At 64.8% G+C, this 55,287-nt stretch carries 58 protein-coding genes (2 of these 58 running past the window's edge); 28 read left to right on the top strand and 30 right to left on the bottom strand.

Annotated elements, in window-relative coordinates:
* From K408_RS0110615 to K408_RS0110600, 4 genes are all read left to right on the top strand, one after another.
* Window positions 1-587 carry the 3' portion of an SDR family oxidoreductase gene (locus K408_RS0110615; protein WP_024338812.1) on the top strand. Its footprint begins 175 nt before the window's first position, so only the last 587 of its 762 coding nucleotides appear in the window; its start codon lies beyond the left edge, outside the window; it ends in the stop codon at window positions 585-587.
* Window positions 588-968: 381 nt separating this feature from the next.
* Entirely contained in the window at window positions 969-1,523 is a 555-nt protein-coding gene (locus tag K408_RS0110610) for a fasciclin domain-containing protein (protein WP_024338813.1), read from the top strand.
* A gap of 183 nt (window positions 1,524-1,706) precedes the next feature.
* Window positions 1,707-2,336: a cytochrome b/b6 domain-containing protein gene (locus K408_RS0110605; protein ID WP_024338814.1), complete on the top strand. Its 630-nt coding sequence runs from the start codon at window positions 1,707-1,709 to the stop codon at window positions 2,334-2,336.
* A gap of 10 nt (window positions 2,337-2,346) precedes the next feature.
* A complete protein-coding gene (locus K408_RS0110600; RefSeq protein ID WP_024338815.1) occupies window positions 2,347-3,129 on the top strand; it encodes a molybdopterin-binding protein in 783 nt (260 codons plus the stop codon).
* 60 nt (window positions 3,130-3,189) lie between these two features.
* Here the strand turns inward: K408_RS0110600 and K408_RS0110595 are convergent, their stop codons facing one another.
* Window positions 3,190-4,386 (bottom strand): YbfB/YjiJ family MFS transporter, encoded by a 1,197-nt coding sequence (locus K408_RS0110595; RefSeq protein WP_024338816.1) that lies wholly within the window; start codon window positions 4,384-4,386, stop codon window positions 3,190-3,192.
* 255 nt (window positions 4,387-4,641) lie between these two features.
* Here K408_RS0110595 and leuB point away from each other — a divergent pair, with 255 nt between their 5' ends.
* Complete coding sequence (leuB, locus tag K408_RS0110590) at window positions 4,642-5,754, top strand: 3-isopropylmalate dehydrogenase (protein WP_024338817.1); 1,113 nt, start codon at window positions 4,642-4,644, stop codon at window positions 5,752-5,754.
* Window positions 5,755-5,858: 104 nt separating this feature from the next.
* Here the strand turns inward: leuB and K408_RS0110585 are convergent, their stop codons facing one another.
* Both K408_RS0110585 and K408_RS0110580 read right to left on the bottom strand, forming a co-directional pair.
* Window positions 5,859-6,245, bottom strand: a complete 387-nt coding sequence (locus K408_RS0110585; RefSeq protein WP_024338818.1) for a hypothetical protein — start codon at window positions 6,243-6,245, stop codon at window positions 5,859-5,861.
* Window positions 6,246-6,401: 156 nt separating this feature from the next.
* Complete coding sequence (locus K408_RS0110580) at window positions 6,402-7,190, bottom strand: hypothetical protein (protein ID WP_024338819.1); 789 nt, start codon at window positions 7,188-7,190, stop codon at window positions 6,402-6,404.
* Window positions 7,191-7,306: 116 nt separating this feature from the next.
* Here K408_RS0110580 and K408_RS0110575 point away from each other — a divergent pair, with 116 nt between their 5' ends.
* On the top strand, window positions 7,307-8,341 hold the full coding sequence (locus K408_RS0110575) for an aspartate-semialdehyde dehydrogenase (protein ID WP_024338820.1): 1,035 nt from the start codon (window positions 7,307-7,309) through the stop codon (window positions 8,339-8,341).
* 62 nt (window positions 8,342-8,403) lie between these two features.
* On the opposite strand, the gene K408_RS0110570 is transcribed toward K408_RS0110575, so the two are convergent.
* A complete protein-coding gene (locus K408_RS0110570; protein ID WP_024338821.1) occupies window positions 8,404-9,045 on the bottom strand; it encodes a carbonic anhydrase in 642 nt (213 codons plus the stop codon).
* Between the two features lie 102 nt (window positions 9,046-9,147).
* Between K408_RS0110570 and K408_RS0110565 the strand changes: the two genes are divergently transcribed.
* On the top strand, window positions 9,148-10,029 hold the full coding sequence (locus K408_RS0110565) for an HpcH/HpaI aldolase/citrate lyase family protein (RefSeq protein ID WP_024338822.1): 882 nt from the start codon (window positions 9,148-9,150) through the stop codon (window positions 10,027-10,029).
* A 62-nt stretch (window positions 10,030-10,091) separates the two neighbouring features.
* Here the strand turns inward: K408_RS0110565 and K408_RS0110560 are convergent, their stop codons facing one another.
* Window positions 10,092-11,060, bottom strand: coding sequence for an AraC family transcriptional regulator (locus K408_RS0110560; protein WP_024338823.1), 969 nt, complete (start codon window positions 11,058-11,060; stop codon window positions 10,092-10,094).
* Window positions 11,061-11,575: 515 nt separating this feature from the next.
* Here K408_RS0110560 and K408_RS0110555 point away from each other — a divergent pair.
* Window positions 11,576-13,252: a methyl-accepting chemotaxis protein gene (locus K408_RS0110555; RefSeq protein WP_024338824.1), complete on the top strand. Its 1,677-nt coding sequence runs from the start codon at window positions 11,576-11,578 to the stop codon at window positions 13,250-13,252.
* A gap of 308 nt (window positions 13,253-13,560) precedes the next feature.
* On the top strand, window positions 13,561-15,042 hold the full coding sequence (locus K408_RS37935) for a tetratricopeptide repeat protein (protein ID WP_024338825.1): 1,482 nt from the start codon (window positions 13,561-13,563) through the stop codon (window positions 15,040-15,042).
* Between the two features lie 18 nt (window positions 15,043-15,060).
* On the opposite strand, the gene K408_RS0110545 is transcribed toward K408_RS37935, so the two are convergent.
* The 4 genes from K408_RS0110545 to K408_RS0110530 all read right to left on the bottom strand — a co-directional run bounded on the left by K408_RS0110545 (window position 15,061) and on the right by K408_RS0110530 (window position 17,788).
* Window positions 15,061-15,480, bottom strand: a complete 420-nt coding sequence (locus tag K408_RS0110545; RefSeq protein ID WP_024338826.1) for a DUF6455 family protein — start codon at window positions 15,478-15,480, stop codon at window positions 15,061-15,063.
* Between the two features lie 273 nt (window positions 15,481-15,753).
* Window positions 15,754-16,539, bottom strand: coding sequence for a glycosyltransferase family 32 protein (locus tag K408_RS0110540; RefSeq protein WP_024338827.1), 786 nt, complete (start codon window positions 16,537-16,539; stop codon window positions 15,754-15,756).
* 80 nt (window positions 16,540-16,619) lie between these two features.
* Window positions 16,620-17,225, bottom strand: coding sequence for a 3-isopropylmalate dehydratase small subunit (gene leuD / locus K408_RS0110535; protein ID WP_024338828.1), 606 nt, complete (start codon window positions 17,223-17,225; stop codon window positions 16,620-16,622).
* A 164-nt stretch (window positions 17,226-17,389) separates the two neighbouring features.
* Window positions 17,390-17,788 (bottom strand): metallopeptidase family protein, encoded by a 399-nt coding sequence (locus tag K408_RS0110530; protein WP_024338829.1) that lies wholly within the window; start codon window positions 17,786-17,788, stop codon window positions 17,390-17,392.
* Window positions 17,789-17,945: 157 nt separating this feature from the next.
* Between K408_RS0110530 and K408_RS0110525 the strand changes: the two genes are divergently transcribed.
* Together K408_RS0110525 and K408_RS37930 are read left to right on the top strand one after the other, a co-directional pair.
* Entirely contained in the window at window positions 17,946-18,227 is a 282-nt protein-coding gene (locus tag K408_RS0110525; RefSeq protein ID WP_024338830.1) for a hypothetical protein, read from the top strand.
* A gap of 53 nt (window positions 18,228-18,280) precedes the next feature.
* Window positions 18,281-18,541 carry a hypothetical protein gene (locus K408_RS37930; RefSeq protein ID WP_035697995.1) on the top strand — a complete coding sequence of 87 codons (261 nt, stop codon included), beginning with the start codon at window positions 18,281-18,283 and terminating at the stop codon, window positions 18,539-18,541.
* Window positions 18,542-18,550: 9 nt separating this feature from the next.
* Here the strand turns inward: K408_RS37930 and K408_RS0110520 are convergent, their stop codons facing one another.
* The gene (locus K408_RS0110520; RefSeq protein WP_024338831.1) at window positions 18,551-18,850 is read right to left on the bottom strand and encodes a DUF1330 domain-containing protein; all 300 of its coding nucleotides are present in this window, start codon (window positions 18,848-18,850) and stop codon (window positions 18,551-18,553) included.
* Window positions 18,851-19,023: 173 nt separating this feature from the next.
* Between K408_RS0110520 and K408_RS0110515 the strand changes: the two genes are divergently transcribed.
* Window positions 19,024-19,587: a hypothetical protein gene (locus tag K408_RS0110515; protein WP_024338832.1), complete on the top strand. Its 564-nt coding sequence runs from the start codon at window positions 19,024-19,026 to the stop codon at window positions 19,585-19,587.
* A gap of 115 nt (window positions 19,588-19,702) precedes the next feature.
* Here the strand turns inward: K408_RS0110515 and K408_RS0110510 are convergent, their stop codons facing one another.
* From K408_RS0110510 to ffh, 7 genes are all read right to left on the bottom strand, one after another.
* Complete coding sequence (locus tag K408_RS0110510; RefSeq protein WP_024338833.1) at window positions 19,703-19,912, bottom strand: hypothetical protein; 210 nt, start codon at window positions 19,910-19,912, stop codon at window positions 19,703-19,705.
* A gap of 93 nt (window positions 19,913-20,005) precedes the next feature.
* Window positions 20,006-21,412, bottom strand: coding sequence for a 3-isopropylmalate dehydratase large subunit (leuC, locus tag K408_RS0110505; protein WP_024338834.1), 1,407 nt, complete (start codon window positions 21,410-21,412; stop codon window positions 20,006-20,008).
* 435 nt (window positions 21,413-21,847) lie between these two features.
* Window positions 21,848-22,231, bottom strand: coding sequence for a 50S ribosomal protein L19 (gene rplS, locus K408_RS0110500; RefSeq protein ID WP_024338835.1), 384 nt, complete (start codon window positions 22,229-22,231; stop codon window positions 21,848-21,850).
* Window positions 22,232-22,340: 109 nt separating this feature from the next.
* Window positions 22,341-23,096 carry a tRNA (guanosine(37)-N1)-methyltransferase TrmD gene (trmD, locus tag K408_RS0110495; RefSeq protein WP_024338836.1) on the bottom strand — a complete coding sequence of 252 codons (756 nt, stop codon included), beginning with the start codon at window positions 23,094-23,096 and terminating at the stop codon, window positions 22,341-22,343.
* 33 nt (window positions 23,097-23,129) lie between these two features.
* Window positions 23,130-23,681 (bottom strand): ribosome maturation factor RimM, encoded by a 552-nt coding sequence (gene rimM / locus K408_RS0110490; RefSeq protein WP_024338837.1) that lies wholly within the window; start codon window positions 23,679-23,681, stop codon window positions 23,130-23,132.
* 9 nt (window positions 23,682-23,690) lie between these two features.
* On the bottom strand, window positions 23,691-24,023 hold the full coding sequence (rpsP, locus tag K408_RS0110485) for a 30S ribosomal protein S16 (RefSeq protein ID WP_024338838.1): 333 nt from the start codon (window positions 24,021-24,023) through the stop codon (window positions 23,691-23,693).
* 85 nt (window positions 24,024-24,108) lie between these two features.
* Window positions 24,109-25,656 (bottom strand): signal recognition particle protein, encoded by a 1,548-nt coding sequence (ffh, locus tag K408_RS0110480; protein WP_024338839.1) that lies wholly within the window; start codon window positions 25,654-25,656, stop codon window positions 24,109-24,111.
* 367 nt (window positions 25,657-26,023) lie between these two features.
* Here ffh and K408_RS0110475 point away from each other — a divergent pair, with 367 nt between their 5' ends.
* The gene (locus K408_RS0110475) at window positions 26,024-27,004 is read left to right on the top strand and encodes an MBL fold metallo-hydrolase (protein WP_028145859.1); all 981 of its coding nucleotides are present in this window, start codon (window positions 26,024-26,026) and stop codon (window positions 27,002-27,004) included.
* A gap of 193 nt (window positions 27,005-27,197) precedes the next feature.
* On the opposite strand, the gene K408_RS0110470 is transcribed toward K408_RS0110475, so the two are convergent.
* Both K408_RS0110470 and K408_RS0110465 read right to left on the bottom strand, forming a co-directional pair.
* A complete protein-coding gene (locus K408_RS0110470; protein WP_024338841.1) occupies window positions 27,198-27,905 on the bottom strand; it encodes an SIMPL domain-containing protein in 708 nt (235 codons plus the stop codon).
* Between the two features lie 5 nt (window positions 27,906-27,910).
* On the bottom strand, window positions 27,911-28,672 hold the full coding sequence (locus K408_RS0110465; RefSeq protein WP_024338842.1) for a GyrI-like domain-containing protein: 762 nt from the start codon (window positions 28,670-28,672) through the stop codon (window positions 27,911-27,913).
* A gap of 243 nt (window positions 28,673-28,915) precedes the next feature.
* Between K408_RS0110465 and dapF the strand changes: the two genes are divergently transcribed.
* Window positions 28,916-29,791: a diaminopimelate epimerase gene (gene dapF / locus K408_RS0110460; protein ID WP_024338843.1), complete on the top strand. Its 876-nt coding sequence runs from the start codon at window positions 28,916-28,918 to the stop codon at window positions 29,789-29,791.
* Window positions 29,791-31,044 carry a tRNA (N(6)-L-threonylcarbamoyladenosine(37)-C(2))-methylthiotransferase MtaB gene (mtaB, locus tag K408_RS0110455; RefSeq protein ID WP_024338844.1) on the top strand — a complete coding sequence of 418 codons (1,254 nt, stop codon included), beginning with the start codon at window positions 29,791-29,793 and terminating at the stop codon, window positions 31,042-31,044. The genes dapF and mtaB overlap by 1 nt, the downstream gene beginning before the upstream one ends.
* A 199-nt stretch (window positions 31,045-31,243) precedes the next feature.
* Here the strand turns inward: mtaB and K408_RS0110450 are convergent, their stop codons facing one another.
* Window positions 31,244-32,356: a DUF2336 domain-containing protein gene (locus K408_RS0110450; protein WP_024338845.1), complete on the bottom strand. Its 1,113-nt coding sequence runs from the start codon at window positions 32,354-32,356 to the stop codon at window positions 31,244-31,246.
* Window positions 32,357-32,547: 191 nt separating this feature from the next.
* Entirely contained in the window at window positions 32,548-33,249 is a 702-nt protein-coding gene (locus K408_RS0110445) for an RluA family pseudouridine synthase (RefSeq protein WP_024338846.1), read from the bottom strand.
* A 210-nt stretch (window positions 33,250-33,459) separates the two neighbouring features.
* On the opposite strand from K408_RS0110445, the gene ftsY reads away from it, so the two are divergent.
* Window positions 33,460-34,404: a signal recognition particle-docking protein FtsY gene (gene ftsY / locus K408_RS0110440; protein ID WP_024338847.1), complete on the top strand. Its 945-nt coding sequence runs from the start codon at window positions 33,460-33,462 to the stop codon at window positions 34,402-34,404.
* A gap of 3 nt (window positions 34,405-34,407) precedes the next feature.
* The gene (locus K408_RS0110435) at window positions 34,408-35,010 is read left to right on the top strand and encodes a septation protein A (protein ID WP_024338848.1); all 603 of its coding nucleotides are present in this window, start codon (window positions 34,408-34,410) and stop codon (window positions 35,008-35,010) included.
* A gap of 131 nt (window positions 35,011-35,141) precedes the next feature.
* Here the strand turns inward: K408_RS0110435 and K408_RS0110430 are convergent, their stop codons facing one another.
* The 5 genes from K408_RS0110430 to ccmA all read right to left on the bottom strand — a co-directional run bounded on the left by K408_RS0110430 (window position 35,142) and on the right by ccmA (window position 38,293).
* A complete protein-coding gene (locus K408_RS0110430; RefSeq protein WP_024338849.1) occupies window positions 35,142-35,735 on the bottom strand; it encodes a DsbE family thiol:disulfide interchange protein in 594 nt (197 codons plus the stop codon).
* Window positions 35,732-35,917, bottom strand: a complete 186-nt coding sequence (gene ccmD / locus K408_RS0110425; protein ID WP_024338850.1) for a heme exporter protein CcmD — start codon at window positions 35,915-35,917, stop codon at window positions 35,732-35,734. The genes K408_RS0110430 and ccmD overlap by 4 nt, the downstream gene beginning before the upstream one ends.
* On the bottom strand, window positions 35,914-36,645 hold the full coding sequence (locus K408_RS0110420) for a heme ABC transporter permease (RefSeq protein WP_024338851.1): 732 nt from the start codon (window positions 36,643-36,645) through the stop codon (window positions 35,914-35,916). The genes ccmD and K408_RS0110420 overlap by 4 nt, the downstream gene beginning before the upstream one ends.
* Before the next feature lie 90 nt (window positions 36,646-36,735).
* On the bottom strand, window positions 36,736-37,404 hold the full coding sequence (gene ccmB / locus K408_RS0110415; protein ID WP_018318886.1) for a heme exporter protein CcmB: 669 nt from the start codon (window positions 37,402-37,404) through the stop codon (window positions 36,736-36,738).
* 286 nt (window positions 37,405-37,690) lie between these two features.
* Complete coding sequence (ccmA, locus tag K408_RS0110410) at window positions 37,691-38,293, bottom strand: heme ABC exporter ATP-binding protein CcmA (protein WP_024338852.1); 603 nt, start codon at window positions 38,291-38,293, stop codon at window positions 37,691-37,693.
* A gap of 240 nt (window positions 38,294-38,533) precedes the next feature.
* Here ccmA and acnA point away from each other — a divergent pair, with 240 nt between their 5' ends.
* The 3 genes from acnA to K408_RS0110395 all read left to right on the top strand — a co-directional run bounded on the left by acnA (window position 38,534) and on the right by K408_RS0110395 (window position 43,189).
* Window positions 38,534-41,254, top strand: a complete 2,721-nt coding sequence (acnA, locus tag K408_RS0110405) for an aconitate hydratase AcnA (RefSeq protein WP_024338853.1) — start codon at window positions 38,534-38,536, stop codon at window positions 41,252-41,254.
* 232 nt (window positions 41,255-41,486) lie between these two features.
* Window positions 41,487-42,263 (top strand): DUF1223 domain-containing protein, encoded by a 777-nt coding sequence (locus tag K408_RS0110400; protein ID WP_024338854.1) that lies wholly within the window; start codon window positions 41,487-41,489, stop codon window positions 42,261-42,263.
* Between the two features lie 554 nt (window positions 42,264-42,817).
* Window positions 42,818-43,189, top strand: a complete 372-nt coding sequence (locus K408_RS0110395; RefSeq protein WP_024338855.1) for a DUF2794 domain-containing protein — start codon at window positions 42,818-42,820, stop codon at window positions 43,187-43,189.
* 78 nt (window positions 43,190-43,267) lie between these two features.
* Here K408_RS0110395 and K408_RS0110390 read toward each other — a convergent pair whose 3' ends face one another.
* From K408_RS0110390 to K408_RS0110375, 4 genes are all read right to left on the bottom strand, one after another.
* On the bottom strand, window positions 43,268-43,798 hold the full coding sequence (locus tag K408_RS0110390; RefSeq protein ID WP_024338856.1) for a GNAT family N-acetyltransferase: 531 nt from the start codon (window positions 43,796-43,798) through the stop codon (window positions 43,268-43,270).
* A gap of 223 nt (window positions 43,799-44,021) precedes the next feature.
* Window positions 44,022-44,813 (bottom strand): Bax inhibitor-1/YccA family protein, encoded by a 792-nt coding sequence (locus tag K408_RS0110385; RefSeq protein ID WP_024338857.1) that lies wholly within the window; start codon window positions 44,811-44,813, stop codon window positions 44,022-44,024.
* Between the two features lie 270 nt (window positions 44,814-45,083).
* A complete protein-coding gene (locus K408_RS0110380; RefSeq protein ID WP_024338858.1) occupies window positions 45,084-47,654 on the bottom strand; it encodes an ABC transporter permease in 2,571 nt (856 codons plus the stop codon).
* A complete protein-coding gene (locus tag K408_RS0110375; RefSeq protein ID WP_024338859.1) occupies window positions 47,651-48,373 on the bottom strand; it encodes an ABC transporter ATP-binding protein in 723 nt (240 codons plus the stop codon). The genes K408_RS0110380 and K408_RS0110375 overlap by 4 nt, the downstream gene beginning before the upstream one ends.
* 55 nt (window positions 48,374-48,428) lie before the next feature.
* On the opposite strand from K408_RS0110375, the gene K408_RS0110370 reads away from it, so the two are divergent.
* The 8 genes from K408_RS0110370 to sucD form a co-directional block, all read left to right on the top strand.
* Window positions 48,429-49,073, top strand: a complete 645-nt coding sequence (locus K408_RS0110370; RefSeq protein WP_024338860.1) for an arylesterase — start codon at window positions 48,429-48,431, stop codon at window positions 49,071-49,073.
* Window positions 49,074-49,245: 172 nt separating this feature from the next.
* Window positions 49,246-49,782, top strand: a complete 537-nt coding sequence (gene thpR, locus K408_RS37925) for an RNA 2',3'-cyclic phosphodiesterase (protein ID WP_024338861.1) — start codon at window positions 49,246-49,248, stop codon at window positions 49,780-49,782.
* Between the two features lie 187 nt (window positions 49,783-49,969).
* A complete protein-coding gene (gene zapE / locus K408_RS0110355) occupies window positions 49,970-51,157 on the top strand; it encodes a cell division protein ZapE (RefSeq protein ID WP_024338862.1) in 1,188 nt (395 codons plus the stop codon).
* Between the two features lie 184 nt (window positions 51,158-51,341).
* Window positions 51,342-52,310, top strand: a complete 969-nt coding sequence (gene mdh, locus K408_RS0110350) for a malate dehydrogenase (protein WP_024338863.1) — start codon at window positions 51,342-51,344, stop codon at window positions 52,308-52,310.
* Between the two features lie 215 nt (window positions 52,311-52,525).
* Window positions 52,526-53,722, top strand: a complete 1,197-nt coding sequence (gene sucC, locus K408_RS0110345; protein ID WP_024338864.1) for an ADP-forming succinate--CoA ligase subunit beta — start codon at window positions 52,526-52,528, stop codon at window positions 53,720-53,722.
* A 4-nt stretch (window positions 53,723-53,726) separates the two neighbouring features.
* On the top strand, window positions 53,727-54,206 hold the full coding sequence (locus tag K408_RS0110340; RefSeq protein ID WP_024338865.1) for a DUF1579 domain-containing protein: 480 nt from the start codon (window positions 53,727-53,729) through the stop codon (window positions 54,204-54,206).
* Window positions 54,207-54,250: 44 nt separating this feature from the next.
* On the top strand, window positions 54,251-54,772 hold the full coding sequence (locus K408_RS0110335; RefSeq protein ID WP_155248375.1) for a hypothetical protein: 522 nt from the start codon (window positions 54,251-54,253) through the stop codon (window positions 54,770-54,772).
* On the top strand, window positions 54,772-55,287 hold the 5' portion of the coding sequence (sucD, locus tag K408_RS0110330) for a succinate--CoA ligase subunit alpha (RefSeq protein ID WP_024338867.1). The gene runs 369 nt beyond the window's last position; the window shows 516 of its 885 coding nt (coding positions 1-516); it begins with the start codon at window positions 54,772-54,774; its stop codon lies beyond the right edge, outside the window. Before K408_RS0110335 ends, sucD begins: the two co-directional genes overlap by 1 nt.

Here is a 55,287-nt window from a genome sequence, read left to right as displayed (position 1 = left end):
CGATCGCGCTGGACGTGTCCAACGCCGCCGAGGCGCAGAAGGCGGCGGATCAGATCGTCGCCCGACACGGCCGGATCGATCTGCTGGTGAACAACGCCGGCATCAACATCCCCAAGCGCAGCTGGAAGGACATGGAACTGGAAGGCTGGGACAAGCTCGTCCAGGTCAATCTCAACGGCGTGCTCTACTGCATGCGCGCGGTGCTGCCGACGATGCGCAAGCAGCAGGACGGCTCGATCATCAACGTCTCGTCCTGGGCGGGCCGTCATGTCTCGAAGATGCCGGGCCCGGCCTACACCACGACCAAGCATGCGGTGCTGGCTTTGACCCATTCCTTCAACATGGACGAATGCGTCAACGGCCTGCGCGCCTGCTGCCTGATGCCGGGCGAGGTGGCGACGCCGATCCTGAAGCTGCGGCCGGTGGTGCCGAGCGAGGAGGAGCAGGCGAAGATGCTGCAACCCGAGGACTTGGGACGCACCATCGCTTTCATCGCGAGCATGCCGGCGCGCGTCTGCATCAACGAGCTGCTGATCAGCCCGACACACAATCGCGGCTTCATCCAGACGCCGAACAGCAGGGATTGAGACGCAAGACCGCGCGGCAAAATCTCCTCGTCGTCCCGGGGCGCGACGCAGTCGCGAACCCGGGACCCATAACCACAGGGAGTAGTTTGGCGAAGACCCGGAGTGACCATCTCGTGTCACGACATCTGCCTGGGGCTATGGGTCCCGGATCTGCACTTCGCTTGTCCGGGACGACAGCGGAGCGCGAGAGGTTCGCCAACACGAACATCGCGCCCGATAGTTTCGAGCATCACAAAGAATTTTTCCCCGAAACCGCAACGCAAAGCCTCCCGTAGTTCGGTCCAACGACGGCAATGCTTCATCACCTCAACTGTCGCAGGTGCCGTTGTTGCCAACTCAACGCCGGCCGTCGCCGGCTACGGTTCAATCGGGAGATTCTCCATGTCCAAGCGCATTGCCTATCTTGCTGCCGCCGCCTTCAGCGCCCTCGCCATCACCGCGACCGTCGTCGCGCCTGTCAGCGCCGAGGAAAAGACCGTCATGGTCGGCGGCGCCGCGATGTACCCGTCCAAGAACATCGTCCAGAACGCGGTCAACTCGAAGGATCACACCACGCTGGTGGCGGCGGTGAAGGCGGCCGGCCTGGTGCCGACGCTGGAAGGCAAGGGCCCGTTCACGGTGTTCGCGCCCACCAACGCGGCTTTCGGCAAGCTGCCGGCCGGCACCGTCGACAACCTCGTCAAGCCCGAGAACAAGGCGACGCTGACCAAGATCCTCACCTATCACGTCGTGCCCGGCAAGCTCGCGGCCGCCGACCTCTCCGACGGCAAGAAGCTGAAGACCGCCGAGGGCGAGGAGCTGACGGTCAAGAAGCAGGACGGCAAGGTCTGGATCGTCGACGCCAAAGGCGGCACCTCGATGGTGACGATCTCCAACGTCAACCAGTCGAACGGCGTGATCCATGTGGTCGACACTGTGCTGATGCCGGCGACGTAACACCACGCGATCCTGTTTCTTCCCCGAGCAGGATGCTTCCAGACCGCGAGCCGGGGATACCCGGCTCGCTTTTTTGTGACCACAATAGCCTCGCGGTATCGATTCCATGGCGGACAGGGCGTAACGAAAACCGAAATACAGGCGTATAATTGCCATCGCACGGACCTTCAGGACGGAACCATCATGGCGAGCCTCACAGTCACCGACGAGCAGGTCGGAGCCACCCCGGCCAAAGTCATCCAGCCGGCCTGGGTCCGGATCATGCACTGGATCAACGCGCTTGCCATGATCCTGATGATCCTGTCGGGCTGGCAGATCTACAACGCCTCGCCGCTGTTCGACTTCCGCTTCCCGCGCGAATACACGCTCGGCGGCTGGCTCGGCGGCGGCCTGCTCTGGCATTTTGCCGCGATGTGGCTGCTGATGATCAACGGACTCGCCTATCTCATCACCGGTCTCGCCACCGGACGCTTCCGAAAAAAGCTGCTGCCGATCACGGCGTCCGGCGTGCTTCACGACGTCAGGGCCGCGCTGACCTTCAAGCTCGGCCATGACGATCTCACCGTCTACAATTACGTGCAGCGCTTGCTCTATGCCGGCATCATCGTGGTTGGTGTGCTGATCGTGCTCTCCGGCCTTGGAATGTGGAAGCCGGTGCAGCTCTATTATCTCGTGATGCTGTTCGGCGATTATCCGACCGCCCGCTATGTGCACTTCTTCTGCATGGCCGCGATCTGTGTGTTCCTTGTCATCCACGTTCTGCTTGCGCTGCTGGTGCCGAAGAGCCTGCGCGCCATGATCATCGGCCGCTGAGGAGGAGACCATGGCGAAGCGTCCGTTCCTGATTCCCGGCGTCGACAGGCGGCTCCTGATCAAGGATTCCCTCAAGACGATGCCAGATGTCACCCGCCGCCGCTTCATTGCGGGCGGCGCCAGCCTGGGCGCGCTGGCGCTGCTCACCGGCTGCGACGTCATCGACTCCTCCTCGGCCGAAACCATGCTCGCCAAGGTCTCGAAGTTCAACGACGCCGTGCAGGCGTGGATGTTCAATCCCGACGCGCTGGCGCCGACCTTCCCGGAGAGCGCGATCACGAAGCCGTTCCCGTTCAACGCCTACTACGATCTCGACGACGCGCCGGACATCGACGGCAAAGACTGGAAGCTCGAAGTGCGCGGCCTCGTCGACAACAAGAAGTCTTGGACGCTGGATGAACTCTATCAATTGCCGCAGGTCACGCAGATCACCCGCCACATCTGCGTGGAGGGCTGGAGCGCGATCGGCAGCTGGACCGGCACGCCCTTGCGCGATTTCCTGAAACTGATCGGCGCAGACACGCGCGCTCAATATGTCTGGTTCCAGTGCGCCGACAAGGATGGCTACAACTCGCCGCTCGACATGCGCAGCGCGCTGCATCCGCAGACCCAGATGACGTTCAAATATGCGAACGATATCTTGCCGCGCGCCTACGGTTTCCCGATGAAGATCCGCGTGCCCACCAAGCTCGGCTTCAAGAATCCGAAATACGTGGTCTCGATGGAAGTCACCAACGACTACAAGGGCGGTTATTGGGAAGACCAGGGCTACAATTCGTTCAGCGGGAGCTGAGAGGGCGAATAGCGAATAGGGAGTAGGGAGTAGGGAGTAGGGGCGAGGCCGATTCTATCGCTACTCGCTACTCGCCTTCGGCCCCACCTTCCTCTGGCACAGCGCCGCCACGGCACCCAGCGCCAGCAGCGCCGCCGACACGTTCAGCGCGTAGCTCAGGCTGCCCAGCGCATCCGTGATCGCGCCGACTGCGATCGGACCGAGCGTCTGGCCGACGCCGAACGAGATCGTCATCGCCGCGATCGCGGTCGGCCACACCTCTGGCGGATAGTTGAAGCGCACGAAGGCCGTGGTTGAGCCGACCACGGCGAAGAAAGCGACACCGAACACGACCGCCGACACCGCAAGCCATGCCGGCGAATGCCCGAGCATCGGCAGCGCTGCTCCCAGCGCGTTGGTGCCGAGGATGATGGCGGTGGCGAGTCCACCCCGATCGAGCGCCAGCACACCGCGCCAGGCCCAGGGGGTCACGAACGCGCTCAGACCGATCAGGCCCCAGAACGCGGCCTGCGCCGCGGCCCCGCCGCCGCCGTCCCGCACATAGGCGATCATGAAGGTCATGTAGGCGATGTAGCCGGCGCCGAACAGGAAGTAGCCGGCGAGGTAGATCAGCACGGGTCGGATCGCGAAGGAGGCGTGGCCGCCTTCCGAGAAACGCACGCCGCTCTCGATGCGGATCAGAAAAAGGGGAATCGTCATCGCGATGGACAGCAGCGTCAGCGCCCACCACACGATCCACCACGAGCCGGAGCCGAAATATTGCAGCGTGAACGGGGAGATCAGCCCCGAGGCCAGAATGCCGATGCCGGGTCCGGCATAGAACAGGCTCAGCAGGAAATTGGCCCGCTCGGGGCGCGACTGCGCGATGGTCGCAGCCAGCGCGCCGCCGGCGACGAAGCCGGCCGCGGCGCCGAGGCCCAGCACGAGGCGCGCGAGGCTCAGCGCGACGAAATTTCCCGTCAGGGCGCACGTGGCGAGCGCGGCGACGCAGGCCAAAGTTCCGCCGCGGATCGCCGCCGACCAGCCGACGCGCTGGATCAGCCGGGACGCCATCAGCGCGCCCGCGAGATAGCCGACCGCGTTGATGGTGTTCATGAAACCGGCAGCCGAGTAGGACCAGCCGAGGTTCTCCCGCATGTCAGGCAGCACCAAAGCATAGGCGAAGCGGCCGATGCCGAGCCCGACCGTCGCCGCCAGCGACAGTGTCAGGATCAGCCGCGCGGGATGCGCGTAGGGCGGGCGGTCAGGGGCGTGCAAGGGGTGCTCCGGCCGGCGCAGTGTGGCAGGCCCTGCCCGTCTTGCACAGCGGCGCGGCGGCAATGGTGTCTTGCCAAGCGCGCAACGCCGCTCTAGCACTCCGGCCATCCGTCATTCCGGGGCGCGCGAGCTATGGTGCGCAATTGCGCACCTGAGAATCCATTTCCCCGCCTGCGCTGTGGCCTGATGGATTCCGGGCTCGCTCGCTTTGCGCGCGCCCCGGAATGACGAGAGAGGATCGAAGAGGACACGACCATGGCGACCCACAAACTGCTGCTGCTCCCCGGCGACGGTATCGGCCCCGAAGTGATGGGCGAGGTGAAGCGGCTGATCGACTGGCTCAATTCGGCCGGGATCGCCAGGTTCGAGACCGACACCGGCCTCGTCGGCGGCTCCGCCTATGACGCGCACAAGGTCTCGATCTCTGAGGGCGACATGGCCAAGGCCAAGGAGGCCGACGCCGTGATCTTCGGCGCGGTCGGCGGTCCGAAATGGGATGCCGTTCCTTACGAGGTGCGCCCCGAAGCCGGCCTGCTGCGCCTGCGCAAGGACCTCGCGCTGTTCGCCAACCTCCGCCCCGCCGTGTGCTACCCGGCGCTGGCGGACGCTTCGAGCCTGAAGCGTGAGGCGGTCGAGGGGCTCGACATCATGATCGTGCGCGAGCTCACCGGCGGCGTCTATTTCGGCGAGCCCAAGACCATCACCGATCTCGGCAACGGCCAGAAGCGCGCGATCGACACCCAGGTTTACGACACCTATGAGATCGAGCGCATCGGCCGCGTCGCCTTCGAGCTTGCCAGGAAGCGCAAGAACAAGGTGACCTCGATGGAGAAGCGCAACGTCATGAAGTCGGGCGTGCTCTGGAACGAGGTCATGACCCAGGTCCACAAGCGCGAATATCCCGATGTCACGCTCGAGCATCAGCTGGCCGATTCCGGCGGCATGATGCTGGTGAAGTGGCCGAAGCAGTTCGACGTCATCGTCACCGACAACCTGTTCGGCGACATGCTGTCCGACATCGCGGCGATGCTGACGGGCTCGCTCGGCATGCTGCCGTCGGCCTCGCTCGGCGAGGTCGACGTCAAGAGCAAGAAGCGCAAGGCGCTGTACGAGCCGGTGCACGGCTCGGCGCCCGACATCGCAGGCAAGGGACTCGCCAATCCGATCGCGATGATCTCGTCCTTCGGCATGGCGCTGCGCTATTCCTTCGACATGGGCGATCTCGCCGACAAGGTCGATGCTGCGATCGCTGCGGTGCTCGCCAGTGGTCTGCGCACCGCCGACATCAAGTCGGAAGGCACCACGTCCGCTTCCACCACGCAGATGGGCGAAGCGATCCTGAAGGAATTGCAGAAGCTGCACGCGTAAGCGGCGGCGTCATTCCGGGGCGATGCGCAGCATCGAACCCGGAGCGACGCGTCCCAAACAAAAAGGCCGGGCGAGAGCCCGGCCATTTGATTCGCGACGTCCGTTCAGTACAGCGGGAAGGTCTGCGGGTAGCCGCCGACATCCTGCGGCGGCGAGAGCGGCTGGCGATCGATCGGACGGTTCAGGTTCTCGCGGGCGAAGGACGGATAGCCCACCGCCGGCGGGAAGGCGTAGTCGGTGAACTTGCGGTCGCCCGGATTGACCTCGGTGCCGCCGTCGAGCCAGGAGCGCTTGCTCACGTAGATGCGGGTGCGGCCCTGCTGATAGACGGCATTGGGACCGCTCGGGCCGTAATAGGGGCGGCCCCGCTCGTCATAATAGCGCTTGGTCTTGGTGTCGGCCGAGGCCGGAGTCGCGAACGCGATGGCAATTGCGGCGCCCGCCGCAAGCAATGTCGCCAGTTTGTTCGCGGCAGAAAATTTCGAGCTCATCACGTCCCCTTCAGGCGGCACGCCGCCAGTCGATTTCACCCCATACTAGCCCGGCGGGGGTGACCGCAACTAGGTCAATTGGGTCACACCGGCCCGGAATAATCGGGCGCGCCGTCAAAAGTTGCATCAATACCAGCCACTTGAGCTTGATGCGGCTCAAAGCGTCCCGCGCAATTGCGCGTTCGCATGACCGAGCAGCCAGTCCGCCGCAGCCGCGGGGTCACAGCCGCGGCGCTTGAGCTCGGCACGGGCGAACAATTCCGCCAGCTTCGGCTCATTGCCGGACGTGAGCAGCGTCAGCCGGTTCAGCGTGCAGGCGATGGCCGCGCGCCGGGCGGGCAGGGTGTCGCCCCGGCAGGAGAAGCCGGAGATCTGCAGGGCAGGTTCTTCGCTGCGCTTGAGGTAGCCGAGGCACGCCCGCTCACCCTCCATCGTTCCGGTTGGCCGGAACAGGGCGACCGGGCCGAACTTGGTGTCGATCAAGCCGGCCAGCTCGAACGGAGTGGACGCCTCCGCGCCCATCTGGACGGCCAGATCCGCCGTTGCCGGACGCGCCACGTCGAATTCGGCGCCTTCCCGGTAAACCTCGAGCTCGGCCACGGGCTTGCCCGCCGCGTCGGCCCAGCGCAGCACATCCTTGCGCCCGCCTTCGGGGTGCCGCAGGATGGTATAAGACATTGTTTTGTCAGCCGAATCGAATCGGCTGAGGGTGAAGGCCGGATGCGAGCGGTCGGCGACGCCCCAGCCCGGCCTCGGAGCCGGCTGATCGCCCCGAAGCTCGGGCAGATGGCCGAGTGCGGCAAGGCCCAGGATGGCAAACAGGGCGAGCGCCCCCACATAGGCAATCAGGTGCGCCAGCGTGCCGACGACCTCGTCGGCGAAAGCTAGAAGCGTCAGATGGATCTGAGTGGGGCTTACGGCCGTGCTGGCCTCAGGCGACTGCATCCACGGCCTTCAGGCATGGTCCAACGTTGTCTTGAGGCCGGTTCTCGCATAGAAGCGCTGCTCTTACTGTTTAAGCGTCAGCTGCAGGAACGGGCTTTTTCGTCGGAGAGTGAACGATGGGTTACAAAGTCGCAGTCGTCGGCGCGACCGGCAATGTCGGTCGGGAAATGCTCAACATCCTGGACGAGCGCAAATTCCCCGCGGACGAGGTCGTGGCCCTGGCGTCGCGCCGCAGCGTCGGCGTCGAGGTGTCCTATGGCGACCGCACCCTGAAGGTCAAAGCGCTCGAGCATTACGACTTCTCCGACGTCGACATCTGCCTGATGTCGGCCGGCGGCGCGGTGTCGAAGGAATGGTCGCCGAAGATCGGCGCCGCCGGCGCCGTCGTGATCGACAATTCCTCCGCCTGGCGCATGGATCCGGATGTGCCGCTGATCGTGCCGGAGGTGAACGCAGGCGCGACCGAGGGCTTCAAGAAGAAGAACATCATCGCCAACCCGAACTGCTCGACCGCCCAGCTCGTGGTCGCGCTCAAGCCGCTGCACGACAAGGCGACGATCAAGCGCGTCGTGGTCTCGACCTATCAGTCGGTGTCGGGCGCCGGCAAGGACGCCATGGACGAATTGTTCTCGCAGACCAAGGCCGTCTACACCAATGACGAGCTGGTCGCGAAGAAGTTTCCCAAGCGCATCGCCTTCAACGTCATCCCCCACATCGACGTCTTCATGGAGGACGGCTACACCAAGGAAGAGTGGAAGATGATGGCGGAGACCAAGAAGATCCTTGATCCCAAGATCAAGCTCTCCGCGACCTGCGTGCGCGTGCCCGTGTTCGTCGGCCACTCCGAGGCCGTCAACATCGAGTTCGAGAATCCGATCAGCGCGGACGAAGCCCGCGAGATCCTGCGCAAGGCGCCCGGCTGCCTCGTCATCGACAAGCAGGAGCCCGGCGGCTACGCGACGCCGTACGAGGCGGCCGGCGAGGACGCCACCTATATCAGCCGCATCCGCGAGGACGCGACGGTGGAGAATGGCCTCGTGCTCTGGTGCGTGTCCGACAATCTGCGCAAGGGCGCCGCGCTCAACGCGATCCAGATCGCGGAAGTGCTGATCAACCGCAAGCTGATCAGCGCGAAGCAGAAGGCGGCGTGAGAGGTGGCGAGTAGGGAGTAGCGAATGGCGAATGGAGTTCCCCATTCGCTACTCGCCATTCCCTATTCGCCGTTTGCCTTCTTGAATTCCTTCGACGCCTTGTCCAGCACGAACAGCGATCCCTCCGCGACGCCGAAATAGGCGCCGTGGGTCTGCATATGGCCGCTCTCCACGGCCTTGCGCACGAACGGAAAGGTCATCAGGTTTTCCAGGCTGCGGAACACCGCGGCCTTCTCGATGCGCTCGACGAACTGCGCCATGGTCTCGTGATCGCGCTGCTCGACCACTTCGCCCGGCTTGATGAACATCTGCATCCAGCGGCCGATGAAGTCGCCGGGCGTCAGCGGCTCGATCTTGTCGACGAAGGCGCGGATGCCGCCGCATTGCGCGTGGCCGAGGATGACGATGTGCTTCACCTTCAGCACCGTCACCGCATATTCCAGCGCAGCCGAGACACCATGGGCGTTGCCGTCGGGCTGATACACCGGCACCAGATTGGCGATGTTGCGCACGACGAACAATTCGCCCGGGCCGACGTCGAAGATCACCTCGGGCGAGACGCGGCTGTCGCAGCAGCCGATCACCATCACTTCCGGGGCCTGTCCCTTCACCGACAGTTCGCGATAGCGGGTCTGCTCGGTCGGCAGCCGCTGGGTGGCGAAGGCCTTGTAGCCTTCCAGCAAATGCTTCGGGAATGTCATCATACCTATGCCTAATCATAGACCGCAGGGGCGAACAAGCCTTTCGAACGGGCAGGCCAAGTGCTATCCGCTCAGCCGGAAGAGAGACGAGGAAGGAACGCTCGCATGACCCGCCCGCGCCGCAGCCATCTGTTCATGCCCGGCTCCAACCCCCGGGCGCTGGAAAAGGCGCGCAATCTCGCCGCCGACGGCTTGATCCTCGATCTGGAAGACTCGGTCGCCCCCGAGGCCAAGGCAGCGGCCCGCGACGGCATCGCCGCTGCGATCGCGGCCAAGGGCTTTGGCAAGCGCGAGATTTTGATCCGGACCAACGCACTCGACACGCCCTGGTGGGTGGATGACGTCGCGATGGCCGCCAAGGCTTCGCCCGACGGAATCCTGGTTCCAAAAGTTTCAAGCATTGAAGATCTCGGGACGATCGGCCGCAAGCTGGCCGAGCTGGGCGCCGCGCCGACCGTGAAGGTCTGGGCCATGATCGAGACCGCGCGCGCCGTGCTGCATGCCGAGGAGCTGGCTGCCGCCGGGCGCGATCCATCGTGCCGCCTCTCCGGCTTCGTGTTCGGCCCGAACGACATCTCGCGCGAGACGCGGATCAAGATGCTGCCGGGCCGCGCCGCGATGATCCCGATGATCACCCACTGCATCCTGGCGACGCGCGCCCACGGCCTCGAGATCCTCGATGGCCCCTACAGCGACATCGCCAATCCCGACGGCTTCGCTACCGAATGCGCGCAGGGCCGCGATCTCGGCTTCGACGGCAAGACCCTGATCCACCCTTCGCAGATTGATGCCTGCAACGCGATCTTCACGCCACCCGAAGAAGAGATCGCGCGCGCCCGAAAGATCATCGCCGCGTTCGAGCTGCCCGAGAACGCATCGCGCGGCGCGATCCGTCTTGACGGCGCGATGGTCGAGCGCCTGCACGCCGACATGGCCCGGCGCACGATCGATATCGCGGACGCGATCGCGGCGATGGGGAAGGGCTGAAAAAGGAACGTCTCGCTCCTCGCGGGCTACGCAGCGGCATTGCTGCCGTCTATGGGCTGCGACTACCTTCGTCTCGCGTTCTTCAGAGTCTCCGACGGCAGCTCGCCGATCGCCCGCCGATACTCGGATGCGAAGCGGCCGAGATTTCGGAAGCCGCATTTGAAGGCCACGGCGAGCACGCTGGTCTGCTCGTCGGGCCGGCGCAGCAGCTCTGCCGCGTGCTGAAGCCGGACGCGCCGCGCGAACTGGCCGGGCGATCCTCGCCCGGTATCTGAGAACTCCCGGAAGACAGTCCGCACGCTCACGTTGGCGATCTCCGCGATCCTTTCCAGATCGAGGGGTTCGTTCCAATGCGCCTCGATGTAGGACTCGACGAGGTCGATCACGGTCCGGTTGGCGCTCGGGGCGGAGCGCTGAAGCCGATCGGAAAAATTGTGCCGGTGCGCCAGGAGAATTCGGACCATCAGCGCCCGCTCGAGCTCGGCGATAGCGATGGGTGAGTAGTCCTGTCCGAATCTTTCCAGCTCCTCCGCCAACCTGAAGACTTCCTGCCGCACATGCGTCATGACCGCAGGATCGCCTTCGTCCCCGACGAAGCGCAGCTTCATGTCGCTGCCGTCGCCGATCATGATCTTCAGCAAGCGCTCCAGCGCGGCGGCATCTATCCTCACCACCAGCTGCCGGTAGCCCGGCGCGAAGTCGAGATCGAGCCTGGCGTCTCCGGAGATGATTGGGCTCCAGGCTTCGATCGGCTGGCTATTTCCATTGGTGCTGAACCGCGCTCCTCCCTGGATGGAGAAGAACTGGCGGAGGATCTGCGATTCAGGAAAGGAAAGCGATGCCGCTCCGTCGTAGGCGCAGAAGGCGAGGCCCATCGAATTCAAGCGGGCAAGATTGGCCTGGATGCCGAACGCGTTGTCATGCGTGTCGAAGCGGTCGGCGCCATACACCGCGAACAGGCGGTCGCGCGCGAACTCGCTGTCGCGCGAACGAAGCAAAGGATAGCGGTCAAGATAAGAGACGGCGCCCAAATCAGATTCCTAAAACGTTCAAACTACTGAATCCGAATCGCAGCGCTACCAATTTCAGATTGCATGTAACGTCGTGCAGGCGCGGCTGGATTTTTGCGCGAAGCATGTCCGTTGAATTACTGCTGCGGCGAAATGTCCACGCGCTGGGCGTAGGTGCGGTCGCCGGCCTTTCGCCGGCCGGTCCGTCGCACCAGCGGTACATCGATGCTGCCACCGCGGCCGCTTTGCCGAATTGCGATAGTGGTCTTAGGGCCACCTTCGCGGATTCTTGGCCGCTGCCATCTGCGACAGGCTCGCGCGTCGCTGTCAGGTTAATCGTCCTGGCAAAATCCGGCCATTGTGTCTTCGATCGGACAAACACTCTGATAATTCGATTCAGATACCTCCTTGGTGCACGAGGATGGCGTGTCGGACGAGAACTCGGCCCTCACCAAATCCTGGCAACAGACATGAATGCTGAAGCCGCCTCGCGCGAACGCGCTGCGAGCGGGAGCATCACTTTCGGAGCAGGTATAATGTTCGGTCGCAGATCCCACGGCGATGCGCAGGCGCAGATTGATGCGATCGGCCGTTCGCAGGCCATGATCACGTTCAACACGGACGGTACGATCGTCACAGCCAACAAGCATTTCCTGGACTTGCTCGGATACGGCCTCGACCAGATCCAGGGCAAGCATCACTCCATGTTCGTGCCGGCCGATCAGCGCGACGGCGCAGATTACCAGGCCTTCTGGGCGGCACTGCGCCGCGGTGAATGCAGGGCCGGCGAATTCAAGCGCATCGCCAATGGCGGCCGAGAGATCTGGATCGAGGCGTCGTACAACCCGGTGCTCGACGATGCCGGCAAGCCCGTCAAGATCGTCAAGATCGCCACCGACATCACCGCCAAGAAGATTCGCGGTTTGACCGAGGCCTCCAAGATCGCCGCTATCAGCCGCGCTCAGGCCGTCATCGAGTTCAAGCTCGACGGCACCATCGTCACCGCCAACGAGAATTTCTGCAAGGCGCTCGGCTTTTCGCTGGCGGAGATCGAGGGCAAGCATCACAGCCTGTTCATGCCGCCGCAAGCCCGCGACAGCGCGGCCTACCGCGAGTTCTGGGAGAAGCTCAACCGCGGTGAATACCAGGCCGGCGAGTACAAGCGCATCGGCAAGGGCGGCCGCGAGGTGTGGATTCTCGCTTCCTACAATCCGCTGCTCGACGAGACCGGCAAGCCGTTCGGCGTCGTCAAGTTCGCAACCGACGTCACTGCGGAGAAGCTGAAGAACGCCGATCTCGCCGGTCAACTCGCGGCCATCGACAAGGCCCAGGCCGTCATCGAGTTCAACATGGACGGCACGATCATCGCCGCCAACGCCAACTTTCTTGCCACGCTCGGCTATTCGCTGGCCGAGATCAAGGGCAAGCATCACAGCATGTTCGTCGAGCCCAGCGAGCGCGACAGCGTCGCCTATCGGGAGTTCTGGGCCGCCCTCAATCGCGGCGAGTACCAGTCGGCCGAGTACAAGCGCATCGGCAAGGGCGGCAAGGAGGTCTACATCCAGGCCTCCTACAATCCGATCCTCGATCTCAATGGCAAGCCGTTCAAGGTCGTGAAGTACGCCACCGACACCACAAAACAGGTTCTGGTCCGCATGGGCAACGAGCGCGTCCGCGCCATGACGGAATCGGTTGCCGCCGGCTCCGAGGAACTCAACGCGTCGGTGCGGGAGATTTCCGAGGCCATGACCAAGTCGCGCGAGACCGCGATGGGCGCAGTGGAGCAGGTCTCCTCTGCCGACGCGCAGGCGCAGCGTCTTACCGACGCCGCGCAGGCGATGAGCGGCATCGTCGAGATGATCAACAACATCACCGGACAGATCAACCTGCTCGCGCTCAACGCCACGATCGAATCCGCGCGCGCCGGCGAAGCGGGCCGCGGCTTTGCCGTGGTCGCATCCGAGGTGAAGGGCCTTGCCAACCAGGCCAAGCAGGCGACCGACAAGATCGCTCAGGAGATCGGCAGCCTGAACCAGATCTCGGGGGATGTTGTCGGCTCCCTGAATGCGATCAAGCAGGCGATCAACAATGTCAGCGAGTACGTGACGTCGACCGCCGCTGCGATCGAGGAACAGAGCACGGTGACGAACGAGATGTCGACCAGCATGCAGCGTGCTGCGGCAGAGGCCGCTGCCATGGCGAACCGGGCCTGATCAGTCCGGCTGCGTCCTCGGAGCATCCTGCCATCTAAGCGGCGGGGTGACCGGGGACGATATGAGAAGCACGCCGTGTTGCGTTGCGGTAGAGCAGCCGTTCGCGTCTCCACCGACCGCCGCTGACGATCTCGTCCCGGGTCTCCCCCCGGACCGGATCTGCCGGTTGCTGCGCACTGCAGCTGCCGCTGGCTCGTTATGCGGACATTGCTGTGATCCAGGTCACACATTCCGCAGAGTTGCTCCGATAAATTTGCGTCGTTTAAATGCTGCTTTCAGTCCCCCGGTCATAACGAGTGGGAATTCGCATGCTTCGCAAATTCATCTATTGCCTTGCACTCCTTGTTCTCGCTGGCCCCGCTGCCGCTATTGACCGCGTCAGAGGCGACGCGAACCCGGCGATTGCTGCTGCGTCGGATGCCATACGGCGAGATCCCAGGGACGCGAACGCCTATTACAATCGCGGGAATGCTTATGCCGCGAGCGGCGATAACGAGCGCGCCATAGCCGATTACACCGCGGCGATCCGACTCGATCCGGCGCACGCGAACGCCTACTACAACCGAGGCAACGGCTACAGCAACAAGGGCGACAACGATCGCGCCATCGCCGACTACACGGCCACGATCCGGCTCGATCCGGCCTATGCGAATGCCTACTACAACCGAGGCAACGCCTTCAGCAACAAGGGCGACAGGGATCGCGCCATTGCCGATTATGCGGAAGTGATCCGCCTGCAGCCCGCGAATGCGAACGCGTATTTCAACCGAGGGAACGCCTACGCCAGCAAGGGCGACACGGACCGAGCCATTGCCGACTACACGGACGTGATACGCGTCGATCCCGCTTATGCCAACGCCTACGTCAATCGCGGGCTGGCTTATGAGAAGCGCGGCGATTTCGCCAAAGCCAGGGCTGACTTCAATGCCACGCTGGGATTGCGGCATGGTGTCACCAAATGGGCCCAGGACAAGGCGCGCGAGCGGCTTGCCGTCCTGCCTTCACCGCGGCCGTCGACAATACTGGTCGAGAAACCCAGCGCCGCCCCGGCCGTCGTAACGTCCGACGCGTCGACGGGAGACCGTCGCATCGCTCTCGTCATCGGCAATTCGGCTTACGAGAACGTCGCCGCGCTTCCGAACCCCGTCCGCGACGCAAGCCTCGTCGCCGATGTCTTGAAGCTCACCGGGTTCGAATCTGTGACGCTCGTGACCAATCTCCGCAAGGATGCCTTGGTGAGCGCCTTGCGCGAGTTCGCGGCTCGTGCGGAAACGGCGGATTGGGCCGTCGTGTATTATGCCGGACATGGCATGGAGGTCGGGGGCGTCAATTATCTCATTCCGATCGATGCCAGGATCGCCGCCGATCGCGAAATCGGATTCGAAGCCGTGCCGGTTGATCAGGTCCTCAATGCGGCAGAGCGCGCCAGGAAGCTGCGCCTCGTCATCCTCGATGCCTGCCGCGACAACCCGTTCGCGGCCCAGATGAAGCGCACGATGACGGTGGCGTCGCGTTCGGTGTCGCGAGGTCTTGCGCCGGTCGAGCCGGAGGCGGGCACGCTGGTGGTTTACGCCGCCAAGGACGGCGAGACCGCGCTCGACGGTGACGGGAGCAACAGTCCGTTCGCGGCAGCGTTCGTCAAGAATCTTCCGACGCCGGGCCTCGAAGTCCGCAGGCTGTTCGACTTCGTTCGCGACGACGTCATGGAAGCGACCGGCCGCAGGCAAAAGCCGTTCAGCTACGGCTCGATCTCCGGCCGGCAGGACTTCTATTTCGTGGCCGGCAAATGACGCCGCAGGAGCTGCGGCTCAGCGCGGTGCGAGATCGGCGCGATTGAGCGAATCCAGCGTCGAGGCATTTGCGCAATAGCCGTGATAGTTCTCCGCAGCGGTGCCGTCGGCGAGATCGCGGTCGCACTGGCCCTTGTGCTCGCAGAGCGAACAGACCCGCTCCATGTCGCGGAGCAGCAGCGGCTGCGCGCGGCCAAGCCCTTCGGCATTGATGCCGAGTTGCTCGAGCATCTTCGGCAACTCGTCGGCGGCATGCCTGCCGTGACGGACCAGCTCCTCCAGATCGTCAGGCGCGATCCTGAGGTCATTCGCGATCCGATCGAAATCGGCGCGATCGAGCTGCCGCATCTCGTTCACCTCGCGGCGATGCTTCAGCCAGCCGGCAAAGGAGTCGATGAGGTCCTGAACGATGGGATAGGGCTTGCTTGCGGTGCTCATGGAAAGCTCCATTCGGACGGCGGAACTGGAGCCAATTAAGCACAATGCTGCAGGAGCGCGTTGCGCTGGATCAAAGTGGGAAGGGGTGCAAAAACCCTGTTCTCTGCCCCCGATGCGGCAAGATGACCGCGTGTAAGGCGCAGATCCTTCCACATCGTCATGGCCGGGCTCGACCCGGCCATCCACGTCTCAATGTGCAGTACGAAGGACGTGATACCCGGGACAAGCCGGCATGACGGCCTCTTTCGCTGGCACGCGATCACTCAGGCAGAGCTACCCAAACCGCTCCGTCGCCCACGCATACAGGCTGCCCGGAATTGGCTTTTCGCCGCCGCGGCCCTTGGGCGAGATGTGCAGGCCGATGATGGCGGGATCGGTCACGAGGCCGAGATAGCTCGAAGGATCGAAGAACAGTTTCGGCTCGGCATGCACGGCGTAGAACGACTGCTTCGGCAGCGCGTTCTGCAATTCACCGGTGCGGCGCGCGAGCGCGGTGAGCGCCGCGGGGCCGTAGATCGCAACGCGGATGTCGGAGAGCCGGTTCGAGCCGCCGCGCAGGCGGCGCATCATGAAGGTGACGCGGTGGCGCACCGACAACCAGTTCGGCGTCAGCTCCTCCTGCTCCATCAGCTCCTCGAACGCGCGCACGATGCCGTGCTCCGCCGGCAGGTAGATCACGGAATTGCCGAGCTGGCGTGGCCGCTCCCACGCGAAATAGGGTTTTGCCGAATCGATCTCGATCGGCCTCAGCAGCAGCACGTCGGCATCGAGCCACAAGCCCAGTCCTTTCGCCATCAGCCTCATGCGGAAGAAGTCGCTGAACTGCAGAATGGTCCAGTCCCGCCAGCTACCGTCCGGCTCCGGCGGGCGCAACCGTTCGGAGAACGCATGGGGCAGGATCGCTTCGGCATCGGCATTCTCGACGCCGGCAGGCAGGCCGGGAATGGTGTCGAAGCTGTAGACCGTGACCTTGTGCCCGGCAGCCAATTGCGAGCGCAGGCAGGTCTGGCGCAGCGCGTCCATCGGGCCATGCCAGAAGGTGACGATCTCGGGCAGCATGCGCGGAGCTATACGGTACAACCGGAGCAAAGAAATAGCCCCGGCGCTTGCAGCACCGGGGCTTGAACGGGAAACGGATATCAGGCCCAGGCGCGTTCGCGCTTGAGCTTCTCCTCATAAGTGTCGATCGAGGCCTTCTTCTCCATGGTGAGACCGATGTCGTCGAGGCCGTTGATCAGGCAGTGCTTGCGGAACGGATCGATCTCGAACTTCACCTTGCCGCCGTCCGGGCCGCGGATCTCCTGGTTCGGCAGGTCGATCGTCAGCGTCGCGTTGGCGCCGCGCTCGGCGTCGTCAAACAGCTTGTCTAGGTCTTCCTGGGCAACGCGGATCGGCAGAATGCCGTTCTTGAAGCAGTTGTTGTAGAAGATGTCGCCGAACGAGGTCGAAATCACGCAGCGGATGCCGAAATCGAGCAGCGCCCAGGGCGCGTGCTCGCGGCTCGAGCCGCAGCCGAAATTGTCGCCGGCGACCAGAATCTTGGCGTTGCGATAGGCGGGCTGGTTGAGCACGAAGTCCGGATTCTCGCTGCCGTCGTCCTTGTAGCGCTGCTCGGAGAAGAGACCCTTGCCCAGGCCGGTGCGCTTGATGGTCTTGAGGTACTGCTTCGGGATGATCATGTCGGTGTCGACATTGATGATCTTCAGCGGCGCCGCGACGCCTTCCAGCGTGGTGAACTTGTCCATGGTTGCGCTTTCCGCACGTGGTTCAGGGAACCGGTATTTATCGCGATCGGGCCGGAAATCCTAGGCCGAATTGGGCAGGGCTAGTCTGCTTGGCGGGTTGAGGCGAGCCCGGTGCGGCATCGGGCTTCACCTCTCCCCACGGGGAGAGGTGAACCGAGACCGTCCTACTCCGCGTTGGCCTCGATCGCCTCCATGTCGTCGTCCGACAGGCCGAAATGGTGGCCGATCTCGTGGATCAGGACATGGCGGACGATGTGGCCGAGGCTTTCGTCGTGCTCGGCCCAATAGTCCAGGATCGGCCGCCGGTAGAGCCAGACCATGTTGGGCAGCCGCGCCATGTCGCCAAGACTCTGCTGGGGCAGGCCGACACCCTGGAACAGGCCGAGCAGGTCGAACTCGCTCTCGCATTCCATCTCGTTCAGGACCTCCTCGGTCGGGAAGTCGTCGACGCGGATGATGACCCCCTCGCAGAGCTTGCGGAACTCCGTCGGCAGGCGCTCGAACACATCGTGAGCCATCGCTTCCATCTCGGCGAGCGAGGGTGCTTTCAATTCCGTCCACATGCACACCTCTTAGCGCGGGTTCCGCCGCGATGCATCCGGCTATATAAGCGCGGCGAGGTTGACGGGCGCCATCAAAACGGGGAGCGTGGGGGCCGTCGACGGGACGTTTCAGGTGGGCGGAAAAATGCGAGCGAAAACGGCGGTGATTCTACTGTGCATTGGGTTGTTTTCGCAGCTTTGCGTTGGCGCCGAGGCGCAGACCGCCAGTTCCGGGATCCAGGTGGCCCAGGTGGTCTCGCCTAACGAAGTTCCCCCGCCACGCAAGCGGTCCCCGGCGCGACTGCGCGTGACGCCCTATTACAGCCCCGACGGTGTCTATCCCCGCTACAATCCCGGCCCCGACGCGGTCCGCGTCTGCAACGCCACCTATGTGCAGGAGTACCGGCCGAGCGGCACAGTGATCGTGCCGCGCGTCAGCTGCCACTGGCGCCGCGGCTGACGTCGTTCAATGCCCACGCCATCGAGCGGCGTGGTGGCCTTGCGGAGCCCGCCGTGACGAGATGGATCGCACTAGCTGTCGCCGTGGCACTTGCCGCCGGTTTGCCCCACGCTTCCGCGGCGCAAAGGCGGGTCATTCCGGAAGCTTCGGCGGGGATCGCGGTTTTCGATGCACGGCGACACACGCGAACCCATGACCTCGCGCGGCCTGTCCTCCGCCGTGACCCACGCTATTATGCGCGGCCGGTCTACTATCGTCCCTATCCTTATGGCGTGCCGGCACCCTTCGTGTTCGGCTATGGGCCGTTCTGGTGAGGCGTCGCGCTATCCTGCGGGTGCAAATCCCTTGACCAGCAGCACGGTCGCCTCTGCGCCGGCCTTGCGATCACGCGAAATCTCTTCGTATTCGGGCGAGGTCGAGAAGGCGAGGAACGCGGCCTCGTCGGGAAACGACATCATGACGAGCTTGTCGTGCGGCCATACGCCCTCGAGCACGCGCGGACGTTCATCGGCGGCGAGCAGCCGTCCGTTGTACTTCCTGAACACCTCGAAGAACCGCGCCTGATAGCGGTCATAGGCCGCGCGGTCCGTCATCTTCAATTGCGCAATGGCGTAGACACTCATCTGCAAAATCCCTCGTCGCGGCACTGCGTCGCATCGCGGAGCGCAGTGCCGTTCATTCATGGCGCGTTCACGTCGCTGTCCGCAATTTAATCTTGGGAGCGACCGTCATTGAAACAGCAATGCTGCGGCCGAAAGGCATCGCAGCCCTGCTGTCCGGACTCAGGGAGAATTCCATGCTGAGGATATTTGGCCGTCGGGCCGGGCCGATGCGCCTGCTCGGGCTCGCCGCCGCTGCGACACTGATGCTGTCGGCCGGTACCGCGCGTCGCGCTGAAGCGCTGACCTTGATCAATCCGGCGACGTCGCCCGCCGCCAAGGCCGCGACGGAGGATCTCGTCACGCAGGTTCGCCAAGGACCCGGCGGACATCGCTTTCACGGCGGAGGATTCCATGGAGGAGGCTTCCATCGCGGCGGAGGACATGTCGGCGGCTTCCATGGCCGCGGATTCCGCGGCGGCCATATCGGCGGCTTCCGCGCCGCACCCGCGTTTCATCACAGGCACGTCGGCTATCGACATCACGGCTTCCGCTACGGCGGATATGGCGGCTATCACCGTCACTGGGGCCATCATCGCCCGCACTTCCGCCATCGTCACGTCTACCGGCCCTATTATGTCGGCGGCTACTATCCGTCCTACCACTATCCCCGCCGCTGCCGGATCATCTGGACTTATTACGGCCCGCGCCGCGTCTGCCACTGGCCGCGCTGGCGCTATCCGTACCGGTACTATTGGTGATGTGAGCTGTTCGAGCAGCGTCATGGCCGGGCTTGTCCCGGCCATCCACGTTTCCTGGCGCGGCACAACGAGGTCGTGGATGTCCGGGACGAGCCCGGCATGACGGAGGCTGCGGCTAAAGCCAGTCCCTCAGCTTCCACGACGACGCCTTCCAGCGCATCAAGTTCTCGAGCTTCCATTGCCGGAACAACGCCGGCGGCCAGCGGCTGAGCCTTGAGGTCTCCTCCACCTCCGGCTTGGCGACGATGCGCAGCGGCGTTGCGCGCCGGCGGTGCTGGCGCGTGGCCTCGCTGATCAGATCGACATATTCCGGCTTGGTGGCCATGGGCGCGTCCTCGCGAAATCATCGCGAGGACGAGAGTGTCAGGGGACCGTTTAACGGCGGTTTGCCGCGATCGTTACAATTGCAGGAAGTGGCCTAGCGCCACTCCCTGACATCGACGAAGTGGCCGGCAATCGCCGCCGCCGCGGCCATCGCCGGCGATACCAGATGCGTGCGGCCCTTGAAGCCCTGACGGCCCTCGAAGTTGCGATTCGAGGTCGAGGCGCAACGCTCTTCCGGCTTCAGCTTGTCCGGGTTCATGGCAAGGCACATCGAGCAGCCTGGCTCGCGCCATTCGAAGCCGGCCTTGATGAAGATCTTGTCGAGACCTTCGGCTTCCGCCTGCTCCTTCACGATGCCGGAGCCCGGCACGACCATGGCGTTGACGTTGGCGGAGACGGTCTTGCCTTCGGCAATCTTGGCTGCCGCGCGCAAATCTTCGATGCGGCCGTTGGTGCAGGAGCCGATGAAGACGCGGTCGAGCTTGATGTCGGTGATCTTCGTCCCCGCCGTCAGGCCCATATATTTCAGTGCGCGATGCTTGGAGATACGCTTGGCCTCGTCCGCGATCTTGTCGGGATCGGGCACGATGCCGGTCACGGAGATGACGTCTTCAGGGCTCGTGCCCCAGGTCACGATCGGCGGCAGCTTTGCCGCATCGAGGCGCAGCTCGTGGTCGAAATGCGCGCCCTCGTCGGAGCGCAGTGTCTCCCAGTAACGCATCGCCGCATCCCAGGCCGCGCCCTTCGGGGCCTTCGGCCGGTCGCGCAGGAAATCGTAGGCCTTCTGGTCGGGCGCAACCAGGCCGGCGCGCGCGCCGCCTTCGATCGACATGTTGCAGACCGTCATGCGGCCTTCCATCGAAAGCGCGCGGATCGCTTCGCCGGCATATTCCAGCACGTAGCCGGTGCCGCCCGCGGTACCGATCTCGCCGATGATGGCCAGGATGATGTCCTTGCCGGTCACGCCGTCCGGCAATTTGCCGTCGACGGTGACGCGCATGTTCTTGGCCTTCTTCTGGATCAGCGTCTGCGTCGCCAGCACGTGCTCGACCTCGCTCGTGCCGATGCCGTGGGCGAGCGCGCCGAACGCGCCATGCGTCGAGGTGTGGCTGTCACCGCAGACGATGGTGGTGCCCGGCAGCGTAAAACCCTGCTCCGGGCCGATGACGTGGACGATGCCCTGGCGCTTGTCGAACTCGTTGTAATATTCGATGCCGAATTCCTTGGCGTTCTCGGCCAGCGCCTTGATCTGCTCGATGCTCTCGGGATCGGGATTCGGCTTGGTGCGGTCGGTGGTCGGCACGTTGTGGTCGACGACGGCGAGCGTCTTCTCGGGCGCATGCACCTTGCGGCCCGTGGCGCGCAGGCCTTCGAACGCCTGCGGCGAGGTCACTTCGTGCACCAGGTGGCGGTCGATATAGAGCAGGCAGGTGCCGTCCTCGGCTTCGTGCACCAGATGGTCGTTCCAGATCTTGTCGTACAGGGTGGTCGGCTTGGACATGAGCTTGAGCTCCGAAGAATGTGTGAAGCGGATGTGCGCAAATCGCGCGGGGCAAAAAGACGTCAGCGCAGCCTCTCAGGCTGCGCGAATAAGCTCTGACGTTGCCGAGGTCGCGAAGCGTCCGAAGAACCGCCCAGGCAGCCGCGAGCGATCGTCGATGACGATGCGCTTGACGGGTGCGAGGCTGGTCGGATCTGGAAACATTCTAGAGGCTATATAGCACGCAGCGGTCAAAGCGCGAGAGCTTCAACGCGTCATTGCGAGCGCAGCGAAGCAATCCAGAAATGCACCCGCGGAGACCGTCTGGATTGCTTCGTCGCATCAGTGCAAAATTGCTACGCAATTTTGTCACGAGCTCCTCGCAATGACAGCCGGCGCAACAAAAAAGCGCGGAGCCAGGCCCCGCGCTTCTCGAAACTTGCCGGATGGCGAAGCTTACTCGTTGACGGCAGCCTTGGCGTGCTCGGTCTTCTCGACGATGCGGGCGGACTTGCCGCGGAGATTGCGGAGGTAATAGAGCTTGGCGCGACGCACCTTGCCGCGGCGCACCACCTTGATCGAGTCGATCATCGGCGACATCACCGGGAACACGCGCTCGACGCCTTCGCCGTAGGAGATCTTGCGGACGGTGAAGCTCTCGTTGAGACCGCCGCCGGAACGGCCGATGCAGACGCCTTCATAGGCCTGCACGCGGGTGCGGTCGCCTTCAACCACCTTCACGTTGACGATCACGGTGTCGCCGGGGCCGAATTCCGGAATGGTCTTGCCGGCGGACAGCTTGTCGAATTGCTCTTGCTCGAGCTGCTTGATCAGGTTCATGGGTAAATCTCCATCGGCGCGCCCAGCCTTCAGAACGGGGGCTGCGCGAAATTCGTCTATCCAGCCATTGCGGATGTGGCCGGTCCTATAAGGCAAGCCGGAGCGTTTGTCACCCGTCTGTCTTGTTTTTTGGCGTTTTTTGGCGACCGGCTCGATTCGGGGGCTTGCTTGGGATTTGAGCCCACAAATCCGGCCGCCGGGCCGCCGTCAGGGCCTCGGATTGCGCCCGCCGCCAGGCCGCGACCTTGGCGTGGTCGCCGGAGGTCAGGATCTCCGGGATCGGGACCCCCTCGAACAGCTGCGGCCGGGTATATTGTGGGTATTCGAGCAGGCCATCGGAGAAGCTCTCCTCAGTTCCCGAGGCTTCCTTGCCCATCACCCCCGGCAGCAGCCGGACGCAGGCGTCGATCAGGGCCAAAGCGGCGATTTCGCCCCCCGAGAGCACGTAATCGCCGATCGAGACCTCCTGCAGGCCCCGCCCGTCGATCACCCGCTGGTCGACCCCCTCGAACCGCCCGCAGACGATCAGGGGGCCGGGGCCGCGGGCAAGTTCCGCAACCCGGGCCTGGGTCAATGGCCGACCGCGCGGGCTCATCAGCAGGCGGGGGCGGTCCGGACCGATCTCGGCGGCATCGATGGCCGCGGCCAGCACATCCGCCCGCAGCACCATGCCCGGCCCGCCGCCGGCCGGGGTGTCGTCGACGCTGCGGTGGCGGTCGGTGGCGGAAGCACGGATGTCGCGCGCCTCGATCTCCCATATGCCGGCCGCAAGCGCCCGGCCGGCCAAGCTCACGCCGAGCGGCCCCGGAAACATCTCCGGAAACAGCGTCAGCACGGTCGCTCGCCAGGGTGAGGGATTTGCCATTGCAGCCAGCTTAACCAAAACCACGACCTGTCGTTATGGGCCCCCCTCTTCGCGAGGGGGACTTGGCGAGGCATCTTCGTCCTCACCCTCGATCTCCTGCGGGAGCGCGATCACGAGCCGGCCGCCGGAGAGATCGACCTCCGGCACCACGGCATTCGAGAACGGCAGCAGCAGCGTCGGGCCCTTGGGCGGGGCGATTTCGATGATGTCGCCGGCGCCGAAATTCTGGATCGCTACGACACGACCGAGCGCATCACCATCGGTGGTGACGGCGGCGAGCCCGATCAGGTCGGTGTGGTAATATTCGTCCTCGTCGGTCGCGGGCAGCTTTTCGCGCGGGACGTAGAGCTCGATGCCGTTGAGGCGCTCGGCCTCATCGCGGGTCGTGACGCCCTTGAACGTGGCGACCAGATGATCTTTCGCCTCGCGCGCCGTTGCGACCTCGAACTGGCGCCGGCCGTCCTTGGACAGCAGCGGGCCATAGCGCTTCACGGCAAACGGATCTTCGGTGAAGGTCCACAACTTGACCGCACCGCGCACCCCATGCGCGGCGCCGATCCGCGCGACGCAGACCAGCGCCGACATGTCGTGGCCTTAGCTCTTCGCGGCGGCTTCGGCCTGCGCCTTGCGCTCCTTGCGCGGCACGGCCTTCTCCGGATTGTTGCGCGCTTCGCGCTTCTTGACGCCGGCAGCATCGAGGAAGCGCGCCACGCGGTCGGACGGCTGCGCGCCCTTGGCGAGCCAGGCCTTCACCTTGTCCATGTCGAGCTTGAGGCGGGTCTCGTTGTCCTTCGGCAGCAGCGGGTTGAAATGGCCGAGACGCTCGATGAATCGGCCGTCGCGCGGAAAGCGCGAGTCGGCGACGACGACGTGATAGACGGGACGCTTCTTGGTGCCTGCGCGGGCGAGGCGGATAACGACGGACATTTGGTTCTCCTTCAAAGTACAGTTTGTTCGGTTGATTGGTATTCCGCGTCGCGTGAGACCGATGCGATCCCGTGCGACGAATTCCTCATTTCTTCTTGCCCGGGAAACCGCCGAGGCCCGGCAGCGTCGGCTTGCCGCTCAGCCCGGTCAGTCCAGGAAGGTTGGGCAGACCCTGGCGAAGACCAGCCGGCAGATCCTTCGGCAGGTTCGGCAGGCCCTGTCCGCCGCCGCTCTGCATCTTCTCCTGAAGCGCTTTCATCTCTTCCGGAGAGGGAGGCTTCATGCCGCCGCCAAAGCCCATCGCCTGGGCGATGCCGGCGAGCGGGCCGCGCTTGCCCGAGCCCATGGCCTTCATCACGTCGGCCATGTTCCGGTGCATCTTGAGCAGCTTGTTGACGTGCTCGACACTCTGGCCGCTGCCTGCAGCGATGCGCTTCTTGCGGCTCGCTTTCAAGAGATCCGGATGACGGCGCTCCTCGCGCGTCATGGAATCGATGATTGCGACCTGGCGCTTCAGGATCTTGTCGTCGATGCCGGCTGCCGCGATCTGGTTCTTCATCTTGGAGATGCCGGGCATCATGCCCATCAGCCCGCTGATGCCGCCCATGTTCGCCATCTGCAGCAGCTGCTCGCGCATGTCGTTGAGGTCGAACTGACCCTTGCGCATGCGCTCGGCAGTGCGCGCGGCCTTTTCGGCGTCGATGTTGGCGGCGGCGCGCTCGACCAGCGACACCACGTCGCCCATGCCGAGGATGCGCCCGGCGATACGATCGGGATGGAAATCTTCCAGCGCGTCGGTCTTTTCGCCGGTGCCGAGCAGCTTGATCGGCTTGCCGGTGACCGCGCGCATCGACAGGGCAGCGCCGCCGCGGCCGTCGCCGTCGACGCGGGTCAGCACGATGCCGGTGAGGCCGACGCGCTGATCGAACGAACGCGCGAGGTTCACGGCGTCCTGGCCGGTGAGGCTGTCGGCGACCAGCAGCACTTCGTGCGGATTCGCCGCAGCTTTGATCGCGGCTGCCTCCGCCATCATCTCTTCGTCGAGCGTGGTGCGGCCGGCGGTGTCGAGCAGCACGACGTCGTAGCCGCCGAGCCTGCCGGCTTCCAGTGCGCGCTTGGCGATCTGCGGCGGTTGCTGTCCCGCCACGATCGGCAGGGTCGGAATGTCGAGGTCGCGGCCGAGCACGGCCAGCTGTTCCATCGCGGCCGGGCGGTAGACGTCGAGCGAGGCCATCAGGACCTTGCGCTTGTCGCGCTGGACCAGGCGGCGGGCGAGCTTTGCGGTGGTGGTGGTCTTGCCGGAGCCCTGCAGGCCGACCATCATGATCGGCACCGGCGGCACGGAATTGACGTCGATGGCCTGGCCTTCGGCGCCGAGCGTGTTGACCAGCTCGTCATGGACGATCTTGACCACCATCTGGCCCGGCGTGACCGACTTGACCACGGTGGCGCCGATCGCCTGCTCGCGGACCCGCTCGGTGAAGCTGCGCACGACTTCGAGCGCAACGTCGGCCTCGAGCAGCGCGCGGCGCACCTCGCGCATCGCGGCGTCGACGTCCTTTTCGGTCAGCGCACCGCGCCCCGTCAGACGATCGAGAATGCCACCAAGCCGTTCCGACAGATTGTCGAACAATGCCGTTGTCCTTTGTCCTGCTCGCTAAAGAAGCGATCTTCCAAACACCTTTGCGCCCGAGGGCGCACAGCGCTGTCGGGCGTTGACCTCCGGCCTCCAGGGCCAGTCGGCGGGTCGAAAAGAAAGCCTTTCCGAGAAAGTGGCGGGGTTAAACGCCGCTCACGCCCAAAAGTCAAGGAAAGTTAGGGGGCGGGGCGCCGGTGCCAAGGCAAGATGCTGAAAATGTGAGGCTTTTGGCGATGGGTTCCTTTTCTGCCGGGCCGGCCCATATAGCCGGTGATGTCTTACCGTCCGGGCTGCCCCAGGACGCCTGCTTTGCCGCCCACCCGCCCTCCGGCTCTTGGACTGCTCCCTCTGGATGTCCCGCATGAAAACCTATGACGGCCCCGCCTCCGATCATTTCAATGGTCAGCACTTCTTCGACCCCGACGGCGCGCCGCCGAAATCGCTTCGTGAGGTGCTGCGCTGGCAGTTCGGCGGAAAGAGGCAGCGCGCGAAGTGGCCCGCATGGGCGCCGAGCCCCCATGCGGACACGCCGCCGGCGCGCGTCGAGGGGGACAAGGTGCGTCTCTCCTTCGTGGGCCACACCAGCTGGCTGATCCAGGCCGGCGGTCTCAACATCCTCGTCGATCCTGTCTGGTCGATGCGGGTTTCGCCGGTCAGCTTCGCCGGACCGAGGCGGCACAACGATCCCGGCATCGCCTTCGAGAAGCTGCCGCAAATCCATGTCGTGCTGGTCTCTCACGGACATTACGATCATCTGGATATCGCGACGCTGTCGCGGCTGGCCAAGAATTTTGCCCCGCGCGTGGTCACCCCGCTCGGCAACGACGTCACGATGCGCGGCGCCGATCCCACCATCCAGGTCGAAGCCTTCGACTGGCACGACCGCATCGAGCTCGGCGGCGGCATCGCCGTGCATCTGGTGCCGACGCGGCACTGGACCGCGCGCGGCCTGTTCGACCGCAACAAGGCGCTGTGGGCGAGCTTCGTCCTGGAGACGCCGGCCGGAAAAATCTACGTCGTCTGCGATTCCGGCTATGGCGACGGCAGGCATTTCCGTCGCATCGCCGAGCGGCACGGGAAGCTGCGTCTGGCGATCCTCCCGATCGGGGCCTACGAGCCGCGCTGGTTCATGCGCGACCAGCACATGAATCCGGAAGACGCCGTGAAGGCGTTGCTCGATTGCGGCGCTGAAGCCGCGCTCGGGCATCATCACGGCACGTTCCAGCTGACGGACGAGGCGATCGACGCGCCGGCCAAGGCGCTGCTCGAGGCGCTGGATGCGGCAGAGATTCCGCAGCAGCGGTTCGTCGCGATGAAGCCTGGGCAGGTGGTGGAGATCTAGCTCCGCTCTTGCCACCATACAGCTCGTCGTCCCCGGTCGCGACGAAGTCCCGAGTCCGGGACCAATAGCCGGAGGGAGATGTTTGGCGAAGACGCGGAATTGCCAGCGTTGCGCCACACCGCCCCCTGTGGCTATGGGCCCCGCCGTCGCGGGGGCGACACCGATGGTGTTGCGGCACCGTGCCCCCTACGGCCTACGGTTCCTTCGGCTTGATCGCCCAGCTCACATTGACAGTCACCGACAGCGTCTCCTCGCCGGGTGCGACTGCGGCCTGCGGTGCTGCGGCCATCCGTTCGGCCATCCGCGTCTTGAACAGCGGCACCGGGGCGCCGCCTTCCGAGACGCTGAGCGGCGCGCCCAGCGTGACGCCGGTAGCCCTGGCGTAGATATCGGCCTTGCGGCGAGCGTCCGCAACTGCCTGCTCGCGCGCGTCGTCGAGCAGCTTCGAGGCCTGTGTTACCTCGAACGAGATGTTGCCGATGTCGTTGGCGCCGGCGCCGACCAGCGTATCGATGATGGCTGCGACCTTGGCCACATCGCGAATCTTCACGGTGACGCGGTTGCTCGCGCGGAAGCCAACCACGGGCGAGGCGCCGGTGGCTTTGTTCTGGCCGTACTGCGGCTGAAGCGACAGCCGCGAGGTCTGGTAGTCCTTCTCGGCGATGCCGGCCCCCTTCAGCGCCAGCAGCACCTTGCCCATCGCGGCGTTGTTGGCATCGGAGGCTTCCTTCGCCGTCTTGGCGTCGTTGGCGACGCCGGCATCGATTTGCGCGAGATCGGGGGCCGCGGAAATCCTGGCCTCGCCGCTCACCGTAATGGCGGATGGAAAATCGTCGGCGCGTGCGGGCGCCGTCAGAAGGACAGTGGCGAAGACGGTGGCAAGCAGGGCAGGCTTTTTCATCAGTCTCACTTAAGCGGTACGAAAACATTGATCACGAGCTTGTCCTCGGCCGTCTTCAGGGGATCGGTGAGGTACTCCTCGATGAACGTGTCCTTGGCTTCCAGCCTCTTGTCGTCGAGGTGATTGGTGATCGCCTCATAGGTGTTGTCCATGTTGTCGTAGGAGCCGCGATGGACGAATTTCAGCGCCTTGCCTTCGGGCGACTTGCCGATGCTCATGTCCTTGGGCAGATTCTTGGGATCCTGGTCGACCGGGATCTGGGCGAGGAAGGTGAAACCGGTGTCGTCGGTCGAGGTGTAGACGATCATCGAATTCCCTGCGGGCTTGATGCCCTGCTTGTCCAGCAGCGTGTTCAGCGCCTTGAAGGCGTCGATCAGCGTATCGAAGGCCGAGTCCCAATTGGCCGTGCCCTTGACCATCACGACCTTCCTGGATTCGAGCGTGGTTTCCAGCCCGAAGGGATCGGCGGTCTGCACCGGCGCAGGCGTGGCGGCCGCGGCAGGCGGTGGCGCCGTCGGGCTGGGCGAGGCGCTGGCGGCAGGTGATGGCGATCCCGCAGGAGCGGGGGAGGCGCTGGCCGCTGGCGAAGGTGTCGCAACGGGGGCGGGCGAGGCGCTTGCCGCCGGCGAGGGCGAGGCGGTCGGGGCCGGCGAGGGGCTGACCGACGCGGCGGGCGCCGGGCTCTGCGCCAGAGCATGGGACAGGCCAAGCGACAAGGCGGCTGCCGGGATCAGTGCGGCCAGAGCGAGACGACGAAACCTGAACATTTTATTCTCCCCAAGACCTTGGCTGCCAAGACCTTGCCCATCAAGACCCTGCCCACCAAGGTCAAAATCCATCCTGGCGCCCGCCCGTGCGTCCCGGTTCGCGCGAACTGCGCCGTTCTAACACGCGGGCGCCGAATTCGTCCCATGACAGATGCGTCATGGCAGGCGTCTCGGCAGCGCCGCAAATCACTGGCCAAGCCGCCGAGGATCGCCATATAAGGCAGGCGAAATTCGGGAATTTTCATGAGCGCGCTGGCCAACCACGCATTTGCCAAGATGAATGGCATCGGCAACGAGATCGTCGTTGTCGATATGCGCGATTCCGCTGGCGGGGTGACGCCGGAGGACGCCCGCGCGGTGGCATCTGCGCGAGGTGGCATCGCCTATGACCAGCTCATGGTGCTGCAGAAGCCACGGCTGGACGGCACCGAAGCCTTCATCCGCATCTACAACAACGACGGCTCGGAGGCCGGCGCCTGCGGCAACGGCATGCGTTGCGTGGTGCGCCGCATCTTCGAGAAGACCGGGCAGACCACCGCGACCTTCGAGACGGCCGCCGGCCTGCTCAATGCCTGGCAGGGTCCGGCGGCCGATCTCTACACCGTGGACATGGGCGTGCCGAAATTCGGCTGGCAGGATATTCCGCTGGCGGAAGAATTTCGCGACACGCGCTACATCGAACTGCAGATCGGGCCGATCGACAATCCGATCCTGCATTCGCCCTCCGTGGTGAACATGGGCAATCCGCATGCGATCTTCTGGGTCGAGGACGTCAACGCCTACGATCTCAGCCGCTTCGGCCCGCTCCTGGAAAACCATCCGATCTTCCCGGAGCGCGCCAACATCACGCTCGCTCATATCGTCGATCGCGAGCACATCACGATCCGCACCTGGGAGCGCGGTGCGGGCCTGACCAAGGCTTGCGGGTCGGCAGCTTGCGCTACGGCGGTCGCTGCGGCGCGGCTGAAGCGCGCAGAGCGCAAGGTCGAGATCACGCTGCCAGGCGGCAAGCTCGGCATCGAATGGCGCGAGCGCGACGACCACGTGTTGATGACGGGGACCGCGACCTTCGAATATGAGGGCAATTTCGATCCGGCGCTGTTTGCGCCGGTCGGATGATGGGCGTCGAGGTCGTCACCTTCGGCTGCCGCCTCAATGCGTTCGAGGCCGAGGTGATCCGCCGCAAGGCGGAAGGTGCAGGCCTTTCCGACACGATCGTCATCAACAGCTGCGCTGTCACCAACGAGGCTGTGGCGCAGGCGCGCCAGTCGATCCGCAGATTGAAGCGCGAGCGGCCAGGCGCGCGCATCGTCGTCACCGGTTGCGCGGCACAGACGCAAAGCCGGATGTTCGCCGACATGGCTGAGGTCGATCGCGTCGTCGGCAATGACGACAAGATGCGCGGCGAAGCCTGGCGCGAGGCCCGCGACGCCTTCGATCTCGACGCCGGCGAGAAGATCGCCGTCAGCGACATCATGTCGGTGAAGGAGATGGCGCCGCATCTCGTCGACGGTTATGCGAGCGGCCTGCCCCGCGTGTTCGTGCAGGTGCAAAACGGCTGTGACCATCGCTGCACCTTCTGCATCATTCCGTTCGGCCGCGGCAATTCGCGCTCGGTCCCGATGGGCGCCGTGGTGGAGCAGGTGCGGACGCTCGCCCAGCGCGGCCATGCCGAGATCGTGCTGACGGGCGTCGATCTCACCAGCTACGGTGCAGACCTTCCGGGAGCGCCGAAGCTCGGCATGCTGACGAAGCAGATCCTGCGGCACGTGCCGGAGCTGAAGCGCCTGCGCATCTCCTCGATCGATTCGATCGAGGCCGACAACGACCTGCTCGATGCCATCGCCGGCGATGCGCGGTTGATGCCGCATCTGCATCTGTCGCTGCAGTCGGGCGACGACATGATCCTGAAGCGCATGAAGCGGCGGCATTCGCGCAATGACGCCATCGCGTTCTGCGAGACGGTCCGCCGGCTGCGCCCGGACATCGCCCTCGGCGCCGACATCATCGCGGGCTTCCCGACCGAGACAGAGGAGATGTTCGCGCGCTCGCTAGACCTCGTCGAAGAATGCGGCCTGACCTTCCTCCACGTTTTTCCCTATTCGCCGCGGCCCGGTACGCCGGCCGCGCGCATGCCGCAGGTTGCCGGCGGTGCGATCAAGGAACGAGCCAAACGGCTGCGTGCAGCGGGTGAAGCCGCACTGCGGCAGCGGCTGCGGGCCGAGGTCGGTGCAACGCGCGACGTGCTGATCGAGAGCGCCGGGCAGGGACGCACGGAGCATTATCTGCCGGTGGCCGTGGCTGGCGAGCGGGTCGGAAGCATCGTGCCGCTGAGAATTGCCAGCACTGACGGCGAGCGCCTCACCACATAGTCGACTGGCCTCTTCCTTCTCCCCTTGTGGGAGCAGGTGGCGCGAAGCGCCGGATGAGGGGTCCCTCTCCAAGAATTCAAATGAGAGCCGGACTCACGGAGAGAGACCCTTCACCCGCCTCGCCGCTTCGCGACGAGCCATCCTCTCCCGCATCGGGAGAGGGAAGAACGCGCGACTCCCGCGTTTGCCTCAGACGAGTCTACGACGCCCTTACCTGCCAGAACCGCAGCGTCCGCTTGGCATTCTCCGTCGTCATTCTTGCGTAGAGCCCCTGCGCTCTTGCAAGATCCGCCGGCTTCATCGCACCCGTTGCAAAACGGCTTTCGAGCACGGCCACGGTCGTCTCCCAGCGGAGCTGCGCGGCCTTGCAAGGCACCAGCAGGCCGTCTTCGCGCAGACTCTGCATCAACGGACGGATCACCTCGACCGTCGATCCTGACAATGCCGCCAGCGCCGCCATCGTCTCCTCGTAGCGCCGCTGTCTGGCAAATCCGAGCAGCGTCGGCTCATCGAGCTGGCCGGCGGCCTTGAGATTTGCAACGGCGCGCTTGGCGCCTTCCAAATCGCGGACGCCCGACATTTCGCGCGCGACACCGATGGTGACGGCGGCGATCGCGCTCTGGATTTCCTCGAACAGATGCGGCGGGGCGCGCGACAACAAGCGGGTGCGCACGGCATCGGTTGCCGAGCGCAGCAATTGGCGGCGCAGATCCGACGGCAGATCGACGCGAACGCCGACGCTGACGGCGAGCTCCGGATCGCTTTCGGCCTGTCCGACGATGACGGCAAATCCGTTGCCCGAGACGCGCGCGCCCGGATTGGCGGCGAGCCGCCGGCTGACGCTGGGGTAGCGGCGGGCCAGCAGCGCGTCCGTGACGATCTCCTTCAGCCACCACCGGCCGGCGACCGCGAGCAGATGCGCCTCGCCCTTGCTCGAGGCGATCTTCACGAGTTCGGCGTCGTCGAGGCGGGCGGATTCCTGCAGCACGGGACCGGCGATGCGGATCTCGTCATTGTTGGCGAGGCGGCGGATCACGGACGGCGGCGCCTGAGCGATCGGCGCCAGCTGCGCGCTGATCTCGGCGAGCGCCACGCGCGCGCCGATGTCGGCGATGGCGCGCAGCTCGATGGTGCCGATCAGGCGTTCGAGCACGTCATCGAACAGCGCGATCTGCTCGTCGTCGAAGCTGCCGGCGGAAGACAGGAACAGGTCGGTGACGCGGCGGGCCGTTGCCAGGCCCTTCTCTGCCGAGCCGGCGCGTATCGCGGATTCGACCTCGTCGATGATCGATAGCCCGGCCTTGGTCGTCACGCGCGGCTCGTCCTGAGCGGTTACGGAAGCTTTTCTAAGCAGCCGCTATCATTAGAGGCGAGCGCTGAAGGTTTGGTAAACCATGGCCGGAGGTGTTCGGATCAGGTTCGATGACCGCCACGAAGGCCGTCGGCGCTCTCTCTCTCTCTCTCTCTGCAAGCGGGAGAGGTGAACGACGGCGGCGCGCGCCGCTACTCCCCGTTCCAGCCGCAGGCCATGAGCTTCTCGTGCATGTGCGGCGGGGCCGGGGCCACGACGCGGACCGGCTCCTTGTTCCGGGAGATCGGGACCACGATCTCGCGGGAATGCAGGTGCAGGCGCGGCTCGCCGAAGCGGGGTCCGTTGCCGTAAATGTTATCGCCGAAGATTGGCCAACCGCTCTCGGCTGAATGCACCCGCAATTGATGCGTCCGGCCGGTCACGGGTTCCATGGCGAGCCAGGTCAGGCCGCCGCCGCGGCCCAACACCTTCCAGTTGGTGATGGCCCTCTGCCCCTCCGGGTCCGGCTTCTGCCACCAGCCGCGTTCGGCATTGAGCCGGCCGAGCGGCATGTCGATCGTGCCTTCGTCTTCCGCGGGACCGCCCTCGACCACGGTCCAGTAGGTCTTGCCGATCTTGCCATGCTTGAACAGCAGTCCGAGGGACGCCGTGGCTTTGCGGTGGCGGCCGAGCACGAGGCAGCCGGACGTGTCCTTGTCGAGCCGGTGGGCCAGCACCGGCGGCCGCGGCAGGCCGAACCGCAGCGCGTCGAAGGAATGCTCCAGGTTGGGGCCTCCCTTGGGGCCGCGATGCACCGGCAGGCCGGCCGGCTTGTTGATGACCAGCATCAAACCGTCGCGATGGAGTACGCGCGACAAAATCTCGTCAGCGGTCAATTCGGGAACATCGAGCACTTGCAAGACTTTCGTTTAATCGCCGGAACGGCTAACACACCAGTGCGGCGGATTTGGCATTCGCTTGGTGTTTGCCGCAAGCGCGGAGCGAATGCCAAATCCAAAAGCCGCAATGGCAAGAAAACATCTCTCGTGCCGCTCTTCGATTTGAAGTTCCTAACCGAACGCGCGGCAAGAGAGTAGGAACTTCGAATCGGCGGCACGAGCAACATGAACGATACCTCCGAAACCCCCAAGCTGAGCTGGTGGCGCCGCCTGTCCAACGGGTTGAAGCGCACCTCGTCCTCGCTCGGGACTGCGGTCGCCGACCTTGTCACCAAGCGCAAGCTCGATCGCGCCATGCTCGACGAGATCGAGGACGTGCTGCTGCGCGCCGATCTCGGCACCGCGGTCTCGGTACGGATTGCCGATGCGGTCGGCGCCGGACGGTACGACAAGGCGATCTCGGCCGACGAGGTCAAGGACGTGGTCGCGACCGAGGTCGAGAGGGTGCTGGCACCGGTGGCGAAGCCGCTCGAGGTCGACAAGGCCAAGAAGCCGTTCGTGATCCTCGTGGTTGGCGTCAACGGCTCCGGCAAGACCACCACGATAGGAAAGCTCTCACAGAAATTCGCCTCCGAAGGCCGCAAGGTGATGCTCGCCGCCGGCGATACGTTTCGCGCAGCCGCCATCGAGCAGCTCAAGGTCTGGGGTGAGCGCACAAGGACACCCGTGATCGCGGGGGCGCAGGGCTCGGATTCGGCCAGCCTTGCCTTCAACGCACTGACCGCGGCGAAGGAGCAGAACATCGACGTGCTCCTGATCGACACCGCCGGACGCTTGCAGAACAAGGCCGAGCTGATGAACGAGCTCGAAAAGGTCGTGCGCGTGATCCGCAAGGTGGATGCCACCGCGCCGCACGCGGTGCTGCTGGTGCTCGACGCCACCGTCGGCCAAAACGCGCTGTCGCAGGTCGAGGCGTTCCATCGCACCGCAGGGGTCACCGGCCTCGTGATGACCAAGCTCGACGGCACCGCCCGCGGCGGCATCCTGGTGGCGCTCGCGGAGAAGTTCAAGCTGCCGGTGCATTTTATCGGCGTCGGCGAGGGCGTCGACGATCTCGCGCCGTTCACCGCGCGCGATTTCGCCAAGGCTATCGCGGGAATCGAAAGCTGAAAAATGGACAAGACTCAGCCGCACCCGATGTTCAAGCTCGCGACCGAACTCGGTCCGCTGCTCGTGTTCTTCTTCGTGAACGCGAAGTTCAATCTGTTCGCCGCGACCGGCGCCTTTATGGTGGCGATCGCGGTCGCGATGACCGCGTCCTATATGGTGACGCGCCACATTCCGATCATGGCGATCGTGACGGGCGTCGTCGTGCTGGTGTTCGGCACGCTGACCCTGGTGCTGCACGACGAGACCTTCATCAAGGTCAAGCCCACCATCATCTACGGCCTGTTCGCCGCGATCCTCGGTGGCGGCCTGTTGTTCGGCCGTTCCTTCATCGCGGTGATGTTTGACCAGGTGTTCAATCTGACCCCGCAGGGCTGGCGCATTCTCACGCTGCGTTGGGCGCTGTTCTTCGCCGGAATGGCGGTGCTGAACGAGATCGTGTGGCGCACCCAGAGCACGGACTTCTGGGTGAATTTCAAGGTGTTCGGCGTCACGACGCTGACCATGATCTTCGCGATCGCCCAGCTGCCGTTGACCAAGCGGCATCACCTCGAGCCGGTCTCGCTGGAGACCAGCGAAGCCGAGGCGGGGGATGTGAGTAAGGGGTGACGGTCCCTCCGCTCGTCATTGCAGCGAAGCAATCCAGAATCGTTCCGCGGAGAGACTCTGGATTGCTTCGTCGCGCCAGCGCAAAATTGCTTCGCAGTTTTGTCGCGGGCTCCTCGCAATGACGGTCTTGGCTAAGACCTTGCCTTTAGCGCCTTCTCCAGCTCCGGCATCAGCACGGTCTTCAGGTTTTGCGCCGTGATCGGTCCGACCAGCTTGTAGACGATGTTGCCCTCGCGCCCGACGACGAAGGTTTCCGGCACGCCGTAGACGCCCCATTCAATCGAGGCGCGGCCGTTGCCGTCCACCCCGACATGGCTGAAGGGGTTGCCGTAGCGGCCGAGGAAGCGGCGCGCGTTGTCGGCGGCGTCCTTGTAATTGATGCCGACCAGCTGAATGCGTTTGTCCTTGGCGAGCTCGGTCAGGAGCGGCGCCTCGTCATGACACGGCACGCACCAGGACGCCCATACGTTGACCAGGCTCACCTTGCCCTTGAACGCGGCGGGGTCGAGGCCGGGCACCTGCGCATTGCCAGCCTGCAATCCCTCGAGCGGCGGCAGTACCGTCTGCGGCGCCGGCCGTCCGATCAGCGCGGACGGAATCCGCGAGGGATCGCCGCTGCCGAGCCGGAACCAGAACAGCAGCGCCAATGCGAGGAATGCAATCAGCGGCAGCACCATCAGGAAAGTGCGGCGCCGCGGCGGAGCGGAGCTCGGCTGATCGCTCATCGCAGCTCCGTCGCGCTGCGGCCCGAACGGCGGGTGATGCCGCGCTCCTCCAGCTCGCGAAGGCGCTGCGTCTGGCTGCGGTAATCGAGCATGACCCAGCCGATCAGGATGGCGACCACGAGGGCGGCAGCCGCGTAAGACGTCACGATGAAAGACGCGTAGGGACCCAGCGACATTGTCATGCGGCTTTCTGACTGGCCTGCATCATCTGCAGCGAGCGGACCCGGCGGCGCAGGATCTCGTTGCGCATCGCGGCCAAATGCAGCGTGACGAACAGCAGCGTGAAGGCGATCGCCATCACCAGCAGCGGGATCAGGAAAGACTTGTCCAGCGCCGAGCCGCCCATGCGCATCACCGAGGCCGGCTGGTGCAGCGTGTTCCACCAGTCGACCGAGAACTTGATGATGGGCAGGTTGATCGCGCCGACCAGGGTCAGCACCGCAGCCGCCCGCGCCGCGCGCGAGGGATCGTCGACCGCGCGCCACAGCGCCATCAGGCCGAGATACATCAAGAAGAGAATCAGGACCGAGGTCAGACGGGCGTCCCATTCCCAATAGGTGCCCCACATCGGTCGGCCCCACAGCGAGCCCGTGAGCAGCGCAAGGAAGGTGAAGGCGGCGCCGATCGGCGCTGCCGCTTTGGCTGCGACGTCGGCGAGCGGATGCCGCCATACCAGCGTGCCCAGCGAGGCAATGCTCATCACGCCCCACACGAACATCGCCAGCCAGGCATTGGGCACGTGAATGAACATGATCTTTACGGTCGCGCCTTGCTGGTAGTCGTCCGGTGCGGACGCGGATTGATAGAGGCCAATCGCGAGCAGGATGACGGTCGCGGCCGCGAGCCACGGCAACAGCCGCGCCGTCAGCGCGAGGAACCGTGTGGGATTGGCGAGATCGATCAGCGTCATGGTATCCTGATAATCACCGGGAGCCGCTCAGGCAATCAGCACGAAAGTCCGTCGCGAAAGTTGATCGGGGTCAAGTCAGTCGAGACCATCTCAGTCGAGGCCATGCCGCAGGCTTGCCGCGGCCGCGAAGGGGCCGATGACGAGGCTGACCAGCGACAGCGCGCAGAGGATCGAGAAGGGCGCGCCGAACGTCATGGGGCCGACGATCACGGCCTGCGAAGCCGCAACCCCGAAAATCAGCACCGGGATGGACAGCGGCAGTACGAGGACCGCCATCAGCAGCCCGCCGCGGTGCAGCGTCACGGCCAGCGCTGCGCCGATCATGCCGGTGAAGGTCAGGGCCGGCGTGCCCGCCAGCAGCGTCAGCGCCACAGCTCCGGTCGCGACCATGTCGAGGTTGAGCAGGAGGCCGAGCACGGGGGTTGCGACAATCAGCGGCAGGCCGGCCGCCAGCCAATGCGCCAGCGCCTTGGCAGCGCAGGCGAGTTCCAGCGGCGTCCGGCTCATCGTGATCAGGTCGAGCGAGCCGTCCTCGTGGTCGGCCATGAACAGCCGGTCCAGCGTGAGCAGGCTCGCCAGCAGCGCGCCGAGCCACAGGATCGCCGGCCCCAGGCGCGACAGCAGCGCCAGATCCGGCCCCACCGCGAACGGCATCAGCACCACCACGGTCAGGAAGAACAGCACGCCGATCAGCGCCCCGCCGCCAACGCGCAGCGCGATCCTGATGTCCCGGCGGACGAGGGCTGAGAGGGCGGTCATGGGATGACCCTTCCGGCGGGGCAGCCATGGGAGCCGGATTGGAGCTGCGAGGATGGTGCGCTCCCTCCGCCGCTTGCGGGGGAGGGTTGGGGAGAGGGTGTCTCGACAACGAAGTTTCCCCCAGAGGACAGAACCCTCTCCCGGCGCTCCGCGCCGGTCTCTCCCGCAGGCGGGAGAGGCTTGGGAGCCGGCGGCGACGCCTGCTTTCCGGGTGCGAGATGGGCGAGGGGGGAAGGAACGGTGAGACCAGGGCCCCGCCGCTCGGAAAGCTGAGGGTGGGGCCGAATCACGCCACACCCCCGATCCGCAGCTCCCGCGATTCGATCCCCAGCGGCGCATGGGTCGCCGCGACGATCATCCCGCCGCGCGAAAGGTGCTGGCGCATCAGGCCGCCGAACATGTCCTGGCCGGCGACATCCAGCGCATTGGTCGGCTCGTCCAGCAGCCAGACCGGGCGGCGCACCGTCAGCAGCCGGGCCAGCGATAGCCGGCGGCGCTGGCCGGCGGACAGGAAGCCGGCGGGCAAATGGGTGGCGTGGTCGAGGCCGACGGTCGCGAGGGTCTCGGCGGGGTCAGCGCGCTCGCCGCCGAGGAAATCGGCCCAGAATGTCAGGTTTTCAGTCACGCTCAGCGCCGGCTTCAGGGCATCGCGATGGCCGAGGTAATGGCACTGCTCGGGCAGCGTCAGCTCGCCGTCGCCGCCGTCCAGCACGATGGTCCCAGCCGCCGGGACGAGCAGGCCAGCGATCAGCCGCAGCAGCGAGGTCTTGCCCGCGCCATTGCGGCCCACCACCGACACGGCCTCGCCGGCAGCCGCGGCGAAATCAAGCCCGGAGAACACCTCGCGGCCGCCGCGGACGCAAATGAGCCCGCGTCCGGACAATTGCATCTTGCCTTGTGTCGTTCCGCTCACAGCCAGGCCTCAGGAAATCTTGGGGTAGCGCATGGGAATTTTTGGCTCGCGAATTGCTGCGGCACGATTGAGGCTGTGGCGGCGCGGTTAGAAAGCTTCTATAAGCCCGGAACTACTTGATGCAGCAACTCAACCTGCCCCTGCAAGCGGCCCAGCCTGATACGCCAACGGTGTTAAAATACCCTGCCGGGTATAACTAACAATTGGGATTCCTACATGACCTCGCTCGACAGCTTCAAATGCAAAAAGACCCTCAAGGTCGGCGCCAAGACCTATGTCTATTACAGCCTGCCTACGGCCGAGAAGAATGGTCTGAAGGGGATTTCGAAACTTCCCTATTCGATGAAGGTCCTGCTCGAGAACCTGCTGCGCAACGAGGACGGCCGCTCGGTGAAGAAGGACGACATCGTGGCGGTGTCGAAATGGCTGCGCAAGAAGTCGCTGGAGCATGAGATCGCTTTCCGCCCGGCGCGCGTGCTGATGCAGGACTTCACCGGCGTCCCGGCGGTGGTCGACCTTGCCGCGATGCGCAACGCGATGCAGAAGCTCGGCGGCGATGCCGAGAAGATCAATCCGCTGGTTCCGGTCGATCTCGTCATCGACCACTCCGTGATCGTGAACTTCTTCGGCGACAACAAGGCCTTCGGCAAGAACGTTGCCGAAGAATACAAGCAGAACCAGGAACGCTACGAGTTCCTGAAGTGGGGCCAGAAGGCATTCTCGAACTTCTCCGTCGTGCCCCCCGGCACGGGCATCTGCCACCAGGTCAATCTGGAATATCTGGCCCAGACGGTCTGGACGAAGAAGGAGAAGATGACGGTCGGCAAGAAGACCGGCACGTTCGAGGTCGCCTATCCCGATTCGCTCGTCGGCACCGATTCCCACACCACCATGGTCAACGGCCTTGCGGTGCTCGGCTGGGGCGTCGGCGGCATCGAGGCGGAGGCCTGCATGCTCGGCCAGCCGCTGTCGATGTTGCTGCCCAACGTCGTCGGCTTCAAGCTGAAGGGCGCGCTGAAGGAAGGCGTCACCGCGACCGACCTCGTGCTGACCGTGACGCAGATGCTGCGCAAGCTCGGCGTGGTCGGCAAGTTCGTCGAGTTCTTCGGCCCCGGCCTCGACCACCTTTCCGTTGCCGACAAGGCCACCATCGCCAACATGGCGCCCGAATACGGTGCGACCTGCGGCTTCTTCCCCGTCGATGCCGCCGCGCTCGACTATCTCAAGACCTCCGGCCGTTCTTCCGCGCGCGTCGCGCTGGTACAGGCCTATGCCAAGGCACAGGGCCTGTTCCGTACCGCGAAGTCGCCCGATCCGGTGTTCACGGAAACGCTGACGCTCGACCTCGGTGACGTCGTGCCGTCCATGGCCGGCCCGAAGCGTCCCGAAGGCCGCATCGCGCTGCCCACCGTCGCGGACGGCTTCTCGCTCGCGCTCGCCAGCGAGTACAAGAAGGCCGAGGAGCCTGCCAAGCGCTTCCCTGTCGAAGGCAAGAATTTCGACATCGGCCATGGCGACGTCGTGATCGCCGCGATCACCTCCTGCACCAACACCTCGAACCCGAGCGTCCTGATCGGTGCCGGCCTGCTCGCGCGTAACGCGGCTGCGAAGGGCCTCAAGGCCAAGCCGTGGGTGAAGACCTCGCTCGCCCCGGGCAGCCAGGTGGTCGCCGAATATCTCGCCAATTCCGGTCTCCAGCCGTATCTCGACAAGGTCGGCTTCAACCTGGTCGGCTTCGGCTGCACCACCTGCATCGGCAATTCCGGTCCGCTGCCCGAGGAGATCTCCAAGGCGATCAACGACAACGGCGTCGTCGCGGCCGCCGTGCTCTCCGGCAACCGCAACTTCGAGGGCCGCGTCTCGCCGGACGTGCAGGCGAACTATCTGGCTTCGCCGCCGCTGGTCGTCGCCTACGCGCTTGCCGGCAGCGTCACCAAGAACCTCGCCACCGAGCCGCTCGGCGAGGGCAAGGACGGCAAGCCGGTGTACCTGAAGGACATCTGGCCGACGACGAAAGAGATCAACGCCTTCATGAAGAAGTTCGTGACCGCGTCGATCTTCAAGAAGAAGTACGCCGACGTGTTCAAGGGCGACACCAACTGGCGCAAGATCAAGACGGTCGAGAGCGAGACCTATCGCTGGAACATGTCTTCGACCTATGTGCAGAACCCGCCCTATTTCGAAGGCATGAAGAAGGAGCCGGAGCCGGTCACCGACATCGTCGAGGCGCGTATCCTCGCCCTGTTCGGCGACAAGATCACCACCGACCACATCTCGCCGGCCGGTTCGATCAAGCTCACCTCGCCCGCCGGCAAATATCTCAGCGAGCACCAGGTGCGCCCCGCCGACTTCAACCAGTACGGCACGCGCCGCGGCAACCATGAAGTGATGATGCGCGGCACCTTCGCCAACATCCGCATCAAGAACTTCATGCTGAAGGGCGCCGACGGCAACATTCCGGAGGGCGGGCTCACCAAGCACTGGCCCGACGGCGAGCAGATGTCGATCTACGACGCCGCCATGAAGTACCAGGAAGAGAAGGTGCCGCTGGTGGTGTTCGCCGGTGCCGAATACGGCAACGGCTCCTCGCGCGACTGGGCCGCGAAGGGCACGCGCCTGCTCGGCGTTCGCGCCGTGATCTGCCAGAGCTTCGAACGCATCCACCGCTCCAACCTGGTCGGCATGGGCGTGCTGCCGCTGACCTTCGAGGAAGGCACCTCCTGGCAGTCGCTTGGTCTGAAAGGCGACGAGAAGGTCACGCTGCGCGGCCTCGTCGGCGACCTCAAGCCGCGCCAGAAGCTGACTGCGGAGATCGTCTCCGGCGACGGCTCTTTGCAGCGTGTTTCGCTGCTCTGCCGCATCGATACGCTGGACGAGCTCGACTACTATCGCAACGGCGGCATCCTGCACTACGTGCTGCGCAAGCTTGCGGCGTAAGCGCGGATTTGTGAACGATGGCTCACTGCGAAGTGAGTAGAAGCCTGAACGAAGGCGGCCTATCAAAGGCCGCCTTCGCGCGTTTGCGGTGCGCTTCAGATGGGCCCGCCCGGCGGAAAACCTCCCCTTGGACGGTTGCCTGGACGGAGGAATGTGCCGCGCCCGTAAGACTACGGTGACCATCCGGCGATAAGATCTCCCTTCTCACGAGCAACGGTGTGCGGCGTTCGATATGACGACAATGACGGCTTCTCATCTGATTCCACGTTGGTCCGGTGCCCTCTGGTCGGGAGCTCTCGGCATCTGTGCGATCATCGCCGTCATCCGTCCCGCCCACGCTGATCCGCGTGCTGTTGTCGAGTTGTTTACCTCGCAGGGCTGCTCGTCCTGCCCGCCCGCCGATCAGATCATCGGCGATCTCTCCAAGGACCCATCGATCATCGCGCTAAGCATGCCGATCGACTATTGGGACTATCTCGGCTGGAAGGACACGCTGGCGGACTCGCGCTTCTCTGCACGGCAGCGTGCCTACTCGCGCATGCGCGGCGACCGCGAAGTCTACACCCCGCAGGTCATCGTCAACGGCTCGACGCACGTCATTGGCAGCGACCGCGCCGGGATCGAGCGTGCGATCGGCAAGGCAGACAAGGGCACTGGCGTGATGAGCGTGCCGGTGACGATGTCGCTTTCCGGCAAGCAGATCAACGTTTCGGTGGCGGCGAGCAAAGAGCCCGCGGTCTCGCGCGGCGAGGTCTGGATCTGCTCGATCGCGAAGTCGGTGCCGATCGCCATCACCCGTGGCGAGAATCGCGGACAGCAGGTCACTTACCACAACGTGGTGCGCAACCTGCTCAAGGTCGGCGACTGGACCGGCCGTCCGGAAAGTTGGACGGTGCCGATCGAGAACCTCACCCGCGACGGCGTCGACGGCGCGGTGGTCTATGTCCAGGACGGCAGCCGCGAAAAGCCCGGCCCGATGCTGGGCGCGGCGTACACCTCGCTGCATTGAAGCCGGCAGAACGTCTCGGTAATTGGCGTCATTTCGGGGTGCGCGAAGCGCTGGCCCGAAATCCATCCATTCATCGCACGAGTCGAGAAATGGATTCTCAGACGCGCAATTGCGCATCATAGTTCGCGCCGAGAGGCGCGCTCCGGAACGACAGCGGCCGGAAACATCCCGACACAAACAAAAAAGGACCAACTTGCGCTGGTCCCTCCTTGCCGTGCGTACAGACCCGATCCTGTTCGACCCCGGGGGGCTGGGGGCTGAGGAATCCGGAACCGAAAGGACCGGGTCAACGCACGCGAATCTTCTCGCAATTCAGGGCGGCAGTCGCTAGGCGGAAAAGCGGCGACACTATGATTCCTGCTAACGATCCCGTGACGGTTTGCCGCGACAGAGTTCCACCACTGCGTGTGTCTCGATGCACAGCCGATTCGACGGGTTGAGGGGAACCCCTTGCGGCCACGAACGGTTGGCGCGATCATGCAATCGTCATGAACGCGGTTCCCGGGGGCGGTCTTCGCGGACGCGGTCATTGCTGGCGATGAGGAGGCGCTTCCATGAGCCTGATGTCGGAGGATGCCGATCCGAGCGAGCAGCGCGCGGCGGCGCGCCCCGCCGCCCTGAATGCGCAGGCAAACCGGGTGACGTTCAACCGGCTCGAGCTGCACCGGATTCTCAATCTCTACGGTCGCATGGTCGCGGATGGCGAATGGCGCGACTACGCGATCGACTTCCTGAAGGATCGCGCCGTGTTCTCGGTCTATCGCCGTGCCTCGGAAGTGCCGATCTACCGCATCGAGAAGGACCCGCGCCTCGCGCGCAAGCAGGGCATGTACAGCGTGATCTCGGCGACCGGGCTCATCCTGCGCCGCGGCCATGAGCTGGAGCGCGTGCTGCTGGTGATCGATCGCAAGCTCGCGGTGGTGTGACGACCTCTGCCCGTCATTCCGGGACGCGACGAAGTCGCGAGAGCTCGCGCGGCGCGTGCCCCGGAAGGACGGGAGCCGTTACGTCACCGGCACGGTGCTTGCCCCCTCGCCGAGGTCGCGCTGCATCATCACGGTATCCAGCCAACGGCCGAATTTCAGCCCGACATTTGGATGGGTGCCGATCATCTTGAAGCCGCTCTTGGTGTGAACGCCGATCGAGCCGGCATTGGCGGAATCGCCGATGACCGCGATCATCTGGCGGAAGCCGCGCGCCTCGCACTCGCTGATCAGCCGCTCCAGCAGCAACGAGCCGACGCCCCGGCGGTGGAAGGAGGGATCGAGATAGATCGAGTTCTCCACCGTGAAACGGTAGGCCGGCCGCGGCCGGTAGGCGCCCGCATAGGCATAGCCGGCAACGCGTCCATCGACCATGGCGACCAGATAGGGGTAGCCGCCGTCCACCAGCGCACGATAGCGGCGCGTCATCTCGGCAAGGTCAGGAGGCTCCAGCTCAAACGTCGCCGTGCCCTCGCGGACGGCTTGCTGGTAGATCGCGGTGATGGCGGGGAGGTCGGCCTCGGCCGTGGGCCTGATTTCGGGTGCGGACATGGGGCGGAGATTAAGGCCTTGCCGCGGGCCCTGGAAGAGGCCGCACCGCCTCCACACCCGTCATTTGCGAGCGCAGCGAAGCAATCCTGGAATGCAGCCGCGGAGGGACCCTGGACGCTTCGTCGCAAGGGCTCCGCGCAATGATGGCGTTCGTGGCTGCCGCAGGCCCAAACAAAAACCCCGGCCTCTCGGCCGGGGTCCGTGTCGTTCCCTCGCTGGGCGCCTACTCGCGCTGGCCGAGGAGCTGCAGCAGCAGCGTGAACAGGTTGATGAAGTTCAGGTACAGCGACAGTGCGCCGGTGATGGCCGCACGCTCTGCGATGTCACCGCCGGCCGAGGCATAGCCGTAGATGTAGTCGTTCTTCAGCCGCTGGGTATCCCAGGCGGTGAGGCCCGAGAACACCAGCACGCCGACCACCGACACGATGAACTGCAGCATCGAGCTGGCCAGGAACAGGTTCACCAGGCTGGCGAGAACGACACCGATCAGGCCCATGAACAGGAACGAGCCCATCCCGGTGAGGTCACGCTTGGTGGTGTAGCCGTAGAGGCTCAGCGCACCGAAGGTGGCCGCGGTGATGAAGAACACCCGCACGATCGAGGTGTGCGTGAACACCAGGAAGATCGACGAGAGCGAGATGCCCATCAGCGCCGAGAACACCCAGAACAGGATCTGGGCGGTCGAGGGTGCCAGACGGTTGATGCCCGCCGATATCACGAACACCATCGCGAGCGGCGCGAGCATGAACAGCCACTTCAGGGGGCTGACGAACATCGCGTAGCCGAACGGCGTCAGGAACAGCTTGCCGACGCGGACCGCGTCCGGGGTCGCAACGTCGGTCACGGCAGCCATGTAGACACCGAGCGCGGCGAGACCGGTGATGGCCAGGCCGATGCTCATGTAGTTGTAGATGCGCAGCATGTAGGCGCGCAGGCCGGCATCGACCGTCGCGGCGTCAACACGCCCGGCGGCCCTGCCGAAAGGAGAAGCGTAGTTACGGTCTAGGTCCGACATGGTCGAATTCCCGTTGGTTGGTCCGGTCCGGCACGAGGGTCGCCATGCCGCCGGTTCGTCAAATTCTATCTCGGACCCCGATGTGAGCCGACTAAATTCCGGCTCACAATCGGGACTCCGAACCCATTCGATATGTGGGAAACTAACACATTCGATGCAACCGTCCACGCGCGGCTGAATGTCGCCCTCGCCCGCAATCCTGACGAGCGGACGTGGTTAATCGCAGGAATCGTGCGATTCCGCTCCCGCACGGCGACCCGCTACATTTTGTCACAAATTCCGCAACACCGTGGCTGGCTTTTTGTTCAACGCCAGCAGCGTGCCGGCGAGCCCCAGCCCGACGGTAACGACGAGTGCCGCTGCCACCACGCCGGCCGCGCTGCCGGCCTGCCAGACGAAGCTCAGCGTCATCAGGCGCGTCACGATGATCCAGGCCGCGATGCTGCCGGCGATCACGCCGAACACGGCGGTTGCCAGGCCGATCAGGAGGTATTCGAGCGCATAGGCGCCGAGCAGCCGCAGCCGCGTCGCGCCCAGGGTTTTCAGGATCACCGCATCGTAAACCCGGTGACGATGGCCGGCTGCGAGCGCCCCGCCCAGGACAAGGATGGCCGAGATCAGGCTGACGGCACTGGCGCCGCGGATCGCCAGCGCCAGGTTGGTGACCACTGAGCCGACCGTCTCCATCACCTCGCGCACCCGCACGCTGGTGACCATCGGATAGGCGTCCGCGACCTCCTTGATGATCCTGCCGTCGCCCACGGCATTGCCGCCGGCCTCCGTCAGCGTCGCGATATGCGTATGCGGTGCGCCCTTGAATGCGTTTGGCGAGAAGACGAGAACGAAGTTGATGCCGAGGCCCTGCCAGTCGATGGTGCGCAGATTGCCGATTTTGGCGGGAATGTCGCGGCCGAGCACGTTGACCACGATCTCGTCGCCGAGCTTGAGGCCAAGCCCGTCGGCGATCTTCTTCTCCATCGAGACCAGCGGCGGGCCGGAATAATCGGCGCTCCACCATTCGCCTTCGACCACTTTGGAACCTTTCGGCAGCTCGCCGGTGTAGGTCAGGCCGCGGTCGCTCTGCAGCACCCATTCGGAATCCGTTGTCGGCTTGAGCTCCTCGGCGCGAACGCCGCGCGCGGCGACGATGCGCCCGCGCAGCATCGGCACGTCCTCCACCTTCGCGCCGGGGGCAATCCGGCGCAGATAGCCGTCGAACTGCTCGGCCTGCGCGCTCGGGATGTCGATGAAGAAGAAGGACGGCGCCTGGTCGGGCAGAGCTGCGAGGAATTGCCGGCGCAGATTGCCGTCGATCTGGGTGATGGTGACGAGCACGGCGAGGCCGAGGCCCAGCGACAGCACGACCGACGGCGTCAGCGCGCCCGGCCGGTGGATGTTGGCAATCGCCAGCCGCAGCATCGGCAGCCGCGACCGCGGCAGCCGCCGCGCGATCGCCATCAGCAGGGCGGCAATGCCGCGGAGCAGGGCGAACACGAGGACCGAGGAGGCGACGAACACCGCGGCGATGCGCTTGTCGAAGGAGAGGCCGATCACGACCGCAATGAGCAGCGCGATCACGAGTGCCATGAACACGAGATAGCCCAGGCGGAGCCGGTGCCATTCCGAGCTGATCGTGTCACGGAACAGCGCGGCCACCGGCACGTCGTGCACACGCCCGAGCGGCCACAGGCCGAAGGCGAGCGCGGTGAGGAGGCCGTAGACGAAGGACAGCGCGAGCTCATCGACATGCATGGCCGGCACCACCGGCAGCGGCAGGAGCTTGCCGAACAGGCCGACGATCGCGAAAGGCATGGCGGCACCGAGCGCGAGGCCGATGACCGAGCCGATGCCCGCGAGCAGAATGACCTGCGCCAGGTAGATGCCGAACACGTCGCGACCGGTCGCGCCGACGGCCTTGAGCGCAGCGATCACCTCGAGCCGGCGATCGATATGGCTCTTCACGGCATTGGCAACGCCGACCCCGCCGACCAGCAGCGCGGCCAGGCCGACCAGGGTCAGGAACTGCGTGAAGCGGTTGATGTTGCGTTCGAGCTGTGGCGAGGCATTGGAGCGGCTGCGGATCTCCCAGCCGGCCTGCGGCGCGGCGTTGCGCGCGTCCGCGATGAAGGCCTCGGTGGCGCGCTCGCTGTTCGCGGCATCCGGCAGCTTGACCCGGTAGACCCAGCGCACCAGGCTGCCGGGCTGGATCAGGCCGGTGGCGCGCAGGCCCGCCTCGCTGATCAGAAAGCGCGGCCCGAAGCCGATGCCGCCGGCGAGCTTGTCCGGCTCGGCTTCGACGGTAGAGCGGATCTGGAAGGTTGCCGCGCCGATGGTGACCCGATCGCCGGCCTTCAGCGACAGCCGGGTCAGCAGTGCCGGATCGGCAGCGGCGCCGAATGCGCCGTCACGCTCCGCGAGCAGATCGGACATCGGCAGTGGCGGTGCCAGCGTGAGCTGTCCAAGCATCGGATAGGCGTCGTCGACGGCCTTCATCTCGACCAGCGCCAGCTTGCCGTCAGCCGAGCGCGCCATGCCGCGCAAGGTCGCCGCCGTCGACAGCGTGCCGCGCGAGCGCAGGAACGCGATCTCTTCCGGCTTGGCCTCCCGCTGGAACAGCACGAAGGAGACGTCGCCGCCGAGCAGGGTGCGGCCTTCCCGCGCAAGGCCCTCGGAGAGGCTCGCCGACACCGAGCCGACGCCGGCGATCGCCATCACGCCGAGCGCGATGCAGGCGATGAAGACGTAGAAGCCGCGCAAGCCCCCGCGCAATTCGCGCATCGCGTAACGCAGCGACAGCGCGACGCCATTGGGCTTCGCGAAAGGTTCGGCAACCGTGCTCATGCCGGCGCAGACTGCGTGTCGATGCGCCCGGAGCGCAGGCGGATGACGCGGTCGCAGCGATGCGCCAGCGAGGAATCGTGCGTCACCAGCACCAGGGTCATGCCGCGCTCGGCGTGCTTGCTGAACAGCAGATCGACGATCTGCTTTCCGGTGGCCTCGTCGAGATTGCCGGTCGGCTCGTCGGCGACGAGGATCGCCGGATCGGGCGCCAGCGCGCGCGCGAGCGCGACGCGCTGCTGCTCGCCGCCGGACAATTGCGTCGGATAATGATGCAGGCGGTCGCCGAGCCCGACCGATTGCAGCTCCTCTGCCGCACGCTTCGCGGCATCGGGATTGCCGGCAAGCTCGAGCGGCACGGCCACGTTCTCCAGCGCCGTCATGGTCGGGATCAGGTGGAAGGACTGGAAGACGATGCCGACCTGGCGGCCGCGAAAGCGGGCCAGCGCATCCTCGTCGAGGGCATTGAAAGCCGTGCCTGATACCACCACCTCTCCGCTATCAGGACGCTCCAGCCCCGCCATGACCATCAGCAGCGTGGATTTGCCCGAGCCTGACGGGCCGATCAGGCCGATCGCCTCGCTGCGGCCCACCCGCAGGCTGATATCCTTGAGGATGTGAACGCGTGCCGCGCCCGTACCCAATGAAAGATTGACGTTGGAGATGGCGATGGTGTCCGCGTCGGTAGCGGCGAGCGAAGAGGTTTCGATGCGTGTGTCCATGGTCCGGTCATATGGCAACTCCGATAGCGCGGTCGAGAGGCGTTACGGATTGTTCATGCACATAGCCGTGTTGATGCTCGCTTTGATGACGATGGCGATAGCGGCGCCGGCGCAGGCGCAGCCGCCGGCCAAGCCGATCAGGCTGGTGGTTCTCGGGGATTCCCTCAGCGCCGGTTTCGGCCTTGCGGCGCAGGAGGCGTTCCCCCAAAAGCTCAAAAAAGCCTTGCAGACCAAGGGCATAGAGATCGATATGATCAACGCCGGGGTGTCCGGCGACACCACCTCCGGCGGCCGCGACCGGCTCGACTGGTCGGTGCCGGAGGGAACCGATGGCGTCATCGTCGAGCTCGGCGCCAACGACGCGTTGCGTGGTATCGATCCCGACCTGACGCGCGCCGCGCTCACCGACATCATCCAGCGGCTCAAGGCGCGCAAGATCGCGGTGATGCTGTGCGGCATGCTGGCGCCACCGAATTACGGCGCCGATTATGCCGCGCGCTTCAATTCGATTTATCCTGAGCTGGCGAAGAAATTCGACGTGCCGCTCTATCCGTTCTTCCTCGAAGGCGTTGCCGCCGATGCCACGCTCAACCAGGCCGACGGCATTCATCCCACGGCGGCCGGCATCGACATCATCGTCGGCAGGATCATGCCCGCGGTGGAGGCATTCATTGGCACGATCGCTGAGCAGCGGCGTTGAAAGCAGGCAGCGGCAACCTTAATTCCCAGGGTTTTACCGGAGTGAGGTGGGCGAAGCTTCGCAGAGTCACACAACTGCGATAGGAATCAGGGTACCGGTGATTCGTCGCCGGCTCTAATTTGGATATGGTCCTGCCTCGAGGGCTGTACCCAAGCATCGGGAGTGCGAAACGATGCCGCGTTTGTTCACGGGTCTGGAAATTCCGGCCGAGATCGGCCAGTCGCTTTCCAACTTGAGGGGCGGCCTTCCCGGCGCCCGCTGGATCGATCCCGAGAATTATCACGTCACCCTGCGTTTCATCGGCGACATCGACGGCGCTTCCGCCAACGAGATCGCCTCCTTGCTGTTTCGCGTCGACCGCAAGCCGTTCGAGGTGAAGGTGCAGGGCCTGACCAGCTTCGGCGGCCGCAAGCCGCGCGCGGTGGTCGCCACCATCGCGCCGAGCAAGCCGCTGATGGAATTGCAGGCCGAGCTCGAACGCATGATGCAGCGGATCGGCCTTGATCCGGAAGGACGCAAGTTCATCCCGCATGTCACGCTGGCCCGCCTGCATGATGCGTCCGACCGCGACGTCGCCGACTATCTCTCGCTGCGCGGCTACTTCCCGAGCAAGGCGTTCATGGCGGAACGTTTCGTGCTGTTCTCGTCGCGCGCATCGACCGGCGGCGGACCGTATGTGGTCGAGGACGCCTACGAGCTGTGCGCCTAGCTCGCTGTCGTGCCCCGGACGTCGAGCCGGGGCCCGTCGCTCCGCGACCAACGACATAGGACGAGCGACATGGAAGGTCCGTCAGCGCAGCGGGCAAGACCGCTGCCGCCTCCAGGACACGAAAGCGCATACCTCTGACCTCATTTCACGACTTGCAATTTCCGCCGCTCTCTGGCGGTAAAGGACCATGCTCTCGACCCCGAGTTCCCCATTCCGCGAGGCCTACCAGGCCGAGATCGCATCCGGCGCGATCGAGCCCGATGCCGCGCAGGCCGAGGTCGCCGAAGCCTATGCGGCGCTCGACCAGCGGCTTGCCACCTACAAGCCGCAGCGCAAGCAGGGCCTGCTCGCCCGCCTGTTCGGCGGCAATGACAAGGACGAGGCGCCGCGCGGGCTCTACATCCATGGCGAGGTCGGCCGCGGCAAGACCATGCTGATGGACTTGTTCTTTCAGCACTCCTCGGTCGAGCACAAGCGTCGGGCGCATTTCCACGAGTTCATGGCGGAAGCGCATGAGCGCATCTACGACTATCGCCAGAGCATCGCGCGCGGCGAGATCGCCGACGGCGACGTCATCGCGCTGACCGCGAACGCGATCTTCGAGGAGAGCTGGCTGCTCTGCTTCGACGAATTCCACGTCACCGACATCGCCGACGCGATGATCCTGGGACGCCTGTTCGCGAAATTGTTCGAGCTCGGCACCGTCGTGGTCGCGACTTCCAACGTCGCGCCCGACGATCTCTACAAAGGCGGCCTGAACCGCTCGCTGTTCCTGCCCTTCATCAAGCAGATCACCGATCACATGGACGTCGCGCGGCTCGATGCACGCACCGACTTCCGTCTTGAGAAGCTGCAGGGCGTGCCGATGTGGCTGACGCCGGCGGATAGTGACGCGGACGCCGCGCTCGACCGCGCCTGGAAGCGGATGTCGGGCGGCGCCAAATGCAGGCCGCGCGACATCTCCATCAAGGGCCGCATCCTGCACGTGCCATGCTCGGCCCATGGCGTGGCGCGGTTCTCGTTCGCCGACCTCTGCGAGAAGCCGCTCGGCGCCTCCGACTACCTCAGGCTGGCGCACGACTATCACACCATCCTGGTCGACCATATTCCAGTGATGGACCTCTCCCAGCGCAACGCCGCCAAGCGCTTCATTACGCTCATCGATGCGCTCTATGACAACGCCGTGAAGCTGATGGCCTCGGCCGACGCCAACCCGATCTCGCTCTACCTCGCGACCGAGGGCAACGAGGCCAACGAATTCAAGCGGACCGCCTCGCGCCTGATCGAAATGAGTTCGGAATCCTATCTGGCGCTGGCTCATGGCCGCAAGGATTCCACCGCGAGCGGCTCGACCAAGGGCCTGGTCGAGACTTAAGTCCTATGTGCCAGCGCCGTCACTCCGGGGGGCGCGAAGCGGCGAGCCCGGAATGACGAGGATGTGGCTGGCGGCTCTCTCGGCAAGCCCGACAAATGGGCATCCACCGACTTGAACGGGGGAAGCGAAAGGGATAACCACCCACTCAGTTTCCCCTCCTTACGTCTCCAAAGGACAGGTTCACATGGCGCGCGACAAGATTGCTTTGATTGGCTCCGGTCAGATCGGCGGAACGCTGGCTCACCTCATCGGCCTGAAGGAACTGGGCGACGTGGTGATGTTCGACATCGCCGAGGGCGTGCCACAGGGCAAGGCGCTCGACATCGCGCAGTCCTCGCCGGTCGACGGTTTTGACGCGCACTATACCGGCGCGAACTCTTACGAGGCGCTGGACAACGCCAAGGTCTGCATCGTCACCGCCGGCGTGCCGCGCAAGCCGGGCATGAGCCGCGACGACCTCCTCTCCATCAACCTCAAGGTCATGGAGCAGGTCGGTGCCGGCATCAAGAAGTACGCGCCCGACGCCTTCGTCATCTGCATCACCAACCCGCTCGACGCCATGGTCTGGGCGCTGCAGAAGGCTTCAGGCCTGCCGCACAAGAAGGTCGTCGGCATGGCCGGCGTGCTCGACTCCGCGCGCTTCCGCTACTTCCTGGCCGACGAGTTCAATGTCTCGGTCGAGGACGTCACCGCTTTCGTGCTCGGCGGCCATGGCGACACCATGGTGCCGCTGGTGAAGTACTCCACCGTCGCCGGCATCCCGCTGCCCGACCTCGTCAAGATGGGCTGGACCTCGCAGGCGCGTCTCGACGAGATCGTCGACCGTACCCGCAACGGCGGCGCCGAGATCGTCAACCTGCTCAAGACCGGCTCCGCCTTCTATGCGCCGGCCGCGTCCGCGATCGCGATGGCGGAGAGCTATCTGAAGGACAAGAAGCGCGTGCTGCCCTGCGCCGCCTACCTCAACGGCGAGTACAGCGTGAAGGACATGTATGTCGGCGTACCGGTCGTGATCGGGGCCAAGGGCGTCGAGCGGGTGGTCGAGATCGAGCTCGCCGGCAAGGACCGCGAGGCCTTCGACAAGTCGGTCGGCGCGGTGCAGGGTCTGGTGGACGCCTGCAAGAAGATTGCCCCCGATCTTCTCGGCAAGTAATTCAAGTCATCTCCGCCGAAGATCGAAGCCCGATCTTCGGCGGTTTCACTTCCGGAGGACAGGCCAAGTCCCGTCGAGGGTGTGGCGGCTCCGGACCGGCAGTCCAGAGATTTCGACGACAATCCGGGTTGTAGTTCCTTTGGTATATGGTATGCCAAGCCAAAGAATGATGCGGCCTCGCGAGGGCGCCGCCCGGGGGTTCAGGGAGCGACCATATGAATATCCATGAATATCAGGCCAAAGCGCTGCTGAACGAGTTCGGCGTGCCGATCTCAAAGGGCGTGCCGGTGCTCAAGGCTGCGGACGCCGAGGCTGCCGCCAAGGCGCTGCCGGGGCCCGTCTGGGTGGTGAAGAGCCAGATCCATGCCGGCGGCCGCGGCAAGGGCAAGTTCAAGGAAGCCAGCGCAGGGGACAAGGGCGGCGTCCGCATCGCCAAGTCCGCCGCGGAAGTTGCCGAGTTCGCCAAGCAGATGCTGGGGGCGACGCTGGTGACCGTGCAGACCGGCCCCGCCGGCAAGCAGGTCAACCGCCTTTACATCGAGGACGGCTCGGACATCGACAAGGAGTTCTATCTCTCGATCCTGGTCGATCGCGAAACCTCGCGCGTCTCTTTCGTCGTCTCGACCGAAGGCGGCGTCAACATCGAGGAGGTCGCGCACAACACCCCCGAGAAGATCGTGACCTTCTCGGTCGATCCCGCGACCGGCATCATGGGCCATCACGGCCGCACGGTCGCGAAGGCGCTGAACCTCACCGGCGATCTCGCCAAGCAGGCCGAGAAGCTCACCGCCCAGCTGTACGCCGCCTTCATTGCCAAGGACATGGCGATGCTGGAGATCAACCCGCTGGTCGTCACCAAGCAGGGCCAGCTCCGTGTGCTCGACGCCAAGGTGTCGTTCGACGACAATTCGCTGTTCCGTCATCCCGAGGTGCTCGCGCTGCGCGACGAGACCGAGGAAGACGCCAAGGAAATCGAGGCGTCGAAATACGACCTCAACTACGTCACGCTCGACGGCAACATCGGCTGCATGGTCAACGGCGCCGGTCTCGCCATGGCGACGATGGACATCATCAAGCTCTACGGAATGGCGCCGGCGAACTTCCTCGACGTCGGCGGCAGCGCCAGCAAGGAGAAGGTCGCGGCCGCGTTCAAGATCATCACCGCCGATCCCAACGTGAAGGGCATCCTGGTCAACATCTTCGGCGGCATTATGAAGTGCGACGTGATCGCCGAGGGCGTCACCGCCGCCGTCCGCGAGGTCGGCCTCAGCGTGCCTTTGGTTGTTCGCCTCGAAGGCACCAATGTCGAGCTCGGCAAGAAGATCATCAGCGAGTCCGGACTGAACGTGGTGCCGGCCGACAATCTCGACGACGCCGCGCAGAAAATCGTGAAGGCCGTCAAGGGAGGCTAAGGCCATGGCCCAGGACCATCTCGCCGCATCATCTCCGCTCCCCGAACACGCGCGCCTGGCCGCGTTTGCCGGCGAATGGGATGGCGAAGAGACGGTCTTCCCGTCGCGCTGGACGGAGGGCGGGCCGGCCACCTCCCGCGTCGTTGCGCGCATGGACCTCAATGGATTCTATCTGATTCAGGACAGCGTCCAGATGCGCGACGGCAAGCAGGCCTTCGCCACCCACGGCATCTTCACCTACGACCGCGACGACCGGACCTACAAACTGTTCTGGTACGATTCGCTCGGCTACACGCCGCCCTCGCCCGCCTCGGGCGGGTGGGTCGGCAAGACCCTGACGCTGGTGCGCGGCTCGCTCCGCGGCAATGCGCGCCATGTCTACGAAATCATCGACGACAATTCCTACTCGATGAAGATCCAGTTCTCGCCGGACGCGGAAGGTTGGGCCGACGTGCTCACGGGCGTCTATCGACGGGCCCACTGAGGCAGGTGCGGGTCGATGACAAACGTCTACCTGGACGGTGCCGCGTGATAGCGAATGCCGCGTTGCTTTCGGGAGTGGCTCTTGCTGCCGCAGTATCAGCGGCGAGGGCGGGCGCCGATGAAAATGAGGTCCTGTTCAACGCCGTCAACGATCTCTGCGTCAATGGTTCGGAGACCGTGGACGGCCTCGCCAAGCGCGCGCTGAAGATGCCTTACGACGCTTTCAATTATGATTCCGACAACGACGGAAAGTATGCGCGCCAGATCGGGCTGCGAAAGCTCGGCAGCGGCGGCACCATTCTCATCGTGTCGGCGTCTTCAAGGCGAGCGCCGGTGACGGAATGCCGCTTCGTGTCCTATGCCGACGACATGGCGAGCTTGGCGACCCGCCTCCGAGCCGCCTTCGATCTGCCGCAACCGACTGCGCAGTCCTTTGACGTCTCCGTCATCACCCGTGGCGAAAAGTCGATTTCGGGACGACCGATGAAATTCGTTCTTCAATATGGCCTGCAGGACAACAAGCGCTCCGGGGCCTTCACACTCACCGTCAGCCGAGGAAGTAACTGATGTCCATCCTGATCGACAAGAACACCAAGGTCATCTGCCAGGGCTTCACCGGCAAGAACGGCACCTTCCACTCCGAGGCCGCGATTGCCTACGGCACCAAGATGGTCGGCGGCACCTCGCCGGGGAAGGGCGGCTCGACGCATCTGGGCCTGCCGGTGTTCGACACCGTGCGCGAGGCGCGTGAGAAGACCGGCGCCGACGCGTCGGTGATCTACGTGCCGCCGCCGGGCGCGGCGGATGCGATCTGCGAAGCCATCGATGCCGAGATCCCGCTGATCGTCTGCATCACCGAGGGCATCCCCGTGCTCGACATGGTGCGGGTGAAGCGCTCGCTGCTCGGCTCCAAGTCCCGCCTGATCGGGCCGAATTGCCCGGGCGTCATGACCGCCGGCGAGTGCAAGATCGGCATCATGCCGGCCAACATCTTCAAGACCGGCTCGGTCGGCATCGTCTCCCGCTCCGGCACCCTGACCTATGAAGCCGTGTTCCAGACCTCGCAGGAAGGTCTCGGCCAG

This window comes from Bradyrhizobium sp. in8p8 (assembly GCF_000426845.1).
Lineage (GTDB): Bacteria > Pseudomonadota > Alphaproteobacteria > Rhizobiales > Xanthobacteraceae > Bradyrhizobium > Bradyrhizobium japonicum_C.
The sequence above is the reverse complement of the archived record's forward strand: the minus strand, read 5'-3'. Positions and strand labels throughout refer to the sequence as shown.

Excerpts from the sequence above, each read along its gene's own strand:
- K408_RS0110610 (WP_024338813.1), top strand. The coding sequence starts at position 969 with ATGTCCAAGCGCATTGCCTATCTTGCTGCCGCCGCCTTCAGCGCCCTC.
- K408_RS0110605 (WP_024338814.1), top strand. The coding sequence starts at position 1,707 with ATGGCGAGCCTCACAGTCACCGACGAGCAGGTCGGAGCCACCCCGGCC.
- K408_RS0110600 (WP_024338815.1), top strand. The coding sequence starts at position 2,347 with ATGGCGAAGCGTCCGTTCCTGATTCCCGGCGTCGACAGGCGGCTCCTG.
- leuB (WP_024338817.1), top strand. The coding sequence starts at position 4,642 with ATGGCGACCCACAAACTGCTGCTGCTCCCCGGCGACGGTATCGGCCCC.
- K408_RS0110585 (WP_024338818.1), bottom strand. The coding sequence starts at position 6,245 with ATGAGCTCGAAATTTTCTGCCGCGAACAAACTGGCGACATTGCTTGCG.
- K408_RS0110580 (WP_024338819.1), bottom strand. The coding sequence starts at position 7,190 with ATGCAGTCGCCTGAGGCCAGCACGGCCGTAAGCCCCACTCAGATCCAT.
- K408_RS0110575 (WP_024338820.1), top strand. The coding sequence starts at position 7,307 with ATGGGTTACAAAGTCGCAGTCGTCGGCGCGACCGGCAATGTCGGTCGG.
- K408_RS0110570 (WP_024338821.1), bottom strand. The coding sequence starts at position 9,045 with ATGATGACATTCCCGAAGCATTTGCTGGAAGGCTACAAGGCCTTCGCC.
- K408_RS0110565 (WP_024338822.1), top strand. The coding sequence starts at position 9,148 with ATGACCCGCCCGCGCCGCAGCCATCTGTTCATGCCCGGCTCCAACCCC.
- K408_RS0110555 (WP_024338824.1), top strand. The coding sequence starts at position 11,576 with ATGTTCGGTCGCAGATCCCACGGCGATGCGCAGGCGCAGATTGATGCG.
- K408_RS37935 (WP_024338825.1), top strand. The coding sequence starts at position 13,561 with ATGCTTCGCAAATTCATCTATTGCCTTGCACTCCTTGTTCTCGCTGGC.
- K408_RS0110545 (WP_024338826.1), bottom strand. The coding sequence starts at position 15,480 with ATGAGCACCGCAAGCAAGCCCTATCCCATCGTTCAGGACCTCATCGAC.
- K408_RS0110540 (WP_024338827.1), bottom strand. The coding sequence starts at position 16,539 with ATGCTGCCCGAGATCGTCACCTTCTGGCATGGCCCGATGGACGCGCTG.
- leuD (WP_024338828.1), bottom strand. The coding sequence starts at position 17,225 with ATGGACAAGTTCACCACGCTGGAAGGCGTCGCGGCGCCGCTGAAGATC.
- K408_RS0110530 (WP_024338829.1), bottom strand. The coding sequence starts at position 17,788 with ATGTGGACGGAATTGAAAGCACCCTCGCTCGCCGAGATGGAAGCGATG.
- K408_RS0110520 (WP_024338831.1), bottom strand. The coding sequence starts at position 18,850 with ATGAGTGTCTACGCCATTGCGCAATTGAAGATGACGGACCGCGCGGCC.
- K408_RS0110515 (WP_024338832.1), top strand. The coding sequence starts at position 19,024 with ATGCTGAGGATATTTGGCCGTCGGGCCGGGCCGATGCGCCTGCTCGGG.
- K408_RS0110510 (WP_024338833.1), bottom strand. The coding sequence starts at position 19,912 with ATGGCCACCAAGCCGGAATATGTCGATCTGATCAGCGAGGCCACGCGC.
- leuC (WP_024338834.1), bottom strand. The coding sequence starts at position 21,412 with ATGTCCAAGCCGACCACCCTGTACGACAAGATCTGGAACGACCATCTG.
- rplS (WP_024338835.1), bottom strand. The coding sequence starts at position 22,231 with ATGAACCTGATCAAGCAGCTCGAGCAAGAGCAATTCGACAAGCTGTCC.
- trmD (WP_024338836.1), bottom strand. The coding sequence starts at position 23,096 with ATGGCAAATCCCTCACCCTGGCGAGCGACCGTGCTGACGCTGTTTCCG.
- rimM (WP_024338837.1), bottom strand. The coding sequence starts at position 23,681 with ATGTCGGCGCTGGTCTGCGTCGCGCGGATCGGCGCCGCGCATGGGGTG.
- rpsP (WP_024338838.1), bottom strand. The coding sequence starts at position 24,023 with ATGTCCGTCGTTATCCGCCTCGCCCGCGCAGGCACCAAGAAGCGTCCC.
- K408_RS0110475 (WP_028145859.1), top strand. The coding sequence starts at position 26,024 with ATGAAAACCTATGACGGCCCCGCCTCCGATCATTTCAATGGTCAGCAC.
- K408_RS0110470 (WP_024338841.1), bottom strand. The coding sequence starts at position 27,905 with ATGAAAAAGCCTGCCCTGCTTGCCACCGTCTTCGCCACTGTCCTTCTG.
- K408_RS0110465 (WP_024338842.1), bottom strand. The coding sequence starts at position 28,672 with ATGTTCAGGTTTCGTCGTCTCGCTCTGGCCGCACTGATCCCGGCAGCC.
- dapF (WP_024338843.1), top strand. The coding sequence starts at position 28,916 with ATGAGCGCGCTGGCCAACCACGCATTTGCCAAGATGAATGGCATCGGC.
- mtaB (WP_024338844.1), top strand. The coding sequence starts at position 29,791 with ATGGGCGTCGAGGTCGTCACCTTCGGCTGCCGCCTCAATGCGTTCGAG.
- ftsY (WP_024338847.1), top strand. The coding sequence starts at position 33,460 with ATGAACGATACCTCCGAAACCCCCAAGCTGAGCTGGTGGCGCCGCCTG.
- K408_RS0110435 (WP_024338848.1), top strand. The coding sequence starts at position 34,408 with ATGGACAAGACTCAGCCGCACCCGATGTTCAAGCTCGCGACCGAACTC.
- K408_RS0110430 (WP_024338849.1), bottom strand. The coding sequence starts at position 35,735 with ATGAGCGATCAGCCGAGCTCCGCTCCGCCGCGGCGCCGCACTTTCCTG.
- ccmD (WP_024338850.1), bottom strand. The coding sequence starts at position 35,917 with ATGACAATGTCGCTGGGTCCCTACGCGTCTTTCATCGTGACGTCTTAC.
- K408_RS0110420 (WP_024338851.1), bottom strand. The coding sequence starts at position 36,645 with ATGACGCTGATCGATCTCGCCAATCCCACACGGTTCCTCGCGCTGACG.
- ccmB (WP_018318886.1), bottom strand. The coding sequence starts at position 37,404 with ATGACCGCCCTCTCAGCCCTCGTCCGCCGGGACATCAGGATCGCGCTG.
- ccmA (WP_024338852.1), bottom strand. The coding sequence starts at position 38,293 with ATGCAATTGTCCGGACGCGGGCTCATTTGCGTCCGCGGCGGCCGCGAG.
- acnA (WP_024338853.1), top strand. The coding sequence starts at position 38,534 with ATGACCTCGCTCGACAGCTTCAAATGCAAAAAGACCCTCAAGGTCGGC.
- K408_RS0110400 (WP_024338854.1), top strand. The coding sequence starts at position 41,487 with ATGACGACAATGACGGCTTCTCATCTGATTCCACGTTGGTCCGGTGCC.
- K408_RS0110395 (WP_024338855.1), top strand. The coding sequence starts at position 42,818 with ATGAGCCTGATGTCGGAGGATGCCGATCCGAGCGAGCAGCGCGCGGCG.
- K408_RS0110390 (WP_024338856.1), bottom strand. The coding sequence starts at position 43,798 with ATGTCCGCACCCGAAATCAGGCCCACGGCCGAGGCCGACCTCCCCGCC.
- K408_RS0110385 (WP_024338857.1), bottom strand. The coding sequence starts at position 44,813 with ATGTCGGACCTAGACCGTAACTACGCTTCTCCTTTCGGCAGGGCCGCC.
- K408_RS0110380 (WP_024338858.1), bottom strand. The coding sequence starts at position 47,654 with ATGAGCACGGTTGCCGAACCTTTCGCGAAGCCCAATGGCGTCGCGCTG.
- K408_RS0110375 (WP_024338859.1), bottom strand. The coding sequence starts at position 48,373 with ATGGACACACGCATCGAAACCTCTTCGCTCGCCGCTACCGACGCGGAC.
- K408_RS0110370 (WP_024338860.1), top strand. The coding sequence starts at position 48,429 with ATGCACATAGCCGTGTTGATGCTCGCTTTGATGACGATGGCGATAGCG.
- thpR (WP_024338861.1), top strand. The coding sequence starts at position 49,246 with ATGCCGCGTTTGTTCACGGGTCTGGAAATTCCGGCCGAGATCGGCCAG.
- zapE (WP_024338862.1), top strand. The coding sequence starts at position 49,970 with ATGCTCTCGACCCCGAGTTCCCCATTCCGCGAGGCCTACCAGGCCGAG.
- mdh (WP_024338863.1), top strand. The coding sequence starts at position 51,342 with ATGGCGCGCGACAAGATTGCTTTGATTGGCTCCGGTCAGATCGGCGGA.
- sucC (WP_024338864.1), top strand. The coding sequence starts at position 52,526 with ATGAATATCCATGAATATCAGGCCAAAGCGCTGCTGAACGAGTTCGGC.
- K408_RS0110340 (WP_024338865.1), top strand. The coding sequence starts at position 53,727 with ATGGCCCAGGACCATCTCGCCGCATCATCTCCGCTCCCCGAACACGCG.